Raw genomic sequence first — 57671 nt, forward strand, 5'->3', positions numbered from 1 at the left:
GCGGACGACGCACTCATCGAGGTGGCCGCGCTGGTCACCGACTCGGAGCTGAACGTGCTCGGCGAAGGGGTGGACATCGTGATCCGCCCGCCGGACGCGGCCCTGGACGCGATGCCCGAGGTGGTGCGCCGGATGCACACCGCCTCGGGCCTCCTCGACGAGCTGGCCCGGGGCACCACCCTGGCCGACGCCGAGGCCCAGGTGCTGGCGTACGTCCGCGAGCACGTGAAGGAGCCCGGCAAGGCCCCGCTCTGCGGGAACTCGGTCTCCACCGACCGCGGGTTCCTGGCGCGGGACATGGCGGCACTGGAGGGCTATCTCCACTACCGGATCGTCGACGTGTCCTCGATCAAGGAGCTGGCGCGCCGCTGGTACCCGAAGGCGTACTTCAACAGTCCGGAGAAGAACGGCAACCACCGGGCGCTCGCGGACATCCGCGACTCCATCACGGAGCTGCGCTACTACCGCGAGGCGGTCTTCGTCCCGCAGCCCGGGCCGGACTCGGAGCACTCCAAGGCCATCGCGAAGCGCGTCGCACCGCCCGCTCCGTAGGCCGGGCCCACGGAGCTCCGCCGTACCGCCCGGCCCGCGCGCAGCGTACGGGGCCGTACGGCGGGGCTTCGCGGACACGCCGCGGCCCGTGGCGAAGCCACTGGTCATGGGCCTTTCGAGGGTTCCGGGCGACGGCCGAACAACTGTGGCGCGAGCACCCTCCCGGACCCTGTACACTTTTTCTCGGCCGGTCGGAAACGACCGGACACGGTGGGTATAGCTCAGCTGGTAGAGCACCTGGTTGTGGTCCAGGATGTCGCGGGTTCGAGTCCCGTTACTCACCCTGAATGATCAAGGGCTGACCTGTGAAAACGGGTCAGCCCTTCTTCGTGTTCCCGCATTTGGGAACACTGCGGGAACACGGGCGTCCGTCCCGTGCCCTCTCGTCCCGACATAGCGAGCATCGGGGAACGGCCCAAGAAGGACGGCACCACCGCTTACCAGGTGAAGTGGCGCCAGGACGGTGAGTGGCAGAGCGAGAAGTTCGGCGACTCCGACAGTGCCAAGCAGTTCAAGAACCTCGTCGAGGCTCACGGTGGCCAGTGGCCCCACAGCTGGGTACGCGGCGAAGGTACGGCGAGAAGCCGTGACCGCGCCGACCAGGCGACCGCTCCCGGATCCGAGCACACTGACGTGGGACCAGGCCAACGGCCGCGCCTGTGTCTGGTGTAGGCGGCTCCTCACTACTGGCACGATCCGCGTCGGCGTCATCCCCGACCGGCTCGGCGCCCACAACCTCGACACCGAGGTATGGACTGGTCCTTGCTGCGCGGACGTCGGGAGACAGCCCGGTAGACCCGAGACTCCCGTTCCGGTGGCTCAGTGGGGACTGTCATACACCGGAGCGGGCCCAGATCCCGCTTCTCTGCGCAGATCGCGCCCGCCCACCCCTGGCCGGACAAGAAAGACAAGGCGTTCGGCCCGATGCGGACCGGCATGGCCGGTCCCGACCGCACTGCTCTGCACACCCTGGCCCTCTCCACCTCACCTGAGGCTCCCGTGCCCGCTGGACTGGAGGATCGATGCAGCAGTTACCTCTCATCTCGGGTGCTGAATCGGACCGCTTTATCAACCTGCCGAAAGAGCTGGAAGACGACCTGACCAAGATCGGAGGCACGCTCCCTGCCTGGAAGGTGGAGGGCGCCTTCCAGGCGGATTCCACGATCGAGCAGTACCGCACCAAACTGGATTCGGCTCCGCTGTTCAACGAAATCAGGGGCCCCTCCTCGTCGCACTCAACGGGGCTGCTGGCGGATACGCCGTAGTGCGTCTGGGGAACATCGCCCAGGCCCTGGGGGACGGGGAACAGTTCCTCCGCCTGGCGACGGCGATTCTCGCCGAAGTGGCGATCCCCTTCCAGCCCTTCCAGCGATGGCCGCTGTGGAAGGAGATCGGGACCAACCTCGACGCCAATCCCGGGCAGTCCACCGGCATGGGGTACAACGCGTTCCACATGGACCTGGTCAACGCGACCGTCCCGCCGGACTGCACCACGCTGCTGTGCGTCCGGCCCGATCCGCTCGGAGCTGGCGCGAGCATCCTCTCCAACGCCCGCGAGGCCGTATCCCGCCTGACACCATCGAGTCGCGCCCGCCTGGCCGACGTGGCATACCGCTACGGCGGCTTCTTCCGCCTGTCCGACGTCGGCGAAGAGTACACACCGTTCCCCGTCCTGGACGGCGAACCCGAAGACCACGGGTTCGTACGGTTCACCGCCAAGATGCTCGCCGAGTCCGAACTCGACGAGGAACACGCCCACGCCGCTAGTGCTGTGAGTCCTAGATCCGCGAGTTACGCAAGGACTGCCACACAGCACCGGTCAGCGCCCGCGTCGCCCGGGGCACCGACAGCCCTTCGTGCTCGCGGTACAGCGCCCAGTTGTAGGGGATGAGGGACATCTTGTTGGAGGACAGCGATCCTGCCTGGTGGGCCCTGTACACCGCCAGCGGCTCGGGGAGACCCCAGGCGTCAGCGCCGTCACGCATGATCGACAGCCACAGGGCGTAGTCCTGCCTCTTCCGCATCTCCGGCATCAGCCGCGTGCCAAGGACATTGCGGTCGTACATGGCGGTCAGTGCGCCGATGTAGTCCCGGACCAGCATCGCGCGGTAGTCCACGTGCTCCCGCGCACGGACCACGCGCCCGTTCGGGATGAAGTCGGTGCTCTCGCCGTCGTAGTCGGCGTCCATCTTGAAGTACGAGGTGAACGTCAAAGGCGCCGTGCCCGCCGCGGCGAATTCGATCTGCCGCTCGGTCTTCTCCGGGAGCCACATGTCGTCGCTGTCGAGAAAGGCGACGTAGTCCCCTCGGGCCCGCTCGATGGCGAGGTTGCGTGCCCGGCCGGCGCCGCCCTGCTCGGGTGCCGATTCCGGCAGTACGCGCTTGTCCTGCCGGGCGAACTCCATGAGCAGGTCCATGGAGCCATCGGACGACTTGTCGTCGGTGATCAGCAGCTCCAAGTCGCTGTGGGTCTGTGTGAGCACCGACCGGACCGCTGCGCCGAGAGTGGCTGCCGAGTTGTACACGGGCATCACGACAGACACCAGGGGCACAGCGCTTCTCTCCTTGCTCAGCCAGGAACGACGGTCCATTCAAACACTGGAATCGGTAGGAGCTGCCATGCATGTTGTTGTCGCTGGTCAGGGCTGTGTGGGGCTGCCGTTGGCCGTGCGCTGAGTTTGCTGCTCATCCACTGCGGGGCCTGGGCGGGCACCACCGCTGGACATGCGGACGGGTCCTGCCGAGGATCGGCGTCCCCACACGTTCTGGCCCCGATCATCAATGGCCGGCAACGCCGTAAACATGTGCTGTGCAAGGAGAAGTCGGAAGGCCGGTGAGCACCCGGATGCACGGTCCCGACGGCTGAGACAGGATCGGTATTGGAAGGTGTCTTGTTCCTGCGGCATTGCGCGGGACCTCGCCGCCAACCAGTGCCTCGGCGTCCGGCCGAGCTGGGGGTGACGCCCGTTCCGGCGTTCAACCGGAGTTTTCTCATGATTACCAAGCGCATCCCGAACCGTCTTGCGCATCCGACGGAATCGGTGGCGCGCGGCACTGCCGCACCCTTGGCGTCCGCCGCCGACTGCGGTCTACTGCTCATCAGACTGACCTTTGGACTGCTGTTGGCGGGGCACGGCGCGCAGAAACTGTTCGGCCTCTTCGGGGGCCACGGCCTGACGGCGACCGGCATGGGCTTCGAGACTCTCGGGTTCCACCCGGGGAAACTCTTCGCGGTGATCGGCGGCGGGTCCGAGTTCCTGGGTGGCCTCGGCCTTGCCGTGGGGCTGTTCACCCCGCTGGCGGCCGCCGCCCTGATCGGCATGATGATCACGGCCATGGTGACCGTCACCGGCGCCCACGGCCTGTGGGACACGGACGGCGGCGTGGAGTACAACGTCTGCATCGCCCTCGTCGCCCTGTCCATCGCCGCCATCGGCCCGGGCCGGCTCGCCTTCGACCGGTTCTTCCGCTGGGGCGACGGCGGCTGGCGCGAGGCCGCCTTCGCCCTGGGACTGGGCGGCATCGCCGCGGCGATCACCCTCAGCCTCTGAGGACGGCAGAGGGACCGTTCCCCGCCGGACCGTTCCCCGCCGGACCGTTCCGCGCCGGACCGTTCCCCGCCCGCTACCCGCAGGGAAACCGCAGGTAGGGGTAGTGAGAGCGGCAGGTATTCATTCGCGGTCGGTCGAGCAGATCTGTGGACCTGCCCGGCAAGGCACGACGTTGGAACCACGCTCTTCGGGACCACGCTCTTCGCGGCTCGCGCCAAAGCGGCGGCCCAACTGATCGTTTCAGAATGCCGTCCGGAGTCGCGGGAACTTACGTTGCTGCAGGCCGGTTCGAACAGACCCCGGTGTACTCGTCGGCTCGGCTTGAAGCTTCTCCGAGGAGGGGCACTTGCGACCCTGTCGCTGAAAGCAGGCCTGTCAGCTGCGCAAGGTGGCACGCAGGCGCAAGCCGACAGGTGTGAGACCTCCGAAGGTGGTGACCTGGTAACTGGGCTCCGGTCCGGACGGCTCGCTCACGTGATAGCGGCGGGCGGTCTGCGCGGTCAGGAGTGTCAGCATCGCCATGGCCAGAGCGGCTCCCTCGCAGCCGTGCGGCCCGGTACCGAAGGAGAAGAAGGCCTCGCCTTTCGCCGGCGAGCCCGAATCCTCGAGCCAGCGTTCGGGCTGGAACTGGTCCGGCTCGAAGTGTTCCCGTGCGTCGCGGTGGGCGGTGTAGGGGCAGACGAGAACGGTGGCCCCGGCGTCGATGGTGTAGTCGGCGAGCTGAGTCTGTCGCGTGGCGCGCCGGGTCAGTAGCCAGCTCGGGGGGTGCAGTCGAAGCACCTCGCGTACCAGTGCCTGGGTGTACTGCAGGCTGTCGAGGTGGGTACTGGTCGTCGCGGCCGGGTCTACGGGCAACAAGGCGGCTTCGGCCGCGACGCGGCCCGCGGCCTGGGGATACCGGGCCAGGTGGAGCAGGATCCATCCGGCTGCCCGGGAAGGGGTCTCGAAGGTGGCGACGGTGATTCCGGGGAGGCTGTCCAGGATGGCCTCTTCCGGCAGTGGACCGTAGCGGGAGGAGGGCCGGAGCATCTGTCCCAGCACGTCGTCACCGAGGCGGCCCGATGAACGGCGTCGGCAGACGACGGACCGCAGAGCGTTGGTGAAGTCGACTTGCTGCCGTGTGCGGAACCGCCGTGCCGGTGTGGGGATCCAGCGCGGCCATGCCCAGCGCGAGGGGCGTACGAGCATCTCCCGGGCCAGGAAGAGCTGTGGGGCAAAGGGCAGCAGGGCGGGAGCGTCTTCGGAGAAGAGGTAGCGCACGCCGATCTCTGCGAGGGCGTGCCGGAGCGCGGGAAGAATCTCGACGTCCTGGCCCGTGGGCCATTGGTCGGCAAATCGAGCGGTCCCGGGTGCAATCTCACCGATCCGGGCTGCGACCGCCTGCGGGCGTAGTCCGCGCATGCGGGCGGCATGAGCGTGCGCCCGTACCTCGGGCGTCTGTGCTCCGCTCGACCGCTTCAACGGCGGGAAGAGAGGCGAGGGCACCTTGAGGAAGTCCTGCGCGCGGCGCAGCACCTCTTCACACGGCCCGGCCGTAGCGGCTACGTAGACACCCGGCTCCAGCTGCCAAACGTCCCCGCACTCGTCAGCGCCACGGCGCGCCAGTGCCAGCCGGTCGCGGCTCCAGGCCGCGAAGCTGCTTCCCGGCAACCGCAGCGGCTCATCCATTCGGCCCATGAGATCGTCCCTGACTCTCGTCCCTGTCCAGGCCGATGTCGTCGGCAGCGTGGCCGTGAGCCGGCGGGCGCCCGAGGGAGCCCGCCAGCAGTGCGGTCAGGTCCAGTCGTGTTCCCCGTACGCACCGTAGTGGCGGGTGAAGGACAGCTTGCCGAGCAGCTTGGCGATCATGGTGCACTCCTCTCGACTTTTTTCAGCACCCAAGCGCCATATAATTCATATTTCCACACATGCCGCATATGTCACGCCCAAAGCATCGGCCGCACGCATGGATCCAAAGCCGCGGCGCCGACCGCCCCGGCCACGCGCAACCGGGCACCATGTGTCCCGCGCACACACTGTCGTCGCATTTCCGCCTGATGAGGATGGCGGGTCGGCGCGTCCGGCATCCGCACCTCGCCACTCGCGCTGCTTCCAGGTTCCCCCGGGGAACACGGGAGGACGTCGCGGCCCGCCGTTACGAGAAACTCGGGTACTACCTGGAACCCTGCTGACTCGTTCTCCCGGATGGCGCGCGGTGAACTCCCGTCCCGGACCAGGTCGCTTCGAACCATCGTCTTACGAGGCATCGAGGTATGGACCGGGCCTTGCTGCGCGAACCTCGGGGCGCCCACCCCGTAGATCCGCCCACCGCCGCACAGGAGATCCGCACTTCGCCAAGAACTGCCCCCGTCACCCGATCAGTGGCCACACTGAAAGAGCACACCATCTGCGGTATATACGGGATTGTGCGAATGCGCTGAGGGGGGATCCAGTCCGGTCTTCTCCCTACTAGGAGACGTTCATGTCCACTCCCATCGCGCCACCGTCACAGCCCCCGCAGGGCTACTACCCGTACCCGCCCCCGCCGCCGCAGGGCTACTACCCGCCGCAGCCCCCTCAGGGTTACTACCCCCGCAGCCCCCGCAGGGCTACTACCCCTACCCGCCGCAGGGGTACTACCCGTACCCGCCCCGGCCACTGACGGGGAGCAGACAAAGGTGATTCCCCAGCTCTCCGCCGATGACGTCTCTGGCGCCGTTGTCGGAGCGAAGGCCACCTTCAGGGCAACTCTTCTCGACCCCGACGGTGAGCCGATCCAGGGCGCCACCATCACCTTCAGGATGACGGGTGGCAAGGTCATCGGGAGCACGTCGACGGGCTCCGACGGGGTCGCAACCCTCAACAGCGGAGGGCACATGACCGATCCCCTTGGCGTGTGGGGGCCGGGTCTCAGTGGCGGGTACGAGGCGCACTTCGCGGGCAACAAGAAGTTCCAGCCCGCCACGGCCAACGCCGCGATCACGCCTGCACTGTTCGGCCGGTAGGCCTCTCCGACGCGGGCTGTCCGTCCGCTACGCGAACGACGGTGTGACCAGCTGACACGGCAGCCCCTGAAGAGAACTCAGGGGCTGCCGTGCGCTCGAAGGGCGCCGCTCGATGCGCCTGATGCACATCCACTGTCGACCGTGTCGATGCTCGTACGCAGCGCTTCGCGGCAAACGGCCCCAACGGCTGATCGCACGCCCCACCGCCCGCACCGGGCGGCGGGGCCTTTTCGGCATGGCGCCGCTACAGAACCGCGATGGTGAAGCCGGAGGACTCGGGCAGGCCGTCCTTGAGGGTCACCACGGTGACGGCATCCCGTCGGCTGTCACACGACAGGGTGGGCCGCCCAATCGTCGAGACGCTGGTGGATTGGGGCCCGCCATTGGCCAGGATCAGGGCGTTGGACAGGTTGATGCCGGCATTCGGATTGACGATGACGCAGTAGAGGCCCTCGCCGACCTGGAAACTGTCGACCACGTTCTTCTGCCTCATCAGGTCGCCGTGGAAGTCCACCTCGGCCGCGGCCCTGGCGTTGGGGGCGACGATTTCGGCGGGCGCCGCGACAGCCTGGGAGGCGAACACAGCTGACAGGACAACGGCTCCTGCGAGGACAGCAGTGGTACGGCGCATGGCGTCACTCCATGGATCGGCTCGCAGCGCGGATCCGCCGCGAAGTGATGGGGTGCCGGCGACGCTAGTGCGGGTGACCGCGGCAGAATGCCCGACTGCCCGAGGGGTCATCTGATCAGGTGCCCACTGAGAGGGCCTTCCGGCGCAATCAGAATCTCGTGGACGGGCTCGGGAGTGGCGCAGGAACGGGCAGCTCGCGGAGGACGGCGAGTACGAGTACGACATTGCACCGTGGGCGAGGCAGTGGGATGAGAACGGCGTCCTCAAGGACGACCGCACGCTTGCGGAATCCGACTCGGACCATCGAACACTGCTGCACTTCCGGTCGCTCCACGGCAGAGCGTCGTGACCGTGACGGGACTGCCACTCACCTGTCCGACGAGACGACCACCGGACGGTCTTCGACGAGCTTCTGCAGGCCCGGCGGTTCGACTGCTCCCACGAGGCCATCGCGGATGCCGCGTGCTGCCGCCCGAACCGCCGCCCATGAGCACATGCCTATCCGCGGGAGTTCCTGGTGGGTGTGGGCGCTCCGCCGAGCCCGCGTGATCACGCTCCGAGCGTCCGCTCCGCATAGCCCCCCGGACCGTTCCGAACCGGACGTCAGAAGGACGTCAGAAGGACGTCAGAAGGACATGCGCGGAACGTCAGCCGCTTGCTACAGGGTGGGGCTGCCGTTCGGCCCGGCTCAAACCCCCGTCCGGGCCGAGCGGGCACGGCATCCGCGCACGCACGGAAAGACGGCGACGGGCGCGAGTGGCTCAACGACTACGCATGGGACGGCACCCGGACCGGCCGGCACCACCACACAGCTTGACGGAAAACCGGCGCACAGAGCAGGTGGAGCCTGGCGGCGTAACTCTCGGGTGTCTTGTCGTAGCGGGTGGCCGGTTCCCGCCGGCTGGTGGAACGATGCGGGCCGCCCCTCGCACGACAGGTTCGGCTGCGTCCGCGAGACAGACGGGAGCGCACACATCTGGCGCATCCCCGACGGGACCCGTTGGAGCATTCCCGCCCACAGGTAGTACTCCAGGATCTTGTGACTTGTGAGGCCGTGCGAGTGCTCAAAGGAGGAATGAAGTTACGCTCCGACTCCTTTCCGTGCATCGTTCTCTACGGAATCTGCCCAATCTGGGGCAGAACAGCGAAGGAGAACATAGTGAGGAACGTCAAGAAGATCGCAGCGGTGGCCGTGGCCACGTGCGGGATCCTCTTCGCCGGCATCGGCGGGGCCAGCGCTGACACCCGTAACGGGGAGGACGACCACCAGGGGGACAACATCCCCGTGCTCAGCTTCATCAACGAGCTCAACTGGGACGAGTCGCCCTTCTGCGGAATCCAGGTCAAGACCGAGGAGAGCCAGCAGCAGACGTCATGCCCGGTTGTGCACCAGGAGCAGCCCGATAACAGCCCCGTCTACATCGCCACCTTCGGGTCCTGATCTTTCATAGCGGTCCGACGGTCCGGCGGTTCGCCCGTCGGACCGTTTTACTTTGCGATCCGCCCGGTAGGCGACCGATGACGGATGTCGGCGACGACGGCCGGCCGACCGGCCGACGTCCGGCGTAGCGCCGAAGGAAGCCCTCGGGGTGAGCAGCGACCGCACAAGGCGCGCACATCTCGATCAGCAGCCGGGCAGCATCGGACGCCGCACGGCCCGGCCTCCGGCCGAACGACGGCACTACGACGGCGCTACGCACTTCGACGGCACTTCGACGACGCGGCCTACGCCGACCTCAACCGGGCCAGCGTGGCCTCCAGTTCGGCCTGGGCGGCCCGTCCCGCGGACTCCGCGTCGCCGGCCACCACGGCCCGCACCAGCGCGTCGTGGGTGGCGTCGCCGTGGTCCGGGTCCTCGCGACGCAGCCCCAGCAGGTCAACGAGGTCGATGAGCCCCTGCCGCAGCGCGGGGGCGAACTCGCCGAACAGATCGGTGAGTACGGGGTTGTGGGCGGCGGCCACCACCGCCGCGTGCAGCGCGATGTCCGCGTCCACGAACTCCGCGTCCGCCCCGCCGCCCGCCGCTCGCCGCGCGGCGAGTGCCGCGTCCAGGGCGACCAGGTCCTCGTCCGTGCGGCGGCGGGCGGCCAGCCGCGCCGCCTGGACCTCGATCAGCATGCGCACTTCGTAGACGTCGGTGACCGAGGCGCGGCGCAGCCTGGTCGGCCAGTCCTCCGTCACCCGGTCCGCGACGACGAAGACGCCCGCGCCCTGGCGGGACTGGAGCAGGCCGAGGGTGGCCAGGGTGCGGACCGCCTCGCGGACGGTGGAGCGGCCCACGCCGAGCGTCTTGGCGAGGCTGGTCTCGCCCGGGATCTTCGTGCCGACCGGCCAGCGCCCCCCGGTGATCTGCTCGCGCAGATGGTGCGTGGCCTGTTCGACCAGGGGGCTGGGGCGGAGCGGACCGAGCGAGGACACCGAATTCACCTGTCAGGTTGTCTGAGGACTTGCTTTCTGGCTACTGTACCGGCATGACGCACAGCGGTCTCCTTCTTCTCGGCTGCCGCGGCGGGGCCTGAAGCGACCGGCGCCCCGCCGCGGGTGCCGTGTGCTGTGCCGGTCGCATCCGGCGATGCGAGAAGAGACCGTTTCCATGTCCGAGAGCCCCGTTTCCCCGACCGCCGACCGCCCCGTTCCGGCACCGGTGCACCGCTTCCCGACGATCCGCACCCCGCGCGGCCCCGTGCCCGCCGACGCGCCCCACTGGAACCGGCAGCGTTCCAGCTCCATGCCCTCCCACCGCTACCGCTCGGCGTTCGACCGCGTCGCGGTGCCGCTGACCGACCGCGCCTGGCCGCAGGCCCGCGTCGAACAGGCCCCGCTCTGGGTGCCCGTGGATCTGCGGGACGGCAACCAGGCGCTGGCCGAACCGATGGACACCCCGCGCAAGCGCCGCATGTTCGACCTGCTCGTCGCCATGGGCTACAAGGAGATCGAGATCGGCTACCCGTCCGCGAGCCGCACGGACTTCGACTTCGTACGGCACCTGGTCGACACCGACGCCGTGCCGGACGACGTCACCGTCGTCGTCTTCACCCCGGCCAAGCCGGATCTGATCGACCGGACCTTCGAGTCCGTCGAGGGGCTGGACCGTGCGGTCGTCCACCTGTACACGCCGACCGCGCCGGTCTGGCGGGATGTCGTGCTCGGCCGCGACCGCGCCGAGGTACGCGCCCTGGTGACGGACGCGGCGACCCGGATGGACCGGCTGGCGCGGGCCCTGACCAGGACGGACATCCGCTTCGAGTTCTCCCCCGAGGTCTTCATCCTCACCGAGCCGGACTTCGTCCTGGAGCTGTGCAACGGCCTCACCGAGCTGTGGGACGCCTCCCCGGACCGGCCGGTCATCCACAACCTGCCCGCCACGGTGGAGATCGCCACGCCGAACGTGTACGCCGACCAGATCGAGTACATGCACCGCCACCTGGCCCGGCGGGACGCGGTGATCCTCTCCGTCCACCCCCACAACGACCGTGGCACCGGCACCGCCTGCGCCGAACTCGCCGTCCTGGCGGGCGCGCAGCGCGTGGAGGGCTGCCTGTTCGGCAACGGGGAACGCACCGGCAACGTCGACCTGGTCAACCTGGCCCTCAACCTGCACGCCCAGGGTGTGGACCCGATGATCGACTTCTCCGACATCGACGAGATCCGCCACACGGTCGAACACTGCAACCGGCTGCCGGTACCGCCCCGCCACCCCTACGCCGGCGAGCTCGTCCACACCGCGTTCTCCGGCACCCACCAGGACGCCATCAGCAAGGGGTTCGCCCATCGCGCACGTGGCGACGAGGAGCGGTGGGAGGTGCCGTACCTGCCGATCGACCCGGCGGACCTGGGGCGTACGTACGAGGCGGTCATCCGCGTCAACAGCCAGTCGGGGAAGGGCGGCATCGCCCATTTGCTGCGGAGCAACCACGGCGTGGACCTGCCGCCCCGGATGCGTGCCGACTTCTCCCGCACGGTGCAGGCCGCGACCGACGACAGCGGCCTGGAGGCCACGCCGAAGGACCTGTGGGAGCTGTTCGAGGCGACGTACCTGGTCCCCGGACGGGACGGGGACGTGGTCCTGACGTCCTGGTCCACGGACCGGAACCCGGCCGGTGAGCACCGGTTCGTCTGCACACTGCGGGTGGGCGAGCGGGAGGGCGACTACGAGGGCACGGGCAACGGCCCGGTCTCGGCGTTCACCCACGCCCTGGCGGCGGCCGGGATCGAGGTGGACGTCCTCGACTTCACCGAACACGCGACGACGTCGGGGCAGGGCAGTCCCGCGGTGGCGTACGCGGAGTGCCGGGTGGGCGCCGACGGGAAGCGGTGCTGGGGCGCGGGCCGGGACACGTCCGTCCTCACGGCATCGATCCTGGCGGTGCTGTCGGCGGTGAACCGGGCGGGGTAGCGCGGCACGGCACGGGCGGCCGGGCGCCGCCCGTCCGCCCGTGCGCGGGGACGGCGTGCAGGCCCGTACCGGCCCGCCCGCACGCGGGTCCGTACGGGGCGTGTCGACGCGGGAGGCACGGGGGCGGGCGGGCGGGCCCGGTGGTGCGGGTCGTCCCCGTACCGCCGCCGCGCCCGTTCGGTGAGCGGGCGCTGTCGGTGAACGGGTGCGGTCCGCCGTCCGTGTCAGCCGAACGCCGACGGCGGTGGCGCCGGGGAGGGTCTGGCGTCCGCGTCGGTCACCGCCGCCGCGCCGCCGGTGAAGTCGGTGAGCGCCCGCCCGTGTTCGACGCGTCCGGGGTGAGGATCGGTCGCGACTCGGCGGGTCAGTTCCGCGAGTCCCGGCGGCAGGTCCGAGGCGAGCAGCACGGCGTTGCCGAAGCGACGGCCGCGCCAGACGGCCGGGTCGGCGGCGAGCGCCAGTTCGGGGAAGACGGCGGCCGCGGTGGCGATCTGGCCGCGCAGATGGGCCAGTGGCGGGCCGTCCGCGAGGTTGGCCACGTAACTCCCGCCGGGCTTCAGGACCCGTCGCACCTCGGCGAGGAATTCCGTACTGGTGAGGTGCGCCGGGGTGCGGGCGCCGCTGAAGACGTCCGCGATGACCAGATCCGCCCAGCCGTCGTGGACCTTCCCGAGCCCGGCGCGGGCATCGGCGGCACGGACCCGGATCCTGGCCTGCGGGTCCAACGGCAGCTCGCGGCGCACCAGTCGGACGAGCGCCTCGTCCGTCTCGACGATCTGCTGGGTGGAGCGCGGCCGGGTCGCGGCGATGTAGCGGGCCAGGGTGAAGGCGCCGCCGCCCAGGTGCACGACGTGCAGGGGCTGCCCGGGCGGTGCGACGAGGTCCGCGATGTGGCCGATCCTGCGCTGGTACTCGAAGGACAGGTACGTGGGATCGTCGAGGTCCACATGGGACTGAGGGGCACCGTCGAGGGTCAGCGTCCAGGCGCGGGGGCGCTCTCGGTCGGGCACCAGCTCGGCGAGGCCACCGTCCACCTGCTCTGCGACGGGCTCCGCGCCGCGTCCCCCGCGCCCGGATCCTCGCCCGGCCTCGTGCCCGGTACCGCTGTCGGCCCTGCGACCGGATCGTTTGCGGGCGGTCGCGCCCCCGCTCGACGCTCCTCGACGTGCCACTGCCGCTCGTGCCTGCTCACCGCTCATCGCTCCGGACCGGTGCGCGACCGGCCGTGCCGGGAAACCCCGGCCACCGGCCCATTATGGGCGACCTAGCCGGACGCCCCGTAGCGGCGGCTAGGGACGCGCGCGGGCGGCGGTCAGCAGCAGTTGTCGGCCGCCTCGATCAGCCGGGCCGCCTGGTCGAGGGCGGCCCGCAGCACGGCCGGGTCGGTGACAGGGGCGTCGTCCCCGGGCGGCAGCAGCCAGCCGCTGTCGCCGGTCGGCGGCTCGGCGGGGACGCTCAGCCCGCGGCCGTCGGTCCGCGTACAGGCGCTGCCCGGGACGTCCCACGCCTCGGCCGTGCCCGGCGGCACCAGGAAGCCGAGGGTGTCACAGGCTCCGTCGTGCAGGACCGGGCCCACGGCCTCCTGGTCGGCGCCCCGGCGCAGGATGTCCACGGCCTCCAGTCCCTGACGGGCCGGAACGGTCACCAGATCGCAGGGTTCGGCGTCGTGCCCCTCCGTGGACGCGGCGGGTGGTGCGGCATCCGTCGTGTCCGTCACAGCCTTCGCGGCCGGGGTCGTCGCAGTCGTCCGCGAGCCGGTCTCCGTGTCGAGATGCAACAAGGGACCTCTCCTCTCATCGCCGGATCTCATCACTGGGCGCATCACCGCCGGATCTCATCACCGGGCGAAGCCGGATTCCGTCTTCCGAAGGGTCCAACGCGCCGACCGCGTCAAGGGCTACGGCGCCGCGCCGCCGCAATGGGTGGCAGTTCATGGCAGATCGCGGGCGAGATGCCCCTTTTATCGGCAAACACTCCCTGTGTGACCGGTCACAGCCGGTACGTTCGTGCACCGCCGGGACACACCGGGGCACCGGAAGCAGGAACCCGGCTGCAGAAGAGAGGTCCTGGTCCATGGTGTCGACAGGGGCAGTTCCCAACCTCGCCTTCCGACGGCTGCGCGGACAGCGCTCCGCCGGGGAGTTCGCCGCCGCGGTACGCAGATCCGCCCGCGAGATCGGCGAACGGGTCGCGTGCGACGCCCGGTACATCGGACGTGTGGAGTCCGGCGAGATCCGCTGCCCCAACTACGCGTACGAGCGGGTCTTCCTGCACATGTTCCCCGGGATGTCCCTGGTGGACCTGGGCTTCTCACCGCGCGAGACGGTACGCGGCCGGGCCGCGCGGGCCACCACCGAAATCCCCCCACCCCTTGTGTTCCACAGCGAATCCCCTGTGCTCCACAGCGACACCGACGAGGAGAGCGACGTGCTGCGTCGCGTATTCATGACGAGCGGCACCACCGTGCTGGCAGCCGCACCCCTGGGTTCCGGTCCCGGCGGCACGCCCGCCGCCAGGGCCACCGCCCCCGACCGGCACCGGGTCGGCGAGGCCGAGGTCAGTGCCGTGGAGAGCGCGGTACGACGGATCCGGCTGCTCGACGACCGGCACGGCGGCGACGGACTGTACCGCGATGCGTCGCGGCCGTTGCGGACGGCCTACGCGCTGCTCGACTCGGGTACCGCCGCCAGGCGCTCCACCGCCGACCGACTCCACGCCGGGGCGGGCGAACTGGCCATCTCGGTGGGCTGGCTGGCCCATGACTCCGGCCGGTTCGAGGACGCCCGCTCGCACTACGCGGAGGCGCTCGCCACGGCACGGGTGGCGGGTGACGCGGCGCTGGAGGCGCACGCGTTCTGCAACGCGTCGTTCCTGGCCAGGGACACGGGGCGGCCCCGCGAGTCCGTACGCGCCGCCGAGGCCGGGCAGCGGGCGGCGCGACCGCTGGGCTCGCCGCGGCTGCTGGCCCTGCTCGCGCTGCGGGAGGCGGGCGGGCGGGCCGGGTTCGGGGACCGGACGGGCTGCGAACGGGCGATCGGCCGGGCCCGCACCGCGTTCGACCGCGGACCGTGCGACGCCGATCCGGAGTGGATGACGTTCTTCCGGGAGGCGGAACTGGAGATGCTGGAGGCGCAGTGCTGGTCGGCGCTGGGCGACTGGCCGCGGGCGGCCCGCCACGCACGGCGGGCGATCCGGCTCCAGGACCCGCACTTCACCCGGAACCTGGCGCTGTACCGGGCCGAGCTGGCCTGGGACCTCGCCCGGGCCGGCCGGACCGAGGAGGCGGCGACGGCGGGCCACCGGGTGCTGGACCTGCTGGACGGCGTCCGGTCCTCCCGCATCCGGACGATGCTGGCGGGCACGACGCAGGTGCTCGCCCTGCGCCGGGACACGACGGACGAGGTACGGGGATATCTGGAGCGGTACGCGGCCGTGTCGGGGGTCTCCACGTAGGCGGCCCGAAGGGCTCGAAGCCCCCGGGGACCGAGGCAGGAGGACCGGGGGCCGGAGGACCGGGGAGCGGAGGACCGGGGGCGCCCGGTCCCGTCCGGCTACCGCCCCGAACGCTCCAAGTGACCCGTGTCGTTCCAGCGTTCCACCGCCGGTGCCCCGTACGCCCAGCCCAGTACCGAGAGGGACGTCGGGTCGAGCCTGATGCGCGCCGCGAACGACACGTCCTCGCCGAGCCACCGCGCGCCCAGCGCCCGCAGGATGTGGCCGTGGGCGAAGACCAGCACGTCGCGGTCGGCCGAGCGGGCCCATTCGACGATCCGGTCGGCGCGTGCGGACAGCTCGGCCAGGGTCTCCCCCTCGGGCACCCCGTCGCGCCAGATGAACCAGTCGGGCCGGATCGCCTTGATCTGCGCCGGGGTCATCCCCTCGTACGCCCCGTAGTCCCACTCCAGGAGCGCGTCCCACGGCTCGGCCCGGTCCGCGAAGCCCGCGATGTCGCAGGTCTCCCTGGCCCGCAGCAACGGGCTGGTGCGCACTTCGAGACCCGGCAGCTCCGCCCACGGTCCGCCGTGCAGCCGCTCGCCGAGCAGCTCGGCGTCGGCCCGGCCCGAGTCGAGCAGGGGGATGTCCGTCCGGCCGGTGTGGTTGCCCTTGACGGACCATTCCGTCCGTCCGTGCCGGGCGAGCAGGATACGCGGTGCCATGACGGCTCTCTCCCTGAACTGAACTGAGATCTGGGCCGATTCCCCGAGAAGGGATCCGAGGCCGGAGATCAAGGTGAAAACGAGTCGAAGAGGAGTCGGCATCGGCTCGACATCCACTCGACATGGGCCCGGCATCGACTCGACATTGGGTCGACGCGGATCTTCCGTTCCTCCATCATCGCGCACCGCTCCGGAAGGCAACCCACGGGGCGTAACAGGCGTCCCTCCCTGCGCAGAAGAATCCGCGCGCACGGGGGATCCGACGGGCACCCCGGGGGTGATCGCGGCCGACCCGCGCCTTACGGTTGAACGCCCGCCGTCGGCCGCTTGAACACATGATGGAGAGCAACCGGATGCAGCATGCCAGCACCGTGCCCGAGCCTCGCCCGCGGCCCCGTTGGTGGACCGAGCTGCCCCTGCTGGCCCTGGTGTACGCGGCCTACTCGGCGGGCCGGCTCCTGGCGCGCGGCGACGTGTCCACGGCCGTCGATCACGGCCTGGCGATCCTGCGCCTGGAAAAGACGCTCCACATCAACGCCGAGCACCCGCTCAACCGGCTGTTCACCGCCCATCCCGCCCTCGGCATACCCTCCGACTTCGCGTACGCCTCGCTGCACTACCTGGTTACCCCGGCCGTCCTGGTCTGGCTCTTCCGCCGCCGCGCGACCCTGTACCGCAGGGCCCGCACCTGGCTGATGACGTCCACCGTCCTCGGTCTCTTCGGCTTCACGCTGATGCCGACCTGCCCGCCCCGGCTGCTGGACGCCGCGCACGGCTTCGTCGACACGATGGCGCAGTACAGCTCGTACGGCTGGTGGGGCGCGGAGGCGAGCGCCCCGCGCGGTCTGGGCGGGATGACGAACCAGTACGCGGCGATGCCCAGCCTGCACGTCGGCTGGTCGCTCTGGTGCGGGATCGTGCTGTGGCGTCACGCCCGCCACCCGCTCGTCCGGGCCGCCGCCGTCGCATACCCCCTGGTCACCACGCTCGTGGTGATGGGCACGGCCAACCACTACTTCCTCGACGCGGTGGCGGGCGCCGCCGTGATGGGCGTCGGAGCCCTGCTGACCACCCCGGTGATGCGCGTCACCGACCTGATCGGGGCCCGGCTCTCCACCCGCTTCCCGCGGCTCGCGCCGACCGAGAAGTCCGCCGAGTCCGCGATTGTCAGTGCCGGATGCGAGACTTCGGCGGGTGAGCGAATCCCTGGCCAGCGGACCACCTCCGCAGACTCCCCCCATGCCGGAACGGCGGGCGCCGCGGGCGCCCCGGCCCGTCCCGTCCCCCGGGCCGAAGCCGCCGCACGAGCGGGAGCCGGAGCGGCGGGGGACGACGCTTCGACAGCGGCTCGCTGAGCTGCGCGGGCCGGATGTCGCGCCGCGTCCGCTGGACGCCCGCGCGCTGGCCGCCCTCGCCGCCAACCCCGGCTGCCGACGCCGCGCCCTGCTGGACGGCGCCGGGGTGGACAAGGCGGCGCTGGCCGAGGCGCTCGGCTCACCGGCGCCCTTCGGGCAGTCGCAGTTCGCTCTCGTCCGGGGCAATTCCTTCGAGGCCAAGGTCAAGGCCGACGGCGGTACGGAGCTGATGCGGCTGCTGTACGAGCACCTCGGCGGCGGCGGTCCGCCGCCCGACGAGGTGCTGGTGCCCGATCTGGCCGCCGCCGGTCCCGAAGGACGCTCCGCGCGGACGGCGCTCGCGCTGCGGGAGGCGACCGGGGCCGGTTGCTGGGCCCTGCTGGACCACCCGATGCTGACCCTGGACGTGGCCGGCTCCCCGGTCCATCTGGAGCCGGACGCGGTGGTGGTGCACCCCGACGGCACGTGGACGGTCATCGAGATCAAGTCCTTCCCCATGGTCGACGGCTCCGCCGACGCGGCGAAGGTCGGGGCGGCGGCCCGGCAGTCCGCCGTCTACGTGCTGGCGCTGGAGCGGCTCGCGGAGCTGACCGAGGGCGCCGAGGCCGGTCACCGGGTGCTGCTGGTCTGCCCGAAGGACTTCTCCAACCTGCCCACCGCGTCGGTCGTCGACGTGCGCAAGCAGCGCGCGGTCACGCGGCGCCAGCTGACCAGGCTGACCCGGATCGAGGACATCGCGGCGGCACTGCCGGAGGGCACGACCTTCGATCCGGCGTGCTCGGCACGGGAGTTGGACGCGGCGGTCGAATCGGTCGGCGCGGCATACGCTCCGGAGTGCCTGTCCACGTGCGAACTGGCCTTCCACTGCCGGGCGAAGGCCCGTACGGCGGGTGCGGTGGAGGCGCTGGGGCGCAGCGTGCGCGGGGAACTCGGCGGGCTGACCACGGTCGGCGCGGTGCTGGCCGCCGCCGCGGGCAAGGAGGGCGATCCGGCGGATCCGACGGTCGCGGCCCTGCGGCGTGCGGCGGCGCTGCGCGCGGAGGCGCTGGAGTGCGTCGGCGCGTTCCCGACGGGCGGCACTGGTGCGCCGGGGAACGGCGCGGCGACACGGAACGGCGGCGCGGGCGTGCCGGGGAGCGGCGCGGGCGTGCCGGGGAGCGGCGCGGGCGTGCCGGGGAGCGGCGCGGGCGTGCCGGGGAGCGGCGCGGGCGTGCCGGGGAGCGGCGCGGGCGTGCCGGGGAGCGGCGCGGGCGTGCCGGGGAGCGGCGCGGGCGTGCCGGGGAGCGGCACCGGCGTACCGGCGGCGGGCGGGACGGTCCCGGGGAGCGGTGCGGCATGTCGCTGATCAGTACCCTGGCCCGGCTGGAGGCCGTGGAGAGCGGCCGGGCGCGACCGCTGGCGACGGTCCGACACCGCCATCTCACCGACCGGCCGCTGGTCCTGGTGCCGTTGACGACCGCCGGTGAGGCGGGCGCGCCGCTGGGTGCGCTGGTCGGCACCGACCGGGACGCGCCCCGGCTGCTGGCGGTCCCGCAGCCGCGCGACCGGGACCTGCGGTTCTCCTTCCTCGCCGACCTGGCCGACGCGGTGCTGCCGCACATCGAGGCGTACGAGGACGTCGTCGAGCCCGCGGAACGCAACGAGACCGACCCGGCGACCGGGAAGCGGACCAAGGTCGAGGTCGAACTGTGCGCGGACGCACCGCAGTTGATCGTGCCGAGCCGGGCGGGCATCGATTTCGTGCGGCTGCTCGGCCGCTCCATGCGGTTCCGGCGCACGGCCGAGGACGAACCCGACGCCCCGTACCCCGCCCCGCCCCGCGTCCCGTTGCTGGGCCGCTGGCTGACGCATTACGGGGAACGGGCCCGGGTGCCGGGTTCCTCGCTGCTGCTCGCCGTCACCGATCTGCTGAACCGGCACTGGGCGACGGGGCAGAGCAGCCTGGAGGACCAGCATCTGGGCGCGCTGCTGGCCTGGATCGATGCTCCCGCGGGCGAGTCCGGGGCGTCGGCGGCGCTGCGCGCGGAGTCGGCGCGGGACGGCGAGGGCCAGTTGCTGTGTCCGCCGGCCGGTCCGGCCACGGATCCGGCGTTCGACAACCGGCTGCTGGCGCCCGCCATCGAGCGGTACGACCGGGCGCGCACCGCGCTCGCGGCGGCCGAGGACGGCCTGTCGGCCGATGCCCGGCTGGCCGGACTGACCGCCGCCGAGCGGGAGATCAGGGCGTTGCTGGCCGGGGTGATGCGGCCGACGTGGGACGCGGTGTGGCGCGGGCTCGACCTGTTGCGGGAGTTGCCCGCGGGGGCCAGGACGCAGGAGCGCTGGACGCGGGACCGCTGGTCGTTCACCGGTCACCGGGACCGGGTGCGGTCGGGTGAGCCGCCGCAGCCGCGCCGGGACGACGCGGTGACGGCGGCGCAGAAGCTGGCCTCGCGCGAGACGGCGCAGGCGCAGCTGGAGGCGCAGGAGGCGCTGGACGATCCGCTGGTGCTGGCCGGGCGGCGGCTGGCCGGTGAGGCGTTCGTGGGCGAGGTGACGGAGGTGGTGATGGCGTACAGCGAGTCGAAGCGCCCGTCACCGCGTCCGCTGGTCACGGTCCGCACGGACGAGCGCCCGTATCTCGGTGAGCGCGTCAAGGTGTATCGCTCGCTGGACGGCAGACCGCAGACCGCCGAGTTCGTGGAGTACGTGGCGGAGCCGGAGGACGGGACCGCGGACGGGTGCGTGGCCGGGGACGGGCGCGGGCCCGCGCTGGTGCTGCGGATCACCGACCGGATGGGGCGGAGCAAGGAGCCGGCCCCCGGTTCGGTGCCCGAGCCGGGTGACCGGATCGTCTGGACGCTGTTCGAGCACGACCAGCGCGGCGGCCCGAAGCTGCCGGACCCGGAGGAGACGCCCTGGACGCACGGCGGGCCGCCGGGCGCGGCGGCGGGGCACGCCGAGCATCCCGACCCCGTGACCGCGGAGGATCTGCTGTGACGCGAGAGTGCGGAGGACTTCGCTGTGACAGGGGCGCTCGGCCCGGTCGTCGAAGTGCCGCCTGCCGTGCGGCGCGTGGCACTTCCCGCTCGGGCGGGGAAGCCCCCATCGCTCGTGGCGTTGCCGGGGTCGTCCTCGTGCGTCCGGTACGAGGACGGTCCGCCGCCTCGCGATCGCACACACCTGACATCGCACGGCCCGGCCTCCGGCCGAACGACGGCACTTCGACGACAGGACCCAGGAGGACCTCGTGGTGACGCGTGACCCCGAAGGAGTCGCCATGACGGCCGGATCCGACCCGGGTGTCCAGGCCGCGCGGGCGACCGACGCGATCCTCGCCGACACCCTGGGCGGTGCGTCGCGCGGGATCGTGGTGGACTCCCCGCCGGGCGCGGGCAAGTCGACGCTCGTGGTGCGCGCCGCGCTCGAACTGGCGGCGGCGGGCCGCCCGTTGATGGTGGTGGCGCAGACCAACGCCCAGGTCGACGACCTGGTGGTGCGGCTGGCGGAGAAGGACCCGGACCTTCCGGTGGGCCGTCTGCACAGCAACGACTCCGACCCGTACGACCCGGTGCTGGACGGCCTGGACAACGTGCGGAAGTCGGCCAAGGCGGCCGATCTCGCGGGGCTCGACATCGTCATCTCGACAGCCGCGAAGTGGGCGCATGTGAAGAACGTCGAGCCGTGGGGCCACGCGATCGTCGACGAGGCGTACCAGATGCGTTCGGACGCGCTGCTCGCCGTGGCGGGGCTGTTCGAGCGGGCGCTGTTCGTCGGTGACCCGGGCCAGTTGGACCCGTTCTCGATCGTCGGCGCGGAGCAGTGGGCGGGGCTGTCCTACGACCCGTCCGCGAGCGCGGTCTCCACGCTCCTGGCACACAATCCCGGGCTTCCGCAGCACCGGCTCCCGGTGTCGTGGCGGCTGCCGGCCTCGGCCGCGCCGCTGGTCTCGGCCGCGTTCTACCCGTACACGCCGTTCCGCAGCGGTACGGACCACGGGGACCGGCAGCTGTCGTTCGGGGTCGCGTCCGACGGCTCGGCGCCGGACCGGGTGCTGGACGAGGCCGCGGAGTCCGGCTGGGGCCTGCTCGAACTCCCGGCCCGGCACACCCCCCGCACCGACCCCGAGGCGGTACGGGCGGTCGCCCTGGTGGTCCGTCGGCTCCTCGACCGGGGCGCCGCGGCGACGAGCGAGCGCTCCCCGGCCCCGGTCCCGGTGACGGCGGACCGGGTCGCCGTCGGCACCGCCCACCGCGACCAGGCGGCGGCGGTCCGGGCGGCCCTCGCGGACCTGGGCGTGACGGGCGTGGCCGTGGACACGGCGAACCGGCTCCAGGGCCGCGAGTTCGACGTGACGGTGGTGCTGCACCCGCTCTCCGGCCGCCCGGACGCCACGGCGTTCCACCTGGAGACGGGCCGTCTGTGCGTCCTGGCCTCGCGCCACCGGCACGCCTGCGTCGTGGTGTGCCGGGCGGGCGTCGCGGAACTGCTGGACGAGCACCCGTCGACGGAGCCGGTGCGACTGGGCGTCACGGTGAAGTTCCCGGACGGCTGGGAGGCCAGCCACGCGGTGCTGTCCCACCTGTCGGAACACCGGGTGCCCTGGCGGCCGTGAGCACCCGACCGCCGAGGGTTCCCCGCGCCGCGGGCCGTTTCTTCGAAGTGCCGTTGTTCGGCCGGAGGCCGGGCCGTGCGGCGTCCGGTACGCACGGTCGCGAGGCGGAGGACCGTCCTCGTACCGGACGTACGAGGACCACTCCGGCAACGCCGCGGGCGATGGGGGCTCCCCTGGCCGAGCGGAGCCGAGAGCTCGGGGAAGTGCCGGGCGCCGCACGGCAGGCGGCAGTTCGACAACAGGGCCCGGGGCCACCGGAGAGGGCACGTGCAGGGCGTTCGCCCGCAGGGCCACGGGCGATAATTCCGGAGCGTCCCGACCCCCGCACCCATAGGATCCATCCGTGATCAATTGGGAACATGTGTACGCAACGGACTTCGCCCTCCCCTCCACGACCACCCTGGACGAGGCGGTGTCCGAGCTCGCCGCCTGCCTGCGCGATCCCGATCCCGAGCTGCGCGACGGTTACCCCTATGTGGTCCTGCGGACCTGGATCGCCCGCGATGTCATCAACGGCTCGCGACGGATCCGCCTGGGCGACGAGATGGCCGTCCGCTTCACCGACCCGCACCTGCACGCGCGCACGTTCGCCCCGCTGGTCCTGGACATGATCGTCAGCCGGGGCGACTTCCGGCGGCCCTGGCTGGACGCGTTCGCCGACTGGTACCCGACGGAGACCGAACTGCGTGGTCACGACGACGAGTTGGGCTGGCTCCACGCGGTCGCGCACGGGGCGGATCTGCTGGGCACCCTCGGCACCCACCCCGAGGTCGACCCGGTCGCGATGCTCGACCTGGCCGTGGCGCGGATGCTGGCCCCCACCGACCACGTCCTGCGCGACCAGGAGGACGACCGCCTCGCCTGCGCCCTTGGGCGGATCCTGGCCGATCCCCGCCTGTCCCCCGGAGCTTCCGTGGACTGGCTGGACCCGGTCGAGGCCGCCTTCGCCGCCCTGGGCAGCGGACCGACCCCGCCCCACATCTCCCACACGATGCGCACGCTCCGGGCCCTGTACGTACTCGCCGACACCGGCTTCCCCGCCCGCCGTGACGGAGGTCCGCTCCTGCGGGTGGTCCGTCCCGACCCGCTCAAGGCGCGGCTCGCGAAGGTTCTGGCGCCTGTGTTCGACGCCGCCTGCTCGGTGGGGTGAGCCGAGTGCGGTGAGCCGGCGGCGGCACCACCCCGGAGCCGTCCTCCCGGCCCCCGCCCCGGAGCCGCCTTCCCGGCCTCCCGCCCCGGAGCCCCCTCCCGGATTTCACGATTCCGACGAGTCCACTCGCGCGGCGTTGGACAATGGAGGGTGGCCCACCGGGGCCCGAGGGATCCCTCCCGGATCCTGCGGGGCCCGCCGAAGGAGGAATCACCACATGCCACAACCCGAGCGGAACGAACAGCAGCGGCTGCGCCCCGCGCCCCTGCTCTTCGAGCCGACGGCCGCGGTCGCCGACCCCGAGCACTTCTTCGACCTGGAGTCGATGGAGGATCCGCGGGAGCTGCTGGCCCGGGCCACCGAGCTGACGCTGGCCTTCCGCGCCGCGACCGATCGCGCGGTCGAGTTCCAGGCGATCGCGGCCGCGCAGCTCGCCGATCCGCGTCGGTTCGACCGGCTGACGACCGCGGACATCGCGGAGCGCGCCGAATGGACCGAGGACTACGCCAAGAAGATGGTCGAGTTCGGCCGGAGCCTGCTGGGCGGTTCGACCCCCTGAGGCGGCGGAGACGGCCGCCGACCGGGCGAAGCAACCGCCCGAGGAGCTGGATTACGGCCACTGGCATATGCCGGGGCGCAAGATACTCCTTCCCACCCCACCCTGTCCCGGATTCCGGCAACTCTCGGAATCCGTTTGATCACGCCCGGTAGACATGGGCACATGAGCGCATGCCTGCCAGACGAAACGACCCTGCATCACGGCGACACCCCTCACCGGGGCTCCCGGTACGGCGACGCCGGCATCCTCGCCGTTCTGCAGGACCGGTCCACGAGCCAGACGGCCCAGGTCACGGCGGCCGGCGCCGCATGGCTCGCCGGCGCCTCCGCCTATCCGCGGAGCACGCTCACGCAGTGGGAGGCGCGTCCCGACTCCCCCGCGGCGCTGCCGTGCGGATCGGCCTTCGACGTCGTGAACGTACCCACGCTCTTCGGGCGCCGGATGCTGGAGCAGCTGTGGTCCAACGGTCCCGGTTCGGGACCGGTCGCCACGCACCGCGGCCGGATGCTGCTGTTCGCCTCCCCCGGCACCGCGCAGCGACTGCCGTCGCTGCTCGACTGGGAGGAGTGGGGCGGCGGCGGCCTCGAACCTCGCGGCGGCGCGGAGGACGACACCAGGGTCCCGCCCGTGCTCTGCCACGGCACCGGGGACGCGGTGACCGTCCCGCCGCTGACCTGCGCCCCCAACGCGCCCGGCCCCCGCTGGGTGGTCGCCCCGGACACCCGCAACCCCTGGCTGCCAGGGCCGGACGTCCTGCTGTGGGCCTGCGTACGGGTGACCAGATCAGCACCGTCGGCAGCGGCCCGGAATCCGATTTTTCCTACCGCCGATCAGGGTGCTAATGTCTACGACGTCAGCAGGCGCCGCTAGCTCAGTTGGTTAGAGCAGCTGACTCTTAATCAGCGGGTCCGGGGTTCGAGTCCCTGGCGGCGCACAGACGGAAGAAGCCCCTCTCGCGAGAGCGAGGGGGGCTTCTTCGTGCTCGTGACGGATCCGTGCGACGCCTCTCCCGGTCCGGCCCGCGCGATGTCCACGGCCGAGGCCGCCCGCCCGGCCCGCGCCGCGCGTCCGGCCGATGCCGTCCGCGCCACGTTCCCGTTCAGGGCCGCGCCCCTGTGACGATCCGGACGTTCCAGGAGCCCGACGGATTTCGGCCGAGGACCTCGACCCTGGTGTGCGCCTCCGGGATGCTGAAGCTCTCGCCGACGCGCAGCGGGGCGTCCGCGAGCGGCGCATAGACGGACCGGCCCCAGCAGGCCCCGGAGCGGGGATGGGTGTCGACGACGTCGACCGGGCCGCCGCCGGACGGGGTCGCGTTGCGCACCCGGTAGATCAGGACGCCTTCGGTGCAGGTCATCCGGTCGTTGCCGGTGGCGCTGCGCGCCTCGACGGCCACGGCGCTCCCTTCACCGGTACGGATCACCGCGAGCCGGGTACCGAGCGGGGCACCGGCCGCCGGCACCGCCGCGACCGGTTCCAGGGTGATGTTCTGGGTGCCCTGGACACAGATCACCTGCTCACGTTCCAGCCACCCCAGCTTCCATTTTTGCCAGCCGAAGAAATCGGCGGCGAGCCCGAACTGACTGCCTATCACATCCCAGTCGCCCACGTAGGTGTCCCAGTCGCCCTTGCTGTCGGACGGCCGGTGGTAGAGGTCGGGCAGGTCGAAGAGATGCCCGGTCTCGTGGGCCAGCACGTTGCGGTCCGGGGGGTGCTGTTCGAAGACGGTGACGATGCGCCGGATGTCCGTACCGTCCATGCGCAGCGGACGGCTGAAGTTGACGACCTTGGTGGCATCGGAGTCGACGCCCGGGGCGTCCGGGTCGGCGACCAGGTAGACGAGGTCGAACCGCGAGAAGTCCACCTTCGGGTCGATCACACCGATGGCGTCGCTCAGATAGGCGGCGCGCCGTTCGCTGTCCCAGTCGCGCTGCATGCCGTACCAGTCCGACGGTCTGGGCATCCGGATCCACTGCCGCAGCGGGTGCGGTCGCAGGGTGAACTTCCCGTACGAGGAACGCTGGAAGAAGTGGGTGGTGGCGGGGAAGTGGTCGGCGGCGAGTTCGGCGGGGGTGGTGGTGGGACTGTGATCGGGGAAGGACAGGAAGATCATGACCGCGTCGAGAGGGTGGTCGGGGCGAGGGTACGTCTCGTTCCAGCCGTCCACGCCGAGCGAGTGGTGGGCCTCGGTCCGGGGCAGCGCGCACGGCCCCTGCTCTCCGGTGGCGGCAGCGGCCGGCCCGGCTACGAGGGAGGTGGCCACGAGCGCCAGGAGCGAGGTCGTGGCCGCGGTCACACCGCGCAGACTCGGCCTCTCCACTCCCCCGGTTCTGCGCTGACGCGGCACAACTACCTCCGGGTGCGAGATCCGATCACGCACCACCTTGTGATGGTTCGAGGCTTTCGTCCTGTTGGGCTGCCCCAGTCGAGTCAGCAGCCCGTCGAGGCGTTCACCCTCACGGACAGTCACAATTAATCACGGGCACGCCACTAGAGAGCGGAACTGGACTCGAACCGCTCACAAAAGATCAGTCATGGGCAAATCGGATCCATGCGGGACTGACCCATGCGGGGCGAACGCGTGGCGCGGAAGGGTCGGACGCTGGAACGGCCGACGTACCAGCCTCTATGCTTCACCAGGCTTTCCCCCACGGTTACCGCCTCCGACGGGCGGTACGCCGAGCGGCGGGCCGGCCCGGCCACACCTGTTCAGGACAGAACTGCACGGCAGGAGCGAACGGTGAGCGGAACCTCCGAAGGGCCGAGGCCCGCGGCGGGCACACACTCCCACTCCGCAGGACCGCCGGTCACGGAGCGTGACACCCCATGGCCTCCTGCCGGTGGCCATGGATCCGAGCCGCACGGCTATCGGGCGGCCTTTCGGGCCGCCACGCTGCCGATGGCGGTGGTCGACCACGAGGGCCTGGTGGTCGCCGCCAACGACGCGTTCGGCGATCTCCTCGGCTCCCGCCCCTCGGATCTGACCACGCAGTCGGCGGCCGACCTCCTCGATCTCGCGGCGGACGGACGCACCTGGCACGCGTACCGCGAAGTGCTGCACGGACGGCGCGCGCGGTTCCACTGCACCCGCAGGCTCAAGCATCCGGACGGCCGGTCGCTGTGGGCCGAGGTCACCGTCGTACCGATGCCCGAACCGGAGAGCGGTCCGGAGCACGGTCCGGGGAGTGGCACGAAGCCCCGCCCGGTGCCGGTGCCCGACCCGGAGAACGGGCGGAGGCACGGCGCAAAGGACGGTCCGGGACACGGAGCGAAGAACGGTCCGGAGCACGGCGGGGCCGGTCGTTCCGGGCCCGGCCGGGTGCTGCTCTCCGTCGCCGACATCAGCGACCGGCGCGAGCTCCAGAAGCGGCTGCGGCATCTCCAGATGCACGACCCGGTGACCCGGCTGCCCAACCGGGCCCTGTTCTTCGAACGGCTCTCGGCCATTCTGGAGACTCCTCCGTACAGGGACGACCGGATGGTCCCCGGGCACGGCCGGATCGGGCTCTGCTATCTCGATCTCGACGGCTTCAAGGCCGTCAACGACACACTGGGCCACCGGATCGGCGATCAGTTGCTGGAAGCCGTCGCCGCACGGCTCACCGACTGCGCGGCCCAGGACGACCCGCGCGTGCGGGACGGACGGCACCGCCACGGGCCCCATCTCGTGGCGCGGCTCGGCGGCGACGAGTTCGCGGTCCTGGTCGAGGACTCGGCGGGCACGCAGCAGCTCACCGATCTGGCCCGCCGCTTGCTGACGGCGTTGCAGAAGCCGTTCGACCTGGGCGGGCGGCGGCTCTCCGTCTCGGCCTCGATCGGGGTGGTGGAACGGCCGGTCGCCGGTACCTCGGCCACCGGTCTGGTGCAGGCCGCCGACACCACGCTGTACTGGGCCAAGGCGGACGGCAAGGCCCGTTGGACGGTCTTCGACCCGGAACGCAACGCCCACCGGATGACCCGGCAGACGCTCTCCTCCAACCTGCGGCCGGCCGTCGAACGCGGCGAGTTCACCATCGAGTACCAGCCATTGGTCGGCATGGCGGACGGGGTGGTGCGCGGTGTGGAGGCCCTGGTCCGCTGGAACCACCCCCAGTTCGGCATGCTCTCGCCGAATCGGTTCGTCGCGATCGCCGAGGAGGACGGTTCGATCGTCCAGCTGGGCCGGTGGGTACTGCGGTCCGCCTGCCGCCAGGCACGACGCTGGCAGCTCGATCACCCGTCCGAACCACCGCTGTTCATCAGCGTCAACGTCGCCGTGCGGCAGGTCTGGGACTCCGACCTGGTCACCGATGTCGCGGAGATCCTCGCCGAGACCGGCCTCGAACCGGGCCTGTTGCAACTGGAGCTGACCGAGTCCGCGGTGATGGGCTCGGCGGGCCGCCCGCTCCAGGCCCTCCAGCAGCTCAGCGACATGGGCGTACGGATCGCCATCGACGACTTCGGGACGGGCTACTCCAACCTCGCCTATCTGAGCCGGCTGCCGGTCTCCGTGCTGAAGCTGGACGGCTCGTTCGTACGCGGCTTCCGCCATGACGACGGCGCCCACGCGAGCCCGGCCGACGAGACGATCGTCGAGGCGATGGTGCACCTGGCGCACCGCCTGGGCCTGACCGTCACCGCGGAGTGTGTGGAGACGGCGGGCCAGGCGGAGCGGCTGCGCAGGATCGGCTGCGACACCGGACAGGGCTGGCTGTACTCGCGCGCGGTGGCCCCGGAGCGGATCGCCGAACTGATCGGCCGCCGGAGACTGACCGTGTGAGAGCCGGGCCGTCCGCGGCGGCCCGGGTCAGGCCGTCGGCAGACCCGGCAGGCTCGACGAGCTCGGCAGCTCGTACGCGTCCGCGATCAGTTCGTAGCTGCGCAGACGGGCCTCCCCGCCATGGGCGTTGGCGGTGATCATCAGCTCGTCGGCGCCGGTGCGCTCGGCCAGTGCGTCGAGGCCGGTACGGACCTCGTCCGGCGTGCCGTGGATGACGTCGGACAGCCAGTTGTCGACGAACTCGCGCTCCATGGGCGTGAAGGCGTACGCCTCCGCCTTCTCCGGCGTCGGGACCAGGCCCGGGCGGCCGGTGCGCAGGCGGACCATGGACAGCGCGCCGGTGAGCACCTGGCGGCGGGCCTCGCGTTCGTCGTCGGCGGCCAGGGCCGAGACACCGATCAGCGCGTACGGGGCGTCGAGCAGCCCGGACGGCCGGAACGAATCCCGGTACAGGTCGAGGGCCGGGATCGTGTTCCGCGCCGAGAAGTGGTGGGCGAAGGCGAACGGCAGACCGAGCACACCGGCCAGCCGGGCGCTGAACCCGGAGGAACCGAGCAGCCAGATCGGCGGCCGGGCCGGGGACTGCACGCCGCCCTCGGCGGTGGCCTGGACCGGCCCGGGCACGGCATGGATACGGGAGTAGGGGTGGCCGTCCGGGAAGTCGTCGTCCAGGAACCGGGTCAGCTCGGCGAGCTGCTGCGGGAAGTGGTCGGCGCCCTCGTCCGGCCGGTCCGTGCGCCGCAGGGCGGCGGCCGTGGCGCCGTCGGTGCCGGGGGCCCGTCCGAGACCGAGGTCGATGCGGCCCGGGGCCATGGCGTGGAGGGTGCCGAACTGCTCGGCGATGACCAGCGGGGCGTGGTTGGGCAGCATCACCCCGCCGGACCCGAGCCTGATGCGCTCGGTACGGGCGGTGAGGTGGGCGAGGATCACGGCCGGCGAGGAGGAGGCGACGCCGGGCATGGAGTGATGTTCGGCAACCCAGTAGCGGTGGAAGCCGCGGCGTTCGGCGAGCCGCACGATGTCCACGGCGGTGCGCAGCGCCTGGGTGGCGGTGCGGCCCTGGCCCACGGTCACCAGGTCCAGCACGGAGAGAGGGACGGGGGCCGTGCCCTCCGCCCTGCCGCGGATCCCGTCGTACCGGTGCCCGTCGCCCCGTACCTCGTTCGCGTCGGCCTCGTTCCCACGGCCTCCGTCGACCCGGTTCTCGTCGCCCCGGTTCTCGTTCACGTCCCCGCCTCTCCTGGTGATGCGCCCGGCTGTGTGCACGGCTGCGGCTGCGGCACGGCTGCGGCTGCGGCTGCGGCTCACACGTCCGCGCAAACGTAACAGGAGGAGACCTCCGGTTATTCCGGCCGACCCCCTCCAAAGGTCCGTGGCCGATGGTCCGCGACCGGTTCATTCCCCCCGTCCGCCGGGCTCGGAGCGCCTCCCGGAATGCCCCTTCCTGCGGCTGTGCGCCCAGGCACGGCCCTCGCCCCACCTGGCGACCGGGGCCGGAGGCGCCTCGCGGGCCGCGAAGATCCTGCCCAGCCTCGGGGACCAGGCGCGGCGGTCCGCCAGCCGCAGCCCCTCCCTGGCCGTGACCTGGTTCCCGGTGAGGACCGGTTTGCCGAGGAGTGCCTCCAGTTCCGGCACGTACGAGACGGTGTGCAGGGCCGTGTCGGGCAGCAGCACCGCCTCCGCGTCCGGCCGGTCCGCGGCTTCGGCGAGTTCCTTCACCTGGTCCGGACCCCAGCGGGCGGCGTCGGCGGCCGAGGCGAGAGCGGCGGTGCGGGTGGCCGTCACCTCGATGCCCGCGGCGTGCAGGAAGGAGGTGAACAGTGCGGCGATGTGCTCGGGGTAGGTCGTGGCGACGGCGACACGGGCGGCGCCCAGTTCCCGTACCGCGTGGACGAAGCCGAAGGACGTGCTGGACACGGGCACCCCGGCGGCCCGGGCCAGGGCGGCGATCTGCTCGTGGCCGCCCTCCCAGCCGTACAGGAAGCTGCCCGCGCCGCTCGCCCACACGACGCACTCGACTCCGGCCCGCTGGAGCTCCGCCACCCCGGCGACCAGCCGTTCGGGCGCACCGGCCCTCATCAGCGCGTCGGTCCGGTAGGCGTCCTCGTCGACGGTGATGTGGTTCACGACGAGGCGGACCGCGTCGAGCAGGATCTCCATCCGGGGGAAGTCGTCCTCCGCGGAGTGCCCCGGGTAGAGAATGCCGAGGGTCGTCATGGCCGCCCTTCCCTTTCCCGTCCGTCTCTTCTCGCGCCCGTTCCAGCCTGCCCCCGCACGGCGCCGCCGGTCCCCCCGCCCGTCTCTTCTGCGGCACGACATTCGATTTCATTCACTTCCTCCCAGTTTCCCCCATTCGCCGAGGACCGGCCGGATCCGGCCGCCGGAGGGTCTCGGCCGGCCTCCGCGCCCGTCGTGTGCTGTTGACGAAGACGGACGCGGGTGCGAGCGTGGTCAATCCCCATATCCCAGACGCATCAGACGCAGCGGAGCGACCGCCTCTCATGCCCGAGCCCACCCTGCTCGTCCTGGACACCGACCCGTCGCCGCGTCTCGGCCGGCTGATCGGACGCGCCGACGTCCGGTACACGGACGGGGCCGGGCTCGCCGCGCGGCTCCCGGAGGCCGATGTGCTGCTGGTGTGGGACGCCGCCTCCGACGCGGTGCGCACCGCGTGGCCCGGCGACGGGCCACGTCCCGCATGGGTGCACACCGCGAGCGCGGGCGTGGACCGGCTGCTCTGCCCCGAACTGTTGGCTTCCGACACGGTGGTGACCAACGCGCGCGGTGTCTTCGAGCGGCCGGTCGCCGAGTACGTGACCGGGCTGGTGCTGGCGTTCGCCAAGGATCTTCCGCGCACCCTGGATCTCCAGCACCGGCGGGTGTGGCGGCACCGGGAGAGCGCGCCGGTGGCGGGCAGTCGCGCGGTCGTCGTCGGCGCGGGACCGATCGGCCGGGAGATCACCCGGCTGCTGATCGCCCTCGGCGTCCAGGTGGCGCTCGTGGGCCGCACGGCCCGGCGCACCGTCCACGGCGTGGCGGACCTGGACCGGCTGGCCGCCCAGGCCGACTGGGTGATCTGCGCGGCGCCGCTGACGGAGACGACCCGTGCCATGTTCGACGCGCGGTTCTTCGGGCTGATGCAGCCGTCGGCCCGGTTCATCAACGTGGGGCGCGGCCCCTTGGTCGTCGAGGACGACCTGGCGCAGGCGCTGCGCAATCGCTGGATCGCGGGCGCGGCGCTCGACGTGTTCAGCCAGGAACCGCTGGATCCCCGGAGCCCGTTGTGGGACGTACCGGACCTGATCGTGTCACCGCACATGGGCGGCGACACGGCCGGCTGGCGGGACCGCCTCGCCGAGCAGTTCGTGAGGATGTACGAACTCTGGGCGGCCGGGCAGCCGTTGCCGAACGTGGTGGACAAGCGACGCGGATACGTCCCCGATCGCGACCGCAACGACAACTGACCTCGGCCCGAACCCGGCCCCGGCCCGGTCCCGTCGCGCCCGGCAGGCTTCACGCCCACCACCGCGCGTGACGAGCCCTCACCGTACTTGGCGTGCGCCGGAATACACGTGCACACGTCGCCAACTCCCCCTCCCCGAAGGGACACGGAAAGGTCTCCCTCCGGCCACGGTTCGGCCACAGGCGGGCGCTTCCTGCATAGACGTACGGGATCGGGCAGGCGCTCCACCTGTCCGAACCGCCCGATCCCTCCAGGAGTTCAGGAACCATGGCCGACTTTCCCCACCTGTCCCGCAGGGGCTTCCTCAACCGATCGGCGGCCGTGGGCGGCCTGCTCGTCGTTCCCGGTCTGCTCTCCGCGTGCAGCAAGACCGACGCCGGCGCGGCGGGCGGCGCCGGAGCCCTGGACAAGCTGCGCGAGCAGGGCTTCGTACGGGTCGCGTACGCGAACGAGGCTCCGTACGGCTATCTGGAGGGCAAGCAGCTCAAGGGCGAGGCGCCCACCCTGCACCGCGAGATCTTCAAGGCGCTCGGGGTCGACGAGCTGAAGCCCACCCTCTCCGAGTGGGACGGTCTGATCCCCGGCCTCCAGGCGGGCAAGTACGACGTGGTGAGCGCCGGTATGGCGATCACGCCCGAGCGATGCGCCAACGCCCTCTTCTCGGAACCCGAGTTCATCTCCCCGACCGCGCTGATGGTGAAGAAGGGCAATCCGAGGAAGATCACCGACCTGGCATCGGCGAAGGCCGCCGGGATCACCGTCGGCGTGATGTCGGGTGCCGTCGAGGGTACGTACGCCGAGGGCGCGGGCATCGCGAAGGACAGGATCAAGACGCTGCAGAAGCCGCAGGACGGAGCCGACGCGGTGAAGGGCGGCCGGATCGACGCGTTCCTGCTCACCGGCATCTCGCTGCGCTGGCTGGCGAAGACCAACCCGGAGACCGAGGTCACCGAGCCGTTCGTACCGGAACTGGGCGGGAAGAAGCAGTACAGCCCCGGCGGTGCCGTGTTCCGCAAGGGCAACGAGGACCTGCGGGACGCCTTCAACCGCGAGCTGAAGAAGATCGTCTCGGACCGTTCGCGGTATGTGGGCCTGCTCCAGGAGTACGGCTTCGGGGCCAGCGAGCTCCCGCCGGCCGCACTGAAGACGGCCGATCTGTGCGCGGGCTGACGGGGACGGAACGGAACGCACCGCATGAGTGATTTCTTCTCCGCCCTCCTCGACGACCTGCCGCACCTGCGCTCGGGGCTGTGGGTGACCGTCCAGGCCACCGTCCTCGGCGCGGCGCTCGCCCTGGTCCTGTCGTTCGTCCTCGGCCTGATGTCGGTCGGCCGGCTGCTGGTGGCGCGTGGTGTGTCGCGCGTGGTCGTGGAGTTCTTCCGCGGCACCTCGCTCTACATCCAGCTGTTCTGGCTCTACTACGCGATGCCACCGCTGACGGGGTACGAACTGACTCCGCTGCTCTGCGGGGTCGTCGCCTTCGGCCTCAACTACGGGGCGTACGGCGCCGAGGTGGTGCGCGGTGCGATCAACTCCGTGCCGCGTGCCCAGTACGAGGCGGCCATCGCGCTGAACATGACGCCCACGCAGCGGATGTGGCGGGTGATCCTCCCGCAGGCATGGGTGCAGATGATCCCGTCGTTCACGAATCTGCTGATCCAGTTGCTCAAGTGCACCCCGCTGCTGTGGCTGATCTCCGCCGCCGATCTGATGACCGTGATCCAGCAACTGCGCGACCGCACCGGTGAGACGCTCACCGCGTATCTGACCCTGCTGGTCGCCTACTTCGTCCTCGCCTACGCGCTCACCCTGCTGATGAACCTGCTGGAGCGCGGCGCCAAGCGGCGTCTCGGGCTGTCGGGCGGCGCGGATTCGGAGCCACGCGGCGGCGGCCCCGTCCCGGCCGTCGCGTCGACCTCCGGAGGTACCCGGTGAACGGCTCCACGGCAAGCGGTACCGACTGGGACGCCGTCGGGGAAGCCCTGCCCCTGCTGCTCGAAGGCTTCCGGGTCACCCTGCTCGCGACGGTGCTCGGCACGCTGGTCGCGGCGGTGCTCGGACTCGCCGTCGCGATCGCCGGGCGGGCGCCGAGCAGGTTCGTGACGGTGCCGGTGCGGGTTCTGACGGAGTTCGTCCGCTCCACCCCGCTGCTCGTCCAACTCGTGGGCGCCGCAGCCCTGTTCTCCTCGGTGGAGCCGCTCACGACCGGCATCGTGGTGCTCGGGATCCACTACGCCGCGTACACCTCCGAGGTGTACCGGGCCGGGATCGACAGCGTGCCGAAGGGGCAGTGGGAGGCCTGCCGGGCGCTCTCGCTCACCCCGCGCCGGACCTGGCAGGCCGTGATCCTGCCGCAAGCGGTGCGCAACGTCCTGCCCGCCCTCGGCAACTACGCGATCTCGATGTTCAAGGAGACGCCCTTCCTCGCCGTGATCACGGTGCAGGAGATGGTCTTCGAGGCCCGCAAGTACGGCGCCGACCACTTCGCCTACACCACGGCGTTCACCCTCGCCGGACTGATCTTCCTGATCGCGAGCTGTCCCACCTCGCTGCTGATGAGAAAGCTGGAGAAGCGCCTTGGCCACTGAACGCCTCCCCCTGCAGAAGCACGCGGCCCCGACCTCCGAGGACGTCCTGCCGACGCCCGGTGGCGCCGCACCGGCCCTCGGGGGCTCCGTGCCGGCCTCCGCGCTCGCCGCGACCGGTCAGCCCCTGGTCCGCTTCGACGACGTAGTGAAGCGGTACGGCGACCGCGTCGTCCTGGACCGGCTGAACTTCTCGGTGCGCCGCGGGGAGCACGTCACCCTGATCGGGCCCAGCGGGTCGGGAAAGACCACCATCCTGCGGCTGCTGATGACGCTGGAGAAGGTCAGCGACGGCGTCATCTGGGTGGACGGCGATCCGCTGTCCCACGTCCGGGCGTCCGACGGATCGCTGAAGCCCGCGACCGAACGGCATCTGCGCGAGGCGCGGAAGAAGATCGGCATGGTGTTCCAGCAGTTCAACCTCTTCCCCAACATGAGCGTGCTGCGGAACATCACCGAGGCTCCGGTCAATGTCCTGGGAATGGACCGCGACGAGGCCGAGTCCCGCGCCCGCGAGCTGCTCGACATGGTCGGACTCGCGGGCAGGGCCGACGCGCATCCCTCCCAGCTGTCGGGCGGGCAGCAGCAGCGGGTGGCGATCGCCCGCGCGCTGGCGATGCGGCCCGAGATCCTGCTCCTGGACGAGGTGACCTCCGCGCTCGACCCGGAACTGGTCGCGGGCGTACTGGAGTTGCTGAGCGACATCGCCCGGAACACCGACATCACCATGCTCTGCGTGACCCATGAGATGAACTTCGCCCGCGACGTCTCGGAGACGGTACTCATGTTTGATTCCGGACGCGTGATCGAATCCGGATCGCCGGAGAAGATCTTCTCGGATCCGGAGCACGAACGTACGCGTGAATTTCTCGCCGCGGTGCTGTGACCTCGCCACTCGCCGTACGCCAATGGCTTTGGCATATGCCGTACGAATGAGCCCCAGCTCGGGTGGCCGGGGCACCTCGTCGCTTCGTCAACAACCGCCCCGTTACGGCCCGTTGGCGGCTATCGTGAGGCCAGAGCTTGCGGTCACAACCTGGTAGGGGGAAACCGTGGCGTTGAAGCCCGAACCGACGGCGCCGTTCCACTCGGTGCAGCACGCCCTTCGCGTTCTCGAAACGGTCTCGAAGCACGGCGACGGCGTGGCGGACGCCCAGATCTCCCGGGAGACGGGGCTGCCCGCCGAGCACCTCACCCCCCTGCTGCTGACGCTGCGCCGCGAGGGATATGTCGAGCAGATCACCGACGGTGCCTACGTCATCGGCTCCTCGCTGCTGCTCCTCGGTTCCGGCACGGCCCGCAGAAAGGCCCTGGAGGCGAAGCTCCAGCATTCGCTGGCGCAGCTGCGCGATTCGGTCGGCGCGGCGGTCTACATCAGCCGGTACGTCGACGGCGAAGTCCGGATCACGCAGTACGCCGACGGCCCGCGCACCCCCGCGGTCAACGAGTGGGTCGACTTCCGGTCGTCCGCGCACGCCTCGGCGGCGGGCAAGTGCCTGCTGGCCCAGCTCGACCTGAACGGCCGCCGCGACCACCTCTCGCGCCACAAGACGCCCCGGCTCACCTCGCGGACGATCACCAACGAGAAGGCGCTCTTCTCGAAGCTCGACAGCCAGCCGGCCACCGTCCCGGTGCTCGACCTCCAGGAGTACGCCGTCGGCACGGTCTGCGCGGCGGTACCACTGACGGCCGGTTCGTCGGCGGGCTGCCTGGCGCTCTCCCTCCCGGTCGAGGACGCGCACCGCCTGCGCTCGGCGGCGGACACCCTGAACCGGCGGGCGGCACCCGTGCTGCTGTCGCTGGCGCTCTGAGGGGCGCCCCCGAGCCGCTACCGCCGGGAAATCGCCCCTTTTCGTTCCAGTTTCCTGCGATTTGCTCCCGGTGGCATCGACGCCCTCCAGGAACGGGTATGATTTTCCTGTCAGCAGGCGCCGCTAGCTCAGTTGGTTAGAGCAGCTGACTCTTAATCAGCGGGTCCGGGGTTCGAGTCCCTGGCGGCGCACAGACAACGCACTGGGCGGTTCACGTACACACGTGAACCGCCCAGTGCGTTTTGCGTTGCCCATCGGGCGCCCACCAGGATGTACGAACGTTTTACACAGGCGTACTAGACAGGCGTTTTATACGCTCGTACATTTCCTGGCATGACGAACGCCACGCGCACCACCGCCGAGCGCGGCCACCTCGCCGGCCGCCGGGAATGGACCGCCTTCGTGGTTCTCCTGCTGCCCCTTCTCCTCGTGTCGATGGACATCTCCGTCCTCTTCTTCGCGATCCCGTCCATCGACCGGGACCTCGCCCCCAGCGCCACCCAGCAGCTCTGGATCTTCGACGTGTACGCCTTCGCCCTGGCGGGCCTGCTCATCACGATGGGGTCGCTCGGCGACCGCATCGGGCGGCGCAGGCTGCTGCTCATCGGCGCGTTCGCGTTCAGCGCCGCGTCCGTGGCCGCCGCGTACGCCACCAGCCCCGAGATGCTGATCGCGGCCCGCGCCCTGCTCGGGGTCGGCGGTGCGACGCTGATGCCGTCGACGATGGGGCTCGTGCGGAACATGTTCCGCGACGAGCGGCAGCGCGGCCGCGCCATCGGCATCTGGTCCGGCGCCATGGCGGGCGGGATCGCGCTCGGCTCGGTGCTCAGCGGGGTCATGCTGCAGCACTTCTGGTGGGGCTCGGTCTTCCTGATCAACGTGCCGGCGATGGTGCTGCTGGTGGTGCTGGTGCCGGTGCTGGTTCCGGAGTTCAAGGACCCCGGCCCCGGACGGTTCGACTTCCTGAGCGTGCCGCTGTCGATGGGGGCCGTGCTGCCCGTCGTCTACGGGGTGAAGGAGAGCGCCGCCCACGGGCTCGACGTGCAGCGCGGGCTGATCATCGCCGCCGGGCTCCTCGTCGGCCTGGTCTTCGTCCGTCGGCAGCGCTCCCGCGACGACGCGCTGATCAGCCGGGAACTCTTCCGCGACCGCGGCTTCGCGGCCGGGGTCGGCCTGAACGCCCTGGCGTCCTTCGCCATGATGGGCTCCTCGTACTTCACCACGCAGTACCTGCAGTCGGTGCTCGGCATGAGCACGTTGGAGGCCGCGCTGTGGAGCCTGGCACCGTCGCTCGCCGTGGGTGCCGCGGCGCCGACGGCCACGGCGATCGCCCAGCGGACCGATCGCGCACGCGTCGTCCGCGCCGGATTCGTGATCGCCGCCGCCGGGTTCGCCGTGCTCTCCCTGACCGGTACGGACTCGTTGTGGCTGCTGCTCGCCGGCTGCGCCGTACTGAGCTGCGGCATCGTCACCGTGATGGCACTCGTCTCCGACCTGGCACTGTCCACCGCCCCGCCCCGGAAGGCGAGTTCGGCGGCCTCGCTGCTGGAGACCGGGCAGGAGTTCGGCGGTGCGATGGGGATGGCCCTGCTGGGCGCGGTGGCCATGGCGGTCTACACCGCGGACATGCCGGGATCGGCGCCGGAGGACGCCCGCAAGACCCTGGCGGGCGCGGTGGCCACCGGGGACGGCTCGCTGATCGCCGCCGCTCGGGACGCGTTCGTGCACAGCATGCGGTACGCCTCGATGACGGGTGCCGTCCTGCTGCTGGCGGGGGCGGTGCTCACCACGATGCTGCTGCGGCGGAGGCCCGCGGTGGCGGAGCGGGGCGAGCCGGCCCTGACCGGCTGAGGGCCGGCCCGTGGGCCCCGTCGCCGAAGTGCCCCCATCGGGTCCGCCCGGGCGGACCCGATGGGGATCGTCGGTGCCTCAGTGCATCCAGTGCCTCGCGTCAGAACTGCACGTCGGAGCAGGCGTAGAACGCGTTCGTCGTGTCGGCGACGTTCCAGACGCTCAGGATGATGTGCTTCCCGGTCTTCTGGGTGGGGATGGTGCCCTGCTGGGTCAGGGTCGCCGGGGGCTGCTTGCCGCCGTAGGGCACCGTCATGAACGGCTGGGGCTCCAGGTCGGCCCGGGTGAGCGGCTTGGTGGGGTCCCAGCCGTCCTTGGTGATGTAGTAGCGGAAGTCCGAGGTCGCGTGGCGGGCGGTGAACTGCCAGCGGAAGCTGAAGCCCTGGCCACCCGTCACATTGGTGGCGGGCCAGTTGCCGCCACGCGGGTCGTCGAGCTGGGCGAAGACGGAGTTGCCGCCGGAGCAGATCTTCCCGTCGGCCGGACCGGCCGACGGGAAGCCCTTCGGCCCCTCGACACTCTGCGGCTCCCACTGGATGTTGCCGCAGCCCGTCACGGTGCCGTTGGCACAGAGCTTCTGGCGGCTGATGGGGTTGTCGGTGTAGCCGTGGCTGCTGGCGCTGCTCGTCGCGAACAACGAGGCGCCCGCGATCGCCAGGCCGACTACGGCCGCACTTGCCCTTTTACGCATTGCTGTCGCTCCTCGAGAACGTGGGGGAGGTTCCATGAGCCCTGCTGCGCGCGTACTGCGGTCTAGACCAAGTCATAGATTATTGACGGGACATGAACATGTCCAGACCAATGGGAGCGGGATTCCGCTTCGCCGCCCGAGCGGTCTCCCGGCTCCCTCAGACCCCTTCGTTCCCACCGCGTCCCGTGTAGAACGCCACCGTCAAGTCCTTGACCAGCACCTTCCGTTCGTAGTCGTCCAGTTCCACGATGCCTCGCTGGGTCAGCCGGTTGACGGTGTCGTCCACCGCGTCGACCACCGAAGTCAGAACACTGTCGCGGTGCTTGGCGTCGATGGCGGCGATCCGGCGACGCTGCATGGCCGCGGCGATCTCCGGCGCGTACTCGATCCCGGTCGGCTGCGCCGAGTACACCTCGATGCCGACGGGCACGCAGTCCGCCTTCAGCATCCGGGTCAGCGCGTCGCCGACGGCCTCCGCGTCGCGCAGGGTGGGCGCGTCCTCGTGGAAGGCGTCGGCGGGGAGCTGGGAGAGGACCCGGGCCATCGCCGCCTCGACCTGCTCGCGCAGATACGTTTCGTGGTCCTCGACCCCGAGCAGCGCCCGCGCGGTGTCGCGGACCCGCCAGACCACCAGGACCACGACGCGCAGGGCGGTGCCGTTGGCGTCCACGGCCGGCAGCGGTTCGCTGCGCCAGTGCCGCAGGCGTACGTCGACCCGGCGGCGCAGCAGCAGCGGACTGATCCACATCAGCCCGGTCCGCCGCACGCTCCCCCGGTACTTGCCGAACAGCGTGAGCACCCACGCGTACCCGACCCGCCCCCGGCTCAGTCCGCCGAGCGCGAAGAGCACCAGTGTCGCCAGCGCGGCGAGGCCCGCCCAGGCGCCTATGCCGATCCCCTCGTACGGCCGCGGCGCGATCCCGAACCGGGCGAGCGCGGCCACCGGCAGCGCTCCGATCCACCAGAGGACCGCCCCGGCTCCGGCGGTCCCGCACAGCGCGGCGAGCAGGGCCACCCAGCCGGGCAGCGCGGGCCCCGAACGTTCGGCGAGTTCCGGGTCGCCGGCCGGCGCGGGCCGGGTCGAGGGTCGCACCTGCGGTCCGCGCGGCGCGGGCGGGCGCCGCCCCCCGGGCGCGGCGCCCCCGCCACCGGCCCCCCGCCGCAACGCGCCGGTGGGGAGCCCGGTGGTGTCGGTGTTCCCGGGGTCGTCGCGGAAGAGCAGGTGGACGGGGATGGTCGCGGTCGACTCGCTGCCGATGACCGCATGACGCCGCCCGGTGCCCGACGGCGCGGCGACGGGCCGTTCGACCCCTCCACGGGCGCGGTCGACGACATCCCGCTGCCGGGAGACGTCCCGGCGCCGGGAGGGGGACGGCAGCGGTGACGCGAGCGCGGACGGGAACGGGGACGGGGACGGGGACGAGGTCCGGGCCGGGCGCGGGGTGCCGCGCACGGGTGCGGGACGGGTGCCGGCCGCGACCGGTACGGCTTCCCCGTCGGCCGCCGGGCCTGCGGTGCAGTCACCGCTCGGCCGGAGCCCCGGCTCCACGGCGGGTGCGACGCCCTCCGCGAGAGGCGCACCTCCCGGCAGGACTCCCTGCTTCCCCGCGGTCCCACCGTCCGCCACGAGCTCCGGCTTCGCGGCGGCCACGCCGTTCGGCAGGAATCCGGGCTTCATGGCGGGCGCGGCACCGAGCAGGAGTCCCGGCCCTTCGGCGGGCACGACGTCCGATGCCGCGGCCGGGCCGGACGCGACGCCCACGGCCGGCACCGACACCGAGGCCGAGGTCACGCCCAGCGAGGAGGAACCGCCCGGCGACGTGCCCGCGTCCTCCCCCGGGGCCGGGTCCAGCACCAGGTCGACCACGGCGTCGGATCCGGTCACCGGACCGTTCGCCGGTGCGTCCGGGCCGTGGCCGGGCCCCGGGCGCACATCGGCCCCGGTCCCCGGGCCCATGCGCGTGTCCGCATCCGGACCCGTCGCCTCGACGGGCGTGCCGACGACCGCGACCGGGGTGGTGGCACCGCCCGGGTCCACCGCGCCCTCGGGCCGCACGTCCCCGCCGGGACCGCCCGTGCTCAACGGGGCACGCTCCCGCATCCGCGCCTCTTCCCGGTCTGCCCGGGCCTCCGGCGCTCCGGCACTGTCCGACGCCGTGGATCCCATTTCCGCCTCCGTCATGTCCGTTTCCTCACGAGAAGAGCCGCCGCCAGGTCTCCGGTCCCGGGTAGCCGTCCGCCTCCGCGCCCCGCCAGCCCTGGGCGCGCTGGAAGGCTTCGACATTGCGCCGGTCCGCCTCGCTCCACTGGGGGCCGGGGCCCGACTGGTAGTGCTTGCCGTAGCCCTTCTTCACCAACTGCCTGCCGAGCTTCTCGACATGGGCGTTGGACTGGCCGGGCCGGAAATGGCCGCGTCCGGGGAACGCCGAATCCGCGTTCGGCCCGCTCGCGCCGCCGCCGGATCCGCTGCCACCGGATCCCGAACCGGGTATGTCGCTGCCGGTCCCGTTGTCCAGGAGGCGCCACGTGTGGGGGCCCGGGAAGCCGTCCGCCTCGCCGCCCTTCCAGCCCTGGGCCTTCTGGAACGCCTGCGTGGCGCGCCGGTCCGCGTCACCCCAGGCCGGGCCGGGGCCGGACGAGTAGAAGCGCTTTCCGCCCCGCTCCACCAGCATCTTCCCGAGCTGGGTGACGTACTTGTTGCTGGCCCCGGGGCCGAACTTCCCGATGCCCGGGAACGAGACCGACGAACCGCCGTCGTCGTCGCTCCCCCCGCTCAGCCCCTTGTAGCGGTACGCGACGTACGAACCGGAGTGGCTCCAGTACGCCATGGGCGTCGTCTGCTTGCGGGTGTGCGGCCTCGTCTGCTCGTACGCCGTGTAGTGGGTGTGCGTGTAGTCGGTCCAGCCGCCGAAGATCGTGACGTGCGATCCCTTGTTGGGGTCGGAGGGGTTGTGGAAGAGCAGGATGTCGCCCGGCTGCAGGTCCTTCCGCGCGATCCTGGTGCCGTACCGGGCGAGGCTGCCGGTCCACTCGTTGCCGGGCAGGTTCCAGGCCATCGAGACGAAGCCGGAGCAGTCCTGCCGGTAGCCGTCGGACCAGTACCTCGACATGCTGTACGGCACCTGCGCGGAGACCCACTTCTTCGCCCGGTTGATGATCGCGGCCCGGCTGGTCTTGCGCAGCGTGAGCGAGGCGTTCGTGTACACGGGCGGGCCGGCCGCACCGGTGCCCTGCACGGGCCCCGGCCTGCCCTGCGGGGTGTCCGGGTCCACTCCGGTCCCGGCGAGCAGGTCGCCCTCCTCGTCCGGAACCGACGGATCGGACGCGTCCGACACGTCCAGTGCGTCCAGCTCGTCCGCCGGTACCGTCGTCTCGTCCGAACGGGGGGCACCGGCCGTCCCCGCCGAACCGGCCGCGTCGGCCGCCCGGTCGCCCGGCGCCTTCAGCGCCTCGGCCGCCCCGGTGCTCAGCACCACGCCGGCCGCGGTGGCCAGCACCAGCACGCGGCGCGCGCCGTGGGCACCCGGATGTCCCCCGTCCCGTACGGCCAGGGCCCCGGCGGCCCGCCGCTGTGCGGCACACCCCTCACAGGCGCAGTCGACGGCGGGCATGTACTCCTCGAAAGCCGGCACAGTCATGCGATTCCCCTCCGCGTTCTCAAGATCTTTGGGCGCATCTGCACGGGCGTCAGTGTCTCAACCCTTATGACATATTGCATTTTGACGGATAGGAGAGAAAAAACGACCATCCGACAGGCCGTGCCGGAGAGGAAATGGTCGGGAGCACGCTCCCCCTTCGGGTAGAGTTCTCCAGGTCAGCAAGCGCCGCTAGCTCAGTTGGTTAGAGCAGCTGACTCTTAATCAGCGGGTCCGGGGTTCGAGTCCCTGGCGGCGCACGCAGAGTCAAGGCCCCCTCACTGAACGTGAGGGGGCCTTGTTCGTGCACGTCGGCCGGACGGAACGATCACGCCGCAACCCTCCGAACGCACAGGCAACGCACAGGAAACACCGGGCGGCGGCGCGGCAACCGACACCCCGCACGGAAACTCCACACAGTGATGAAACAATCACGCCGCGCATTCAAAAAGCGGCGTGCGCGCCCGGACGAGGTCCCGGCGTCAACCGGGCCGACCCGGCTCGCAGTTGGCGGACGCGGCGGAAGGGCTGCCGCGCGAGATTGATCACACGCGGACCCGGCCCGCTCACGCCACCCGGGCCGAGCGGGCGGAAAGAACTTCGAGCGCCGTGAAGAGAGTCATACCCGCCGCCGATCACGGATCGCCGACGGCCGATGGTGACGGATGAGTTGATCTGCCATCAGAACGACGTGGCGCAAAGGTGGTTCACGGCAGGACCGGCGATCCGTGCCGATCGGGCCGGCCGGCGGGCCTCGGCGGGGACGGTGCGGGCCGGGTCAGCTCCCGCCGTTCCCCTTCGGCCTCTCGCCGGTCAGGTAGGCCGACACGACCACGTTGGCGTCGTAGGAGCGGGACGCCCGGTCGTAGGTGCCGCCGCAGGTGATCAGGCGGAGTTCGGCGCGGCCCTTCCTGCGGGGGCCGTACGCCTTGTCGGCGTTGAAGCGTTCACGGGTGAGGACCTGGACGTCGTCCACGGTGAACTCGGCGACGGTGCCGTCCGTGCGGGTCACCTCGACCTTGGCTCCGGGGCGGGCCGCGCTCAGCCCGTAGAAGACGGCCGGTCTGGTCTCGGTGTCGACATGACCGACGAAGAGCGCGGGGCCCTTCGCGCCGGGCTCGGTGCCGTTCCCGTACCAGCCGACGGTCCGGGGCGCGTCGAACGGCGGTGGGTCGATCGCGCCGTCCTCGTCCAGGCCACGGGCGACCACGGGCGCGTCGACGCCGATCGACGGGACCTCGATCCGTCGTGGCGCGGCGCCTTCGATCGGGTCGTGGGGCGGGGGCAGCGGGACGCCGAGCGGGCGGCCGACCGCGGCGATGTCGCCCGCGATCGGGGCGGAACCGGCGCCGGAGCCGTCGGTGAGGTCGCGGCCCCAGACCCACAGCCCGAGAAGCAGGACGACCCAGGCCGTCCCGGCGAGCAGTCGGCCATGACCGGCGGGGTCGTCCGCGGCGGTCATGTCAGTCCGCCACGGGGCGGCGGCGCCGCGCCGCGCCGCGGAAAACGACGGCGACGACCGCGACGGCGGCAAGCGCCAGGCCGATCACGGCGTGTGCGATGCCGGGGCCGCTCCGCCGGGCCTCCTCGTCGCTGAGGGCGGCGGTTCCGCCGCCGCCCGCGCGGACCGGGGCCAGAGGGGTGGCCGCCGCGTCCCGTCCGGCGACCGTGACCGTTCCGGTGACCCTTTCGCCACCGTCGGCGCAGACGGCCTGGACGCCGTGGTCGCCCGGTGAGGCTTCGGCGCCGATCCGGGCCCGCGCGAACAGGCCCCCGTCGGCGGCGGGGGCGAAACGCGCCTTCGAGACGAAGACGTCGGAGCTGCCTTCGGCGCTCCCGCCCGCGCAGCCGTCCAGCCGAAGGGCCACCTCGCCGCCCGGGGCGGCGGAGCGCGGGGTCACGGAGAGGGAGGCACCCGATTCACCGTCCGGGCCGGCACGGGAAGCGGTGCCCGGCCCGGAGCCGGCGCGGGGACCGGTGGCGGGGTCCGGTCCGGCCAGTGCGGCAGGGGCCGGCACCAGGGTGGCCGCCACGACCGTCACGGCACAGAGCGTGAGGGATATGGAACGCATCGTGAACCTCCTCTGTGAAGGTTCGCGCCTGCTCCCTCTTTCCGCATCCGCAGGAGGCCCGAGCGGGCGCCGGGCGCCGGGCCGGCCTGCGCGCGGATCCCGTCGAGTCCCATCGGATCCTGTCGGGGTTCTCACCGGATCCCGCGCCGCCCATCGGGCTCCCGCCCCGCTCCTGCCCCGGCCGCCGGATCAGCCCTCGGGAACGACGTCGACCAGGTCGATCAGGTCGGCGATGGAGTCGACGACCCTGGACGGCCGGAAGGGGTACTTGTCGATGTCCGCGGCCGCGGTGAGACCCGTGAGGACCAGGAACGTCTGCATGCCCGCCTCCAGACCGGCCAGCACATCGGTGTCCATCCGGTCGCCGATCATGGCGCTGGACTCGGAGTGGGCGCCGATCGCGTTCAGCCCGGTGCGCATCATCAGCGGATTGGGCTTGCCCGCGAAGTACGGTTCCTTGCCGGTCGCCTTGGTGATCAGGGCGGCGACGGACCCGGTGGCGGGCAGCGGTCCCTCGGTGGACGGACCGGTCTCGTCCGGGTTGGTGCAGATGAAACGGGCGCCGCCGTTGATCAGCCGGATCGCCTTGGTGAGCGCCTCGAAGCTGTAGGTACGGGTCTCGCCGAGGACCACGTAGTCGGGATCGTGGTCGGTGAGGACGTAGCCGATGTCGTGCAGGGCGGTGGTGAGCCCGGCCTCGCCGATGACGTACGCCGTGCCGCCGGGCCGCTGGTCGTCGAGGAACTTGGCGGTGGCCAGGGCGGAGGTCCAGATGTTCGCCACGGGCACGTCGAGGCCCATGCGCAGCAGGCGGGCGTGCAGGTCGCGGGCGGTGTAGATCGAGTTGTTGGTGAGGACCAGGAAGGGCAGTCCCGAGTCCCGCAACCGCTTGATGAAGGCATCCGCCCCGGGGATCGGCGTCCCCTCGTGGATCAGGACTCCGTCCATGTCGGTGAGCCAGGACGAGATCGGCTTGCGCTCTGCCATGCGTGGGACTCCTGCCGTACGCGTGTGCGGGGACGCCGGCGGCACCGCCTTGTGCAGCGCCGACGCCCCCGAGTTTAGAGCGTGCGTTCGCCCCGTCGGCCGGACGGCCGACCGCGTCAGCTGCCGGTGGCCGACTTCCAGGCTCCGACGTACGTCTCCAGGTTGGTGCCGATGTCCGACCAGTCGGGCTGGAAGACCTCCACGCCCTTCATCAGCTCGGCGAGCTCGACGGCGTTGGCGTCGGTGGCCCCGACGTCCTTGCGGGCCGCGAAGCCGCCGCCGACCGCGCTGACGTCCTTCTGGGCCTGCTCGGAGAGCATGAAGTCGAGCAGCTTCTTGCCGTTCTCGCCGTGCGGGGCCTTGTCGACCAGACCGGCCGCGTACGGCAGGGCGAAGGTGGTGGCCTTGCCGCCCTCCTTCGCGGGGAACCAGATCCCGAGGTTGGGCATGTCCCTGGACTGGGCGAAGTTCATCTGCACGTCGCCGTTGGCGGCGAGCAGTTCGCCCTTGTCCACCTTGGGCGCGAGCTTGCCGGTGGAGGCGGACGGGCCGACGTTGTTGGCCTGGAGCTTCTTCAGGTACTCCATGGCCCGGTCCTTGCCGCCGAAGTCGTGCATGGCCTTGATGAGCACGGCCGTGCCGTCGCCGGCGACTCCGGGAGTGGAGTACTGGATCTTGTTCTTGAACTTTCCGTCGAGCAGCTCCTCCCAGGTGGTGGGCGCCGACTTCAGTTCCTTCTTGTTGTAGATGAAGCCGAAGTAGTTGTTGACGACCGAGGTCCACTTGGAGTCGGACGCCTTGTCGGCGGCGTCGACCTTGTCGGAGCCGGCCGGCGCGTACGCCGCCAGCAGGCCCTTGCCGTCGGCCTGCTGGATGAACGGCGGCAGCGTGACCAGCACATCGGCCTGCGTGTTGGACTTCTCGCGGACGGCGCGCTGCACCATCTCCCCGGAGCCGCCCTCCACGTACTTGACCTTGATGCCGGTCTTCTTCTCGAAGTCCTTGAAGACCTTGTCGTACCAGCCGTCGCCGTTCTCGCCCTTGAGGCCGTCCGCGCTGTAGACGGTGACGACCTTCTCGTCGGAGGCGGCGGAGGAGCCGCCGCAGGCGGAGAGGGTGGCGGCGAGGCGCGGTGCGCCCCTGGGCAGGTGCGCCCCTGGGCCTGCCGGGCGTCGCACCGCGGGCGACAGTGCGAGGACAGGCCCCGGGACCTGTCCTCGCACGGAGCTCAGTACCCGTGCTGCGGACCGAGGTGCGCGGTGAACGAGAACCGGTCCCCGCGGAAGAGGGTCCGTACGCGCTCCAGCGGCGCCCCGGCCGCGTCGCGCGAGACCCGGTGCATGAGCAGCATGGGCAGCGCGGGCGGCGTACCGATGAGCAACGCCTCGCGCGGTGTCGCCAGCACGGTCTCGATCCGCTCGTCCGCGGCACCGAAGACGATCCCGAGCCGGTCGCGCAGGTACGCGTAGAAGGACGAGTCGGGGTCGAACTCCGTGTCCAGGTCCGGTACCCGGGCGACGGACACGTACGTGCTCTCAAGACCGACCCGGTCGTCGTCGGCGAGCAGCACCCGCTCCAGGTGCCAGACCGGGTCGCCGCGCCCCACCCCGATGTCGGCGGCCAGCCGCTCGGGGCAGGGGAACCGTTCCAGCCCGATGAGATGGCGGCCCGGCGTACGGCCCTGACGCCGGACCCCCTCCGTGTAGCTGGCCAGCGAGAGCGGCTGCTCCAGCTTGGGGCCCGCGACGACGGTGCCACGTCCCTGGCGGGCGAGCCGCCCCTCCAACAGGAGTTCGCGCAGCGCCTGCCGCACGGTCTCGCGCGAGACTTCGTAGCGTTCGGCGAGATCGCGTTCGGTGGGCAGCATGCCACCCTCGCCCAACTCCTCTATGAGGACGGACACGCGTGCCTTGACCGCGTAGTACTTGGGGATGCGGCCGTGCTCCGGGATACCGGAGCGGATGGGTGCGCCAGGTGTCTGGTCGTGCGGGTAGTCCACGCCGGGATGGTGGCAGACGGACATGAACACGTGTGGACGGACCTGCGGGACGGGCCGGGTCAGGAGCCGGAACGAGGACCGGGGGCGGGGCCGGGCTCGGGTCCGGGACCGGAACGTGGACCGGGGTCGGGGCCGGGACCGGGGCAAGGGCGGGGCCGGAACCGGGCGAGCATTGAAGATCTTGGCCGGGCCCGGAGCGGCGGCCGGCACGTACACCTACAAGGCGCCGGAGGTGTGCGCGTCGGCCGCCGAGGAACCCGGCCAAGATCTTCAGCACCCGCCCGGCCTGTGCGCCGGAGTTCACGGCTCTGGACACGCGACACTGCCACGCACGCGCGAGGCGGCCGGCACCGACGTGCCGGAATGCCCTCCGGCCGGCCGCCGGGACCGCTCGATCGGCCCAGCCCCGGACACCGCCCCCGTACCCCTACCGCGCCCCCGGCGCCGAACCCGGTCGGCTCTCGCACTTCGGCGACGACGTTGCTTAAGTGACGTGCATGACTGGCAACGCGACTCCCGGGACGCCTGTGGTGTCCGAGACCTTCCCGCCCGCCCTGCGCGTCGGACTGATCGGCTACGGACTGGCGGGTTCCGTGTTCCACGCCCCGCTGATCGCCGCGGCCGAGGGACTCGTCCTCGACACGGTCGTCACCTCGGACGAGGAACGGCGGGCGCGGGCACGGGCCGAGTTCCCCGCCGCGCGGCTCGCCGCGTCGCCCGAGGAGCTGTGGCAGAGGGCGGACGAACTCGATCTGGTCGTGATCGCGTCACCGAACCGGACCCATGTCCCGCTCGCCACCACGGCGATCGAGGCCGGTCTGCCGGTCGTCGTGGACAAGCCGATCGCCGGTACGGCCGCCGAGGCTCGACGGCTCGCGACACTCGCGCGGGAGCGCGGGCTGTTGCTGTCGGTCTTCCAGAACCGCCGCTGGGACAACGACTTCCGCACCCTCGCCCGGCTGCTCGCGGACGGCGAGCTGGGCACCGTACAACGCTTCGAGTCCCGTTTCGAGCGCTGGCGTCCACAGCTCAAGGGCGGCTGGCGCGAGTCGGGTGATCCGCAGGAGATCGGCGGGCTGCTGTACGACCTGGGCAGCCATGTCGTCGACCAGGCGCTCGTGCTGTTCGGGCCGGTGGTGCGGGTGTACGCGGAGTCCGACGTACGCCGTCCGGGCGCAGCCGCCGACGACGACACGTTCCTCGCGCTCACCCATGCGAACGGGGTCCGCTCGCATCTGTACGTCAGCGCCACCGCCGCCCAGCTCGGCCCCCGCTTCCGGGTGCTCGGCACGGCCGCCGGCTATGTGAAGTACGGCCTCGACCCGCAGGAGGCCGCCCTGCGCACGGGCGCCCGCCCGGCGGACGGCCGGCCGTGGGGCGAGGAACCGGAGAGCCTGTGGGGGCGGATCGGTTCGGGCGAGTCCCCGCTGACGGGCGGCGGCGCCCCGGTCCCCACCGTGCCGGGCGACTACCGCGCCTACTACGCGGCGGTCACCGACGCGCTGCGCGGCAGGGGCGACAACCCCGTGACCGCTCTCCAGGCCGCCGCCACCCTGGACGTGCTGGAGGCCGCCCGCCGCTCGGCCCGCGAGGGCGTCGCCGTGTCCCTGCCGCCCGCCACGGACACGACGACCGACGCCTGACGGGCCCGGCCCGGGCGGGACACATCCCCGCCCGGGCCCCACGTCCTTACAGTCCCTGGCCCCGCGTCCCACGGCTCCCCTCTCCCGCACGTCCGTCAGGCCCTGAACCACACGTCCCAGGCCCTGGACACGGCCGCGGTCAGGCCGTGGTGGCGGCTGCCGTGCCGGCGACGGGCATGTCGCGGTAGAGGACGGCCCGCTCGACCGCGGTCCAGGTGGTGCTGGTGACGACGTACAGGGCGGCGGCCAGCGGCACGACGGCGACGGTGAAGAGGGTGGCGAACGACAACAGCGGCATCAGCTTCGTCATCGCACCCATGCCGGGAACGGGCTCGCCGTCGGGCCCGGTCGCGGGGACGACCGGGTTGGCGGCCATCTGCCGCTTCGTACGCCGGAAGTTGAACGTGGCCACGGCCGCGACGATCGCGAACAGTCCGAGGTAGACGAGCCCCTGCGCCCCGAACGGTCCGCCGTGCGCCAGCGCGTCGTGCCAGCGCCCGCCGAGCGGGGCGTCGAACAGCTGGTGACCGAGCAGCTCGTTGGGCCCGTCGCCGATGCTCCGGCTGGAGAACAGGTGGTAGAGGAGGAAGAACGCGGGCATCTGGAGCAGGCTCGGCAGGCAGCCGGACAGCGGCGAGACCTTCTCCTCCCGGTGCAGGTCCATGAGCGCCCGCTGCATGCGCTCTGGGTCCTTGCCGTGCTTCTTGCGCAGTTCGGCGATCTGCGGCTGGAGCCTGGTGCGGGCCTTCTGCCCGCGTGCCGCGGCCCGCGACAGGGGATGCACGGCGAGCCGCACGAGTGCCGTGAACAGCACGATGGCGGCGGCGGTGGAAGCGCTCTGGAAGAGCGGGTGCAGTACGTCGGCCAGCGCGCCGACCAGGGCGGCGAACGCGGACATGAGGACGGACATCGGTGAGCCCTCCGAGGGATCTCGTCGTGCCGGGAGTACCGGAAGTACCGGAAGTGCCGGAAGTACCGGGGTCCTGGAAGTACCGGACGTACCGGAGTGCCGGGGTACCGGGGGTGAGTGACGGACTCGGCATGACGAACCGCGAGGAGGGCGCCCGTCGCCGGGCGCCAGGCACACCGGCCACGGGCGCACTGTGCGCACACGTGCCGTGTGTACACATGCTGTGTCGGCATACGCATGCACCCACGCGTGCGCACGCACACACGCACCGCCCACGCGTCGGACCGTGCCCCCGCACGGAACAGGGCGGAGGACGGACCGGACGGGCCCCTACGCGGTCGTCGGGAGGGCGTGCCCGGGGGCCCGGGGACGTCTGCGGCCCCTGGCGTCCGGGTCCCGCTGCGGCAGGAACGCGGTGCGCTGCTCCCGGTCGCGTATCGCCGTACGGACACGGGTCCGGGGCACGGGCGTGGCACAGCGGGCGCTGATGACCGCGGCGGCGACGAGTGCGGAGCCGGCGGCCGCGGTGGCGGCGAGGGCTACGGCGGCGGAAAGGCTGCCGCCCTCGGCGAGCAGGATCGCCGCGAACAACTCGGTGACGAGGAGGAGGAGCAGCGCCACGGGGCGGGGCAGGCCGGTGCCGTCACGCGGACTGCGCGTGTCACCGCTCATCGGCCCCTCCCCTCGTCGCAGTCGTGCGCGGACTGTCACGGCACGGCTTCCGCACACATGTGCGTGCGCCATACTCTCCAGCCGTTATACACGACGGCTCGGACAGAGCGGCCGTTCCCCGTGCCCCCGCCCCCCTCACCCTGAGGCGGGGATCTCCCCGGAGGCAGGGACTCCGGAGGCGGGAGCCCCGGGAGCGGGGACCTTCCCCGACGCACCGGTCCTCCCCGAATCGCCGGCCGGACCGCCGGCCCCCTCCGGAACGCCGATCTCGTCCCGTGCGAGCACCTCGTCGTCCGGCCGGTCGTCACGTTCGCGCGGTCCCGCGCAGGTCACGGCGAGGGCGACCAGCAGGTTGGCACCGAGCGCCACGACCCCCGCGTTCACCCCCCACACCGGATCGTTCCCCGTGAAGACGAAACCGCATACCGCCCCCACCCCGACGACCAGCCCGCTCAACGCCCCGGCCAACGTCAGCCGCCGCCACACCAGTCCCAGCAGCACCATCGGAAGCAGTTGCGCCATTCCCTCGTACGAGATGAGGGAGAGCCGCACCAGTGTGTTGGGCGCGGTGTACGTGAGCACGAGTGCGATCACGCCCGCGGCCACCACGACGCTCTGCGCGGCACCCTTCTGCCGCCGCTCCCACCGCGGCACCAGGGACAGCACACTGCGTCCCCACATCGTGCCGATGACCAGCATGAACACGGCCATCGGCACGATCGAGGACAGCGCCGCCGCCACACCGACGACCCCGACCACCCACGCGGGCAGCGAGTCCACGACGAGCTTGAAGAGCGCCAGGTTGGACTCGGCGCCGACGAGTCCCGGCACGACGAAGAGGGCCGCCATGCCGAGCAGCATCGGCACGAAGAGCAGCACGTTGTACGCGGGCAGCAACATCGCGTTGCGGCGCAGCACGTCGGCATTCTTCGCGCCGAGGTACCCCGCGACGGTGGTCGGGAAGATCACCACGGTGAGGGAGTTGAGGAACGAGGTGGTGATGAACCACGCCTGTCCGAGCCCGCTGTCCCCGTGCCCGGGGAAGGTCAGCCACTCGCTCTTCTCGGTGACGAGCCGGTCGAGGAAGGCCCCGTACCCGTCGAAGTAGTGCAGCGGCACGTAGACGACGAGGAAGCCGAGCGTGGCGATCACGAGGACGTCCTTGAGCACGGACACCCACGCGCTGCCGCGCAGTCCGCTCACCACGACGAAGCCGGTGGTGACGGCGAAGGCGATGAAATAGGCCCAGTTCAGGCTGATGGCGCCATAGGAGATGGTCGAGACGACCACCCCCATGCCGGTGATCTGGAGCTGGATGTACGGGAGCAGGAACACGGTCGCGAGAACGGCGACCAGTGCGCCGAGCCAGGGCCGCCCGAAGCGGTGGGCCACCATGTCGGTGATCCCGACGAGTCCGTGCCTGCGCGCGTACGCCCAGAGCATCGGCCCGACGACGTAGCCGAGGGCGTAACCGCACGACATGTACGCCACCACGTAGAGCACGGGGGCGCCGTAGTTGTACCCCCATCCCGCGGCCCCCAGGTAGCTGAAGCTGGTGTAGCCCTCGCCGGCCATCAGCACCCAGATGAAAACGGTCCCCAGGCTGCGCCCGCCCACGGACCACTCCGCGAGCCCGCCGCCGTCCGTTCCGCGCCCCTTCCGCGGCCCGCGCGCCGCGAGCAGCCCCAGGGCGACGGTGAGCACCATGAAGACCCCGAGGACGGAGGTCGCGACCGCGGCGTTCACCGGCGGTCCCCCCGCCTGGTCAGCCATACGGCGACGGGTGTCAGCAGGGTCGCCCCGAACAGCCAGACGAAGAGGAACGGCAGCCCGAGAACCACCGGCGTCACCCGGTTCACGAGCGGCAGCACCCCGAGGTACAGCACATAGGGCACCAGCAACCACAACAACTGCGGACGTCGTCTCAGCACGTCGGGCAACCCTAGTTGCACCGCCCCCGGAGGCCCACAGGTCCACGGCCCCCGCCCCCGGCTCCCCTCCACTCCGTGCACCGGCCCCGGACGCCTGCTACCGGACCCGGACGTCGGCGAGCCTCCCCCACACCACGAGCCGGTACCGGGAGGTGAATTCGGGCGTGCAGGTGGTGAGCGTCACATAGGAGCCGGCCACGGTGTACCCGGCGCCCGGCTTCACCCCGCTGCGCGGAACGGGCGCGATGACCCCGCCGTCGCGAGGACTGGTCCGCGCGAGCGTCCGGTCGACGGTGTACGTGTACACGGCGTCCCGGGTCTCGATGCCGATCACGTCGCCGCGGCGCAGGCGGTCGATGTGCCGGAACGGCTCGCCGTGGGTGTTGCGGTGTCCGGCGAGCGCGAAGTTGCCCGCCTCGCCGGGCTGCGCGGTCCGCGGGTAGTGCCCGACGTACCCCTTGTCGAGGACACCGCGCTTGCCGATGCCCTGGGCGACGGGGGCCACGAGCCCGATCCTGGGAATGCGGATGACGGCGTACGCCTGGTCCCACCGGGGCTCGGCGGGCACGCTGCGCCCCTGGGACGTACGGCCTCCGGAGCCCGCGCCACCGTCCGGCCCGTCATCGCTCCCCGTGTCCCGGCCTCCCGCTCCCTTCCTTGGTTCCTGCCATGTCTTCCGCAGGGCCCGCACCTCGTGCCCGGCGTCGGCGCGGGCCTGCCGGTTGGTCCACCACAGCTGATGAACAACGAGCAACAACAGGACGACGCCGAGGGTCACCACCGCCTCGGCCGCCGTCCAGAGAACGCGCGCCACGGCCCTGCGCCCCCGTGCGCCGTGCTGCACCACCACCGGTATCCGCTCCCGCACGGCCCGCACGATAGGGCCCGGCCCCGTAACTCTCCAGGGTCGGAACAACTCTCCGTCCACGCGGCGCGCCGCAGTACCGTGTGGTTCATGCGCCCCGACACGCCTGCCGACCACACCACCGAAGCCGAACGCCTGCTGCGCACCGCGGAGCGCTATCCCGAGGACCGTGAACCGCTTCTCCTCCAGGCCGCGGCCCATCTGGAACTCGCCGGCGACCGCGCCCGTGCCACCACCCTCTACGAGGACCTGCTCGGCTCCCCCGACCTCGACCACCCGCACCTGGTCAAGGCGCTGAACGCGGCCAACCTGTGGGAGTACGGCCACGAGGCGGAGGCCCGCGCGATCCTGGAGGGTGTCCGTACCGCGAGACCGCTCGACCCGGCACCGTGGGAGATCGCGGCGGAGACCTTCGAATCCCACGACGAACTGGACGCGGCCCACGACTGCTTCACGACCGCGCTGACCCTCCTGCTGACACCGGGCGAGGAGGTGCCGTACGCCACGCAGTCGCTGCTGATCGGCCGCCACCGCGTCCGCCGGCTGATGGGCGCCGGCCACGACGTCTGGGACGACCTGGCGGACGCCGTCCACACGGCCTCCGTACCGCTGGACGAGCTCCACGACCCGAAGCGGCTGTGGGCGCTGGGCTCCTCCGACCCCGGCGAGCTCCGGGCCGAGATCACCCGCCTCCGCGCCGAACTGGGCACCTACCGCACCGCGCTGTCCCGCCCGTTCCCGGTGGCGATGCTGCACTGGCCGGCCCACGAACTCGACGAACTCCTCGCCGCGTACCCGAACCTGCGCTCCGAGTACCCCTCCCACGCCGACCACCTCGCCCGCCTGGAGGCCGCCCTCCGCGACCTCCACCAGGCCGGCACGCCGAACCTGGGCATCGTGACCGGCACGGTCCCCTCGTACGAGGCGTTCGCCGCGTCGGAGGCCGCCTCCCCGGCCGACCCGGACCTCCTCCCCCAGTACGCCACCACCCTCGCCGCCCGCGGCCGCGCCGTCCCCTGGCCCCCGGCCCGCACCGCCCCCTGCTGGTGCGGCGCGGACCGCCCCTACCGCGAGTGCCACGGGGCCGAATGACCGGAAGGTCCGGGCCCCGTCGCCCCCCGCGACGGGGCCCGGAAACCGCGGGCTTCCCGGACGCGGGGCCACGTACCCTCCCCCCATGCCCGAACTCCGACGCCTCCGCCTCGACCACGCCCCGGCCCTCCTCGCCTTCGAGCGGGAGAACCGCGCCTACTTCGCCGCCTCGGTGCCGGATCGCGGCGACGACTACTTCACCCACTTCGACACCCGCCACGCCGCCCTGCTCGCCGAACAGGCCGCGGGAACCTGCCACTTCCACGTCCTGGTGTCCACCGACCCCACCACCCGCGGGGAGATCCTGGGTCGCTTCAACCTGGTCGACGTCGCCGACGGCTCCGCCGAACTCGGCTACCGCGTAGCCGAGAAGGCCACCGGCCGCGGCCTCGCCACGACCACCATCCGCCACCTGTGCACCCTGGCCGCCGAGGAGTACGGCCTCACCACCCTCCGCGCCGCCACCACCCTCGACAACCCCGCCTCCCGAGCCGTCCTCACCCGCACCGGCTTCACCCCGACCGGCGAGGAACTCACGCTGGGCGGTCGGGCGGGGCTGGGGTACGTGCGTCCTTTGAAAGTCGGTCCGAAGCAAGGGTCCAAAGCGTGAGGACTGCAGCTGCCCCTGGCTGCGAGATGATCCTGCTAAATTTCCGCGCTGTCGATTCGGTAGACCGTTTCCGCGATCAACGGTCGCTCAGTGAGTCGAGTGTAGGAAACTGGGCAGTGATGAGCACCGCGATACCCTCCTCCCCCGAGACCTCCGCCCGGATGAGTCGCCAGGCGAACCGTGACACCGCGCCCGAGGTGGCGGTCCGCAAGTTGTTGCATGCCTCCGGCTATCGCTATCGGGTCAACGAGCGGGTGCCGGGGATGCCGCGGCGAACCATGGACATCGCCTTCACTCGGGCACGCGTGGCGGTGTTGATCGACGGGTGTTTCTGGCACGGCTGCCCCACGCATGCCACGCAGCCGAAGGCCAACGCCGAGTGGTGGCGCAGGAAACTCGAACGGAACGTGGCACGAGACCTGGAGACGACCGCGCATCTGATCGAGGCCGGATGGACAGTGTTGCGGTTCTGGGAGCACGAGTCACCGGCTTCGATCGCGGAACGAGTGGCCGAGAGCGTGGATCGAGCACGGCTCGAACTGGAAGACGTCCGCGCGACAAGGACCGGTGAGCAATAGTGCGGTGCATGGCGACGAGAACCGACACTTACGGTTCTCGGAATCGCACTCTCCGCCGTCGGCACGGCGGCCGATCCGACTGATCACCGAGGCCGTTCAGCCTTGCTGGCACTCTGATCAATTGGTTCCTCACCGGCAGATACACTTCGATCCCATGACCGACGCATCCCAGAAGCCGCTCCATCCTGAGGATGTACATGTCATCGACCTCTTCGCAGGACCGGGCGGGTTGGATCTGGCGGCTCACGCGTTGGGGGCGAAGTCCCTCGGAATCGAGTGGGACGCGAACGCCTGTGAGACTCGGCGCGCGGCTGGTCTGCCCACCGAGCAAGGAGACGTCCGCGCGTTCGACCCTGCCAAGTTTCCAAGGGCCAATGTCCTGGCCGGTGGCCCGCCGTGCCAGACGTACACGGTCGCCGGGAAAGGCGCGGGCCGACGTGCGCTGGACGAGGTACTGGCCTTCGTCGATCGACTGGCGAAGGGCGAGGCCTGGTCACATATCGAGACTGATCTCGCCCTGTTGGAGGATGAACGCACCGGGCTCGTCCTCCAGCCGCTCCACTGGGCCCTGGACGCGCTTCAGAACGGCAATCCCTATCAGGCCATCGTTCTGGAGCAGGTTCCCTCGGTCCTTCCGGTGTGGGATGCCTTCCGCGACGTGCTCCGCGAAAGCGGCTACTCGGCCGAGTGCGGCATCCTCCGAACCGAAGAGTTCGGCGTCCCTCAGACACGACGCCGCGCCGTCCTGATCGCCCGATACGGCAAACAGAACAAGGTCGCACTGCCCAGCCCGACCCACCAGCCCTACCACAAGGGCGTCCAGCCGAGGCCCGCGCCCGCCCCGATCGATCCCGGTCTGTGGACGGAGGAAGCCGGCAAGGAAGATACGCCCCTCCCCTGGATATCGATGGGTGAGGCCCTCGCGGAGTTCCGCAGCGGCCCGTTCACAGTCATCTCCAACTACGGTACGGGGGGCAATCCCAAGGCGCGTGGTCGTCGGAGTTCCCGCGCCCCTTCCGCCACGGTCACGGGGAAAGTGTCCCGGAACCGGATCGTCGCCGGCGAGAACGGCCTCGACCTTCCACGCTTCACCTTCCGGGAAGCGGGCATGCTCCAGACCTTCCCCGAGAAGTACCCCTGGTCCGGAAGGGACGTGTCCCAACAGATCGGCAATGCCGTTCCGCCGCGACTCGGTCTGCACATCCTGAGTGCCGCTCTGGGACTGGACGAGCCTCCCGCAGAGGCATTCAGGCGACTCGCCCAGTGGCAGCCCCCGGGCCGAAAGCAGCGCAAGAAGCCTCAGTCGTCCCCCTCACCCTTCTCCACTCGCCCGCGGACCTGAGCGTCCTCGAAGAGTTCCGAGAAGTAGTCGACGAGCCGGTCCACGGATTCCTCCGGCGCGGGTGCGTCGTCCGGGCCCTCCGGGAGCATGTCGCGTGCCACGGGGCCGGCCCACTCCGCCCCCTCGATCCATCGGCGCACGGGCTCGCCGTCCCGCTCCGCGTCCGGGGCTATGACGTCGTACATCAGGGTCGCGGCGGAGGTGTTGATCGCGCTCGCGAGGGCGTTGATCTCACGTCCAGTCTTC

The 57671-nt window shown here is 71.4% G+C and carries 52 protein-coding genes, 4 tRNA genes and 1 pseudogene (2 of these 57 only partly in view); 33 read left to right on the forward strand and 24 right to left on the reverse strand.

Translation table 11 applies throughout. From position 1 onward, the window contains the following. The 5 genes from orn to AMK22_RS09325 all read left to right on the forward strand — a co-directional run. Positions 1–552, forward strand: partial view of an oligoribonuclease gene (gene orn, locus AMK22_RS09305; protein WP_073783223.1) — the 3' portion only. 51 nt of this gene lie to the left of the window's left edge; the window shows 552 of its 603 coding nt (coding positions 52–603); its start codon lies off the left edge, out of view; its stop codon occupies positions 550–552. Positions 553–762: 210 nt separating this feature from the next. Beyond that, positions 763–835: transfer RNA gene (locus AMK22_RS09310), tRNA-His, on the forward strand. 92 nt (positions 836–927) lie between these two features. Next, entirely contained in the window at positions 928–1224 is a 297-nt protein-coding gene (locus AMK22_RS09315; RefSeq protein WP_143203532.1) for a hypothetical protein, read from the forward strand. Positions 1225–1574: 350 nt separating this feature from the next. Next, positions 1575–1817 (forward strand): hypothetical protein, encoded by a 243-nt coding sequence (locus tag AMK22_RS40670; protein WP_073783227.1) that lies wholly within the window; start codon positions 1575–1577, stop codon positions 1815–1817. Next, positions 1817–2443, forward strand: coding sequence for a TauD/TfdA family dioxygenase (locus AMK22_RS09325; RefSeq protein ID WP_073783229.1), 627 nt, complete (start codon positions 1817–1819; stop codon positions 2441–2443). The genes AMK22_RS40670 and AMK22_RS09325 overlap by 1 nt, the downstream gene beginning before the upstream one ends. Here AMK22_RS09325 and AMK22_RS09330 read toward each other — a convergent pair. Continuing rightward, on the reverse strand, positions 2331–3104 hold the full coding sequence (locus AMK22_RS09330) for a glycosyltransferase family 2 protein (protein ID WP_073783231.1): 774 nt from the start codon (positions 3102–3104) through the stop codon (positions 2331–2333). The two genes, AMK22_RS09325 and AMK22_RS09330, sit on opposite strands and share 113 nt — an antisense overlap. Positions 3105–3545: 441 nt before the next feature. On the opposite strand from AMK22_RS09330, the gene AMK22_RS09335 reads away from it, so the two are divergent. Next, a complete protein-coding gene (locus AMK22_RS09335) occupies positions 3546–4103 on the forward strand; it encodes a DoxX family protein (protein ID WP_199883170.1) in 558 nt (185 codons plus the stop codon). A 375-nt stretch (positions 4104–4478) separates the two neighbouring features. Here the strand turns inward: AMK22_RS09335 and AMK22_RS09340 are convergent, their stop codons facing one another. After that, positions 4479–5780: a cytochrome P450 gene (locus tag AMK22_RS09340; RefSeq protein WP_242433890.1), complete on the reverse strand. Its 1302-nt coding sequence runs from the start codon at positions 5778–5780 to the stop codon at positions 4479–4481. A 980-nt stretch (positions 5781–6760) separates the two neighbouring features. On the opposite strand from AMK22_RS09340, the gene AMK22_RS09345 reads away from it, so the two are divergent. Beyond that, positions 6761–7087: a carboxypeptidase-like regulatory domain-containing protein gene (locus AMK22_RS09345; RefSeq protein WP_073783237.1), complete on the forward strand. Its 327-nt coding sequence runs from the start codon at positions 6761–6763 to the stop codon at positions 7085–7087. A 244-nt stretch (positions 7088–7331) separates the two neighbouring features. Here AMK22_RS09345 and AMK22_RS09350 read toward each other — a convergent pair whose 3' ends face one another. Next, complete coding sequence (locus tag AMK22_RS09350) at positions 7332–7718, reverse strand: hypothetical protein (RefSeq protein WP_143203533.1); 387 nt, start codon at positions 7716–7718, stop codon at positions 7332–7334. Positions 7719–8877: 1159 nt separating this feature from the next. Here AMK22_RS09350 and AMK22_RS09355 point away from each other — a divergent pair. Continuing rightward, positions 8878–9159, forward strand: a complete 282-nt coding sequence (locus AMK22_RS09355) for a hypothetical protein (RefSeq protein ID WP_073783241.1) — start codon at positions 8878–8880, stop codon at positions 9157–9159. 284 nt (positions 9160–9443) lie between these two features. Here AMK22_RS09355 and AMK22_RS09360 read toward each other — a convergent pair whose 3' ends face one another. Beyond that, positions 9444–10145, reverse strand: a complete 702-nt coding sequence (locus AMK22_RS09360; RefSeq protein WP_073783243.1) for a FadR/GntR family transcriptional regulator — start codon at positions 10143–10145, stop codon at positions 9444–9446. Between the two features lie 166 nt (positions 10146–10311). On the opposite strand from AMK22_RS09360, the gene leuA reads away from it, so the two are divergent. Further along, positions 10312–12114, forward strand: coding sequence for a 2-isopropylmalate synthase (leuA, locus tag AMK22_RS09365; RefSeq protein ID WP_073783245.1), 1803 nt, complete (start codon positions 10312–10314; stop codon positions 12112–12114). 224 nt (positions 12115–12338) lie between these two features. Here the strand turns inward: leuA and AMK22_RS09370 are convergent, their stop codons facing one another. After that, positions 12339–13286, reverse strand: coding sequence for a spermidine synthase (locus AMK22_RS09370; RefSeq protein ID WP_073783247.1), 948 nt, complete (start codon positions 13284–13286; stop codon positions 12339–12341). Positions 13287–13426: 140 nt separating this feature from the next. Next, a complete protein-coding gene (locus AMK22_RS09375) occupies positions 13427–13894 on the reverse strand; it encodes a hypothetical protein (protein ID WP_199883172.1) in 468 nt (155 codons plus the stop codon). Between the two features lie 293 nt (positions 13895–14187). Between AMK22_RS09375 and AMK22_RS09380 the strand changes: the two genes are divergently transcribed. Further along, complete coding sequence (locus AMK22_RS09380) at positions 14188–15567, forward strand: transcriptional regulator (protein WP_073783251.1); 1380 nt, start codon at positions 14188–14190, stop codon at positions 15565–15567. A gap of 98 nt (positions 15568–15665) precedes the next feature. On the opposite strand, the gene AMK22_RS09385 is transcribed toward AMK22_RS09380, so the two are convergent. Continuing rightward, positions 15666–16271: a histidine phosphatase family protein gene (locus AMK22_RS09385; RefSeq protein WP_073783253.1), complete on the reverse strand. Its 606-nt coding sequence runs from the start codon at positions 16269–16271 to the stop codon at positions 15666–15668. Positions 16272–16624: 353 nt separating this feature from the next. On the opposite strand from AMK22_RS09385, the gene AMK22_RS09390 reads away from it, so the two are divergent. From AMK22_RS09390 to AMK22_RS09420, 8 genes and pseudogenes are all read left to right on the forward strand, one after another. Next, a complete protein-coding gene (locus tag AMK22_RS09390; protein ID WP_073783591.1) occupies positions 16625–17626 on the forward strand; it encodes a phosphatase PAP2 family protein in 1002 nt (333 codons plus the stop codon). Continuing rightward, positions 17511–18677: pseudogene (locus AMK22_RS37360) on the forward strand (hypothetical protein); the annotation flags it as partial. The gene AMK22_RS09390 and the pseudogene AMK22_RS37360, both read left to right, overlap by 116 nt. A gap of 284 nt (positions 18678–18961) precedes the next feature. Further along, positions 18962–20605 (forward strand): hypothetical protein, encoded by a 1644-nt coding sequence (locus AMK22_RS09395; protein WP_073783255.1) that lies wholly within the window; start codon positions 18962–18964, stop codon positions 20603–20605. Positions 20606–20885: 280 nt separating this feature from the next. Beyond that, on the forward strand, positions 20886–22220 hold the full coding sequence (locus AMK22_RS09400) for an AAA domain-containing protein (RefSeq protein ID WP_073783257.1): 1335 nt from the start codon (positions 20886–20888) through the stop codon (positions 22218–22220). 343 nt (positions 22221–22563) lie between these two features. Continuing rightward, complete coding sequence (locus tag AMK22_RS09405) at positions 22564–23370, forward strand: DUF2785 domain-containing protein (protein WP_073783258.1); 807 nt, start codon at positions 22564–22566, stop codon at positions 23368–23370. A 217-nt stretch (positions 23371–23587) separates the two neighbouring features. Further along, the gene (locus tag AMK22_RS09410; protein WP_073783260.1) at positions 23588–23929 is read left to right on the forward strand and encodes a hypothetical protein; all 342 of its coding nucleotides are present in this window, start codon (positions 23588–23590) and stop codon (positions 23927–23929) included. A gap of 162 nt (positions 23930–24091) precedes the next feature. Further along, the gene (locus AMK22_RS09415) at positions 24092–24799 is read left to right on the forward strand and encodes a bifunctional DNA primase/polymerase (RefSeq protein ID WP_073783262.1); all 708 of its coding nucleotides are present in this window, start codon (positions 24092–24094) and stop codon (positions 24797–24799) included. Then, positions 24790–24863: transfer RNA gene (locus AMK22_RS09420), tRNA-Lys, on the forward strand. The genes AMK22_RS09415 and AMK22_RS09420 overlap by 10 nt, the downstream gene beginning before the upstream one ends. A 165-nt stretch (positions 24864–25028) precedes the next feature. On the opposite strand, the gene AMK22_RS09425 is transcribed toward AMK22_RS09420, so the two are convergent. After that, entirely contained in the window at positions 25029–26249 is a 1221-nt protein-coding gene (locus AMK22_RS09425) for a M6 family metalloprotease domain-containing protein (RefSeq protein WP_079186008.1), read from the reverse strand. Positions 26250–26828: 579 nt separating this feature from the next. Here AMK22_RS09425 and AMK22_RS09435 point away from each other — a divergent pair. Beyond that, positions 26829–28688, forward strand: a complete 1860-nt coding sequence (locus AMK22_RS09435) for a GGDEF and EAL domain-containing protein (protein ID WP_242433891.1) — start codon at positions 26829–26831, stop codon at positions 28686–28688. Positions 28689–28715: 27 nt separating this feature from the next. On the opposite strand, the gene AMK22_RS09440 is transcribed toward AMK22_RS09435, so the two are convergent. Together AMK22_RS09440 and AMK22_RS09445 are read right to left on the reverse strand one after the other, a co-directional pair. Then, the gene (locus AMK22_RS09440; RefSeq protein ID WP_079186010.1) at positions 28716–29915 is read right to left on the reverse strand and encodes an LLM class flavin-dependent oxidoreductase; all 1200 of its coding nucleotides are present in this window, start codon (positions 29913–29915) and stop codon (positions 28716–28718) included. Positions 29916–30083: 168 nt separating this feature from the next. Further along, positions 30084–30905 (reverse strand): maleate cis-trans isomerase family protein, encoded by an 822-nt coding sequence (locus AMK22_RS09445; protein ID WP_073783266.1) that lies wholly within the window; start codon positions 30903–30905, stop codon positions 30084–30086. Between the two features lie 284 nt (positions 30906–31189). Here AMK22_RS09445 and AMK22_RS09450 point away from each other — a divergent pair, with 284 nt between their 5' ends. The 8 genes from AMK22_RS09450 to AMK22_RS09485 all read left to right on the forward strand — a co-directional run bounded on the left by AMK22_RS09450 (position 31190) and on the right by AMK22_RS09485 (position 38398). Next, positions 31190–32152 (forward strand): D-2-hydroxyacid dehydrogenase, encoded by a 963-nt coding sequence (locus tag AMK22_RS09450; RefSeq protein ID WP_073783268.1) that lies wholly within the window; start codon positions 31190–31192, stop codon positions 32150–32152. A 266-nt stretch (positions 32153–32418) separates the two neighbouring features. Further along, positions 32419–33321, forward strand: coding sequence for an ectoine/hydroxyectoine ABC transporter substrate-binding protein EhuB (gene ehuB / locus AMK22_RS09455; protein ID WP_073783270.1), 903 nt, complete (start codon positions 32419–32421; stop codon positions 33319–33321). Between the two features lie 24 nt (positions 33322–33345). After that, a complete protein-coding gene (gene ehuC / locus AMK22_RS09460; protein WP_073783272.1) occupies positions 33346–34086 on the forward strand; it encodes an ectoine/hydroxyectoine ABC transporter permease subunit EhuC in 741 nt (246 codons plus the stop codon). Continuing rightward, positions 34083–34739, forward strand: coding sequence for an ectoine/hydroxyectoine ABC transporter permease subunit EhuD (gene ehuD, locus AMK22_RS09465; RefSeq protein WP_073783274.1), 657 nt, complete (start codon positions 34083–34085; stop codon positions 34737–34739). Before ehuC ends, ehuD begins: the two co-directional genes overlap by 4 nt. Then, the gene (ehuA, locus tag AMK22_RS09470) at positions 34729–35622 is read left to right on the forward strand and encodes an ectoine/hydroxyectoine ABC transporter ATP-binding protein EhuA (protein WP_079186011.1); all 894 of its coding nucleotides are present in this window, start codon (positions 34729–34731) and stop codon (positions 35620–35622) included. Before ehuD ends, ehuA begins: the two co-directional genes overlap by 11 nt. Positions 35623–35788: 166 nt before the next feature. Continuing rightward, positions 35789–36547 (forward strand): IclR family transcriptional regulator domain-containing protein, encoded by a 759-nt coding sequence (locus AMK22_RS09475; protein WP_073783276.1) that lies wholly within the window; start codon positions 35789–35791, stop codon positions 36545–36547. 117 nt (positions 36548–36664) lie between these two features. Next, a tRNA-Lys gene (locus AMK22_RS09480) sits at positions 36665–36738 on the forward strand. Positions 36739–36880: 142 nt separating this feature from the next. Then, positions 36881–38398 (forward strand): MFS transporter, encoded by a 1518-nt coding sequence (locus AMK22_RS09485; RefSeq protein ID WP_073783278.1) that lies wholly within the window; start codon positions 36881–36883, stop codon positions 38396–38398. Between the two features lie 100 nt (positions 38399–38498). Here the strand turns inward: AMK22_RS09485 and AMK22_RS09490 are convergent, their stop codons facing one another. The 3 genes from AMK22_RS09490 to AMK22_RS09500 form a co-directional block, all read right to left on the reverse strand. Next, positions 38499–39089, reverse strand: coding sequence for a lytic polysaccharide monooxygenase auxiliary activity family 9 protein (locus AMK22_RS09490; RefSeq protein ID WP_073783280.1), 591 nt, complete (start codon positions 39087–39089; stop codon positions 38499–38501). 157 nt (positions 39090–39246) lie between these two features. Then, entirely contained in the window at positions 39247–41271 is a 2025-nt protein-coding gene (locus AMK22_RS09495) for an SPFH domain-containing protein (protein WP_242433892.1), read from the reverse strand. Between the two features lie 10 nt (positions 41272–41281). Then, positions 41282–42727, reverse strand: a complete 1446-nt coding sequence (locus AMK22_RS09500) for a peptidoglycan-binding protein (RefSeq protein WP_073783282.1) — start codon at positions 42725–42727, stop codon at positions 41282–41284. A 183-nt stretch (positions 42728–42910) separates the two neighbouring features. Here AMK22_RS09500 and AMK22_RS09505 point away from each other — a divergent pair. Further along, positions 42911–42984, forward strand: a tRNA-Lys gene (locus AMK22_RS09505). 518 nt (positions 42985–43502) lie between these two features. On the opposite strand, the gene AMK22_RS09510 is transcribed toward AMK22_RS09505, so the two are convergent. From AMK22_RS09510 to AMK22_RS09530, 5 genes are all read right to left on the reverse strand, one after another. Next, positions 43503–44186 carry a class F sortase gene (locus tag AMK22_RS09510; RefSeq protein ID WP_073783284.1) on the reverse strand — a complete coding sequence of 228 codons (684 nt, stop codon included), beginning with the start codon at positions 44184–44186 and terminating at the stop codon, positions 43503–43505. Between the two features lies 1 nt (position 44187). Then, complete coding sequence (locus AMK22_RS09515; protein ID WP_073783286.1) at positions 44188–44796, reverse strand: hypothetical protein; 609 nt, start codon at positions 44794–44796, stop codon at positions 44188–44190. Between the two features lie 189 nt (positions 44797–44985). Next, complete coding sequence (locus tag AMK22_RS09520) at positions 44986–45783, reverse strand: HAD-IIA family hydrolase (RefSeq protein WP_073783288.1); 798 nt, start codon at positions 45781–45783, stop codon at positions 44986–44988. A 116-nt stretch (positions 45784–45899) separates the two neighbouring features. After that, positions 45900–46961, reverse strand: a complete 1062-nt coding sequence (locus tag AMK22_RS09525) for a 2-aminoethylphosphonate ABC transporter substrate-binding protein (RefSeq protein WP_073783289.1) — start codon at positions 46959–46961, stop codon at positions 45900–45902. A 50-nt stretch (positions 46962–47011) separates the two neighbouring features. Next, a complete protein-coding gene (locus AMK22_RS09530) occupies positions 47012–47782 on the reverse strand; it encodes a GntR family transcriptional regulator (RefSeq protein WP_073783599.1) in 771 nt (256 codons plus the stop codon). A gap of 497 nt (positions 47783–48279) precedes the next feature. Between AMK22_RS09530 and AMK22_RS09535 the strand changes: the two genes are divergently transcribed. Continuing rightward, positions 48280–49425: a Gfo/Idh/MocA family protein gene (locus tag AMK22_RS09535; RefSeq protein WP_073783291.1), complete on the forward strand. Its 1146-nt coding sequence runs from the start codon at positions 48280–48282 to the stop codon at positions 49423–49425. A gap of 139 nt (positions 49426–49564) precedes the next feature. Here AMK22_RS09535 and AMK22_RS09540 read toward each other — a convergent pair whose 3' ends face one another. The 5 genes from AMK22_RS09540 to AMK22_RS09560 all read right to left on the reverse strand — a co-directional run bounded on the left by AMK22_RS09540 (position 49565) and on the right by AMK22_RS09560 (position 53806). After that, positions 49565–50335 carry a YidC/Oxa1 family membrane protein insertase gene (locus AMK22_RS09540; protein WP_073783293.1) on the reverse strand — a complete coding sequence of 257 codons (771 nt, stop codon included), beginning with the start codon at positions 50333–50335 and terminating at the stop codon, positions 49565–49567. A 330-nt stretch (positions 50336–50665) separates the two neighbouring features. Continuing rightward, positions 50666–51007, reverse strand: coding sequence for a DUF6412 domain-containing protein (locus AMK22_RS09545; protein ID WP_073783295.1), 342 nt, complete (start codon positions 51005–51007; stop codon positions 50666–50668). Positions 51008–51142: 135 nt separating this feature from the next. Then, positions 51143–52753 (reverse strand): sodium:solute symporter family protein, encoded by a 1611-nt coding sequence (locus AMK22_RS09550; protein WP_079186013.1) that lies wholly within the window; start codon positions 52751–52753, stop codon positions 51143–51145. Next, positions 52750–52908, reverse strand: a complete 159-nt coding sequence (locus AMK22_RS09555) for a DUF3311 domain-containing protein (RefSeq protein WP_073783299.1) — start codon at positions 52906–52908, stop codon at positions 52750–52752. Before AMK22_RS09555 ends, AMK22_RS09550 begins: the two co-directional genes overlap by 4 nt. A gap of 127 nt (positions 52909–53035) precedes the next feature. Next, positions 53036–53806, reverse strand: a complete 771-nt coding sequence (locus AMK22_RS09560; RefSeq protein WP_242433893.1) for a class E sortase — start codon at positions 53804–53806, stop codon at positions 53036–53038. Between the two features lie 87 nt (positions 53807–53893). Here AMK22_RS09560 and AMK22_RS09565 point away from each other — a divergent pair, with 87 nt between their 5' ends. The 4 genes from AMK22_RS09565 (at position 53894) to AMK22_RS09580 (ending at position 57425) form a co-directional block, all read left to right on the forward strand. Then, positions 53894–54895 carry an SEC-C domain-containing protein gene (locus tag AMK22_RS09565; RefSeq protein WP_073783603.1) on the forward strand — a complete coding sequence of 334 codons (1002 nt, stop codon included), beginning with the start codon at positions 53894–53896 and terminating at the stop codon, positions 54893–54895. Positions 54896–54980: 85 nt separating this feature from the next. Further along, entirely contained in the window at positions 54981–55505 is a 525-nt protein-coding gene (locus AMK22_RS09570; RefSeq protein WP_073783301.1) for a GNAT family N-acetyltransferase, read from the forward strand. 119 nt (positions 55506–55624) lie between these two features. After that, positions 55625–56083, forward strand: coding sequence for a very short patch repair endonuclease (locus AMK22_RS09575; RefSeq protein WP_199883174.1), 459 nt, complete (start codon positions 55625–55627; stop codon positions 56081–56083). Then, positions 56073–57425, forward strand: coding sequence for a DNA cytosine methyltransferase (locus tag AMK22_RS09580; RefSeq protein ID WP_242433894.1), 1353 nt, complete (start codon positions 56073–56075; stop codon positions 57423–57425). Before AMK22_RS09575 ends, AMK22_RS09580 begins: the two co-directional genes overlap by 11 nt. On the opposite strand, the gene AMK22_RS09585 is transcribed toward AMK22_RS09580, so the two are convergent. Beyond that, positions 57383–57671: the final stretch of a DUF6339 family protein gene (locus tag AMK22_RS09585; protein ID WP_073783306.1), read on the reverse strand. The gene runs 605 nt beyond the window's last position; 289 of the gene's 894 nt are visible here — the last part of the coding sequence; its start codon lies off the right edge, out of view — the gene reads right to left on this strand; the stop codon is at positions 57383–57385. The two genes, AMK22_RS09580 and AMK22_RS09585, sit on opposite strands and share 43 nt — an antisense overlap.

It is taken from the genome of Streptomyces sp. CB01580, from assembly GCF_001905795.1.
Taxonomy (GTDB): Bacteria; Actinomycetota; Actinomycetes; order Streptomycetales; family Streptomycetaceae; genus Streptomyces.

Coding starts and splice junctions, on each gene's coding strand:
- AMK22_RS09400 (WP_073783257.1), top strand. CDS start 20,886: ATGACGGCCGGATCCGACCCGGGTGTCCAGGCCGCGCGGGCGACCGAC.
- AMK22_RS09565 (WP_073783603.1), top strand. CDS start 53,894: ATGCGCCCCGACACGCCTGCCGACCACACCACCGAAGCCGAACGCCTG.
- AMK22_RS09540 (WP_073783293.1), bottom strand. CDS start 50,335: ATGTCCGTCCTCATGTCCGCGTTCGCCGCCCTGGTCGGCGCGCTGGCC.
- ehuC (WP_073783272.1), top strand. CDS start 33,346: ATGAGTGATTTCTTCTCCGCCCTCCTCGACGACCTGCCGCACCTGCGC.
- AMK22_RS09445 (WP_073783266.1), bottom strand. CDS start 30,905: ATGACGACCCTCGGCATTCTCTACCCGGGGCACTCCGCGGAGGACGAC.
- AMK22_RS09490 (WP_073783280.1), bottom strand. CDS start 39,089: ATGCGTAAAAGGGCAAGTGCGGCCGTAGTCGGCCTGGCGATCGCGGGC.
- AMK22_RS09485 (WP_073783278.1), top strand. CDS start 36,881: ATGACGAACGCCACGCGCACCACCGCCGAGCGCGGCCACCTCGCCGGC.
- AMK22_RS09495 (WP_242433892.1), bottom strand. CDS start 41,271: ATGACGGAGGCGGAAATGGGATCCACGGCGTCGGACAGTGCCGGAGCG.
- AMK22_RS09435 (WP_242433891.1), top strand. CDS start 26,829: ATGGCGGTGGTCGACCACGAGGGCCTGGTGGTCGCCGCCAACGACGCG.
- AMK22_RS09350 (WP_143203533.1), bottom strand. CDS start 7,718: ATGCGCCGTACCACTGCTGTCCTCGCAGGAGCCGTTGTCCTGTCAGCT.
- AMK22_RS09545 (WP_073783295.1), bottom strand. CDS start 51,007: ATGAGCGGTGACACGCGCAGTCCGCGTGACGGCACCGGCCTGCCCCGC.
- AMK22_RS09570 (WP_073783301.1), top strand. CDS start 54,981: ATGCCCGAACTCCGACGCCTCCGCCTCGACCACGCCCCGGCCCTCCTC.
- AMK22_RS09410 (WP_073783260.1), top strand. CDS start 23,588: ATGCCACAACCCGAGCGGAACGAACAGCAGCGGCTGCGCCCCGCGCCC.
- AMK22_RS09510 (WP_073783284.1), bottom strand. CDS start 44,186: ATGACCGCCGCGGACGACCCCGCCGGTCATGGCCGACTGCTCGCCGGG.
- AMK22_RS09500 (WP_073783282.1), bottom strand. CDS start 42,727: ATGACTGTGCCGGCTTTCGAGGAGTACATGCCCGCCGTCGACTGCGCC.
- AMK22_RS09515 (WP_073783286.1), bottom strand. CDS start 44,796: ATGCGTTCCATATCCCTCACGCTCTGTGCCGTGACGGTCGTGGCGGCC.
- AMK22_RS09380 (WP_073783251.1), top strand. CDS start 14,188: ATGGTGTCGACAGGGGCAGTTCCCAACCTCGCCTTCCGACGGCTGCGC.
- AMK22_RS09575 (WP_199883174.1), top strand. CDS start 55,625: ATGAGCACCGCGATACCCTCCTCCCCCGAGACCTCCGCCCGGATGAGT.
- AMK22_RS09415 (WP_073783262.1), top strand. CDS start 24,092: ATGAGCGCATGCCTGCCAGACGAAACGACCCTGCATCACGGCGACACC.
- AMK22_RS09520 (WP_073783288.1), bottom strand. CDS start 45,783: ATGGCAGAGCGCAAGCCGATCTCGTCCTGGCTCACCGACATGGACGGA.
- ehuB (WP_073783270.1), top strand. CDS start 32,419: ATGGCCGACTTTCCCCACCTGTCCCGCAGGGGCTTCCTCAACCGATCG.
- AMK22_RS09390 (WP_073783591.1), top strand. CDS start 16,625: ATGCAGCATGCCAGCACCGTGCCCGAGCCTCGCCCGCGGCCCCGTTGG.
- AMK22_RS09535 (WP_073783291.1), top strand. CDS start 48,280: ATGACTGGCAACGCGACTCCCGGGACGCCTGTGGTGTCCGAGACCTTC.
- AMK22_RS09450 (WP_073783268.1), top strand. CDS start 31,190: ATGCCCGAGCCCACCCTGCTCGTCCTGGACACCGACCCGTCGCCGCGT.
- AMK22_RS40670 (WP_073783227.1), top strand. CDS start 1,575: ATGCAGCAGTTACCTCTCATCTCGGGTGCTGAATCGGACCGCTTTATC.
- AMK22_RS09395 (WP_073783255.1), top strand. CDS start 18,962: ATGTCGCTGATCAGTACCCTGGCCCGGCTGGAGGCCGTGGAGAGCGGC.
- AMK22_RS09340 (WP_242433890.1), bottom strand. CDS start 5,780: ATGGGCCGAATGGATGAGCCGCTGCGGTTGCCGGGAAGCAGCTTCGCG.
- leuA (WP_073783245.1), top strand. CDS start 10,312: ATGTCCGAGAGCCCCGTTTCCCCGACCGCCGACCGCCCCGTTCCGGCA.
- AMK22_RS09385 (WP_073783253.1), bottom strand. CDS start 16,271: ATGGCACCGCGTATCCTGCTCGCCCGGCACGGACGGACGGAATGGTCC.
- AMK22_RS09335 (WP_199883170.1), top strand. CDS start 3,546: ATGATTACCAAGCGCATCCCGAACCGTCTTGCGCATCCGACGGAATCG.